Below are 55,704 nucleotides of genomic sequence, written 5' to 3'. Positions count from 1 at the left end.
CAATTCAACGTCACGTCCCAGTTGCCGTCGAAGTCCTTGCTGCCGCCGGTTCGGGCGTTGCCGGCCGCCGGCGCAAGCGCCGTCTTCTGTTTCAGGCCTTCGATTCGCGCCTTGGCGAGGGTTGCGAAGATGCAATTCGGGAATCGGGCGAGATGGTCTTCGTAGGCACCCAGCGTACCGATGCCATCCGCAGCCTTCCAATGGGCCTCCGCGGCTGCGCAGGGATCAGGCCGCGGCGCGGCTTGCGGGGCCGCTGGCGCGACCGTGACCGCCACCGGCCCGTTCAGGTAGAACTTGCCGATGATCGAGAGCGACAGCTCCGGCAGCTGGGTCTTGCCGCTGGCGTCATAGACGTCGCTGCTGATGTCGCGAAAGACGTCGCCGATCTCCTGCGGCTCCTCGATGTGCTTCAGGAACGCCGTCGTGTAGGGGCTGTTGCGACCGGTGCCATCGGCGGCGACCTGCCCCGATTGCGTCGAGAACGACACGATCGTCCCGCGCGGCGCTTCGACCTTCGACAATCCGCGTCCGAGCGAGGCGGCGCGAGTCGCGGAGCGCTTGAGGTTTTCCGCCAGCGGATTGTCGCGGCAGGAATCGAGCACCAGGATACGCAGGTTCTTGGCCTGTTGCAGGTCGTTCACGATGTCGTCGACGCGCACGAAGCGCTTCAGGTCGGCTTCGTCGGTCAGCACGGCATCGACCGGCATCAGATAGTTCACGCCGTTGTACTGCATCGCATGGCCGCTGTAGTAGAACATGGCGACGTCGGCCCGGCTCGCCGCGCGCGCGAAGCGGATGGTCAGGTCCTGCATGTCGGCCTGGCGCAGGTCGATACCCTCCAGCACCTCGAAACCGCTGCGCCTGAGCGAGCTTGCTACGTCTTCGGCATCGTGCGGCGGGTTGGGAAGCTGCGCCGTCGAGGCATAGGCGCCGTTGCCGATCACCAGCGCCACCCTAGTCTCCGCCGATGCGGGACCCAGGCACAGCCAGCAGGCGAGGAGGGCCAGGAAAAATCGAGGCAAAATTCCAGAAGGAGCACGCATGAATGCCTTCCAGGGAAATATCGAAAAATATCTCTCCAGATTAGCGCATGTCGCGCCGGCATCAATGGCCTCGCTATGGAACCGTCAATTTTGCCGGCCGTGACATCCTGTCACGCCGGGTTCGCCGCCACGGTCTTGCGCAGCGCCATCTCGGTTGCGATCGCCTCCCTCACGGCGGGCCGCGCCTGCATGCGTTCGAGATAGGCCGACAGGGATGGCCATTGCGCGATGTCGACCCCCGCGGGACGCAGCAGCAGCAAGGCCCAGGTGAGGTGGGCATCCGCGACGGTGAAGCTGTGGCCGACGAGGAATTTGCGGTCCGCAAGGTGCGCGGCAGGTACCGACAATGTCTGCGCGATGCGTGCACGCGGCTTGGCGAGCGAGCCGTCGTCCTTGTACCAGAAGGTCGGAAACAGGAACGCCTTGTGGATCTCGGCGCCGATGAAGCTCAGCCATTCCTGGAGGCGATAGCGATCGGGATCGGCGAACCGCGGCGCGAGCCCCGTCTCCGGCTTCAGATCGGCGATGTATTGCAGCACCGCCGCGCTCTCGGTCAGCCGTTCGCCGTTCTCCAGAACCAGGACCGGCACCGCGCCCTTCGGCGAGGCGCCGTGGAAGTCGCTGTCGTCGTCCACGACCTTCTTCGTCAAGAGATGCACCTGATGATAGCGCGCATCGAGGCCGGCTTCCATCAGCGCGATGCGGCTCGCGAGCGAGCAGGCCATCGGCGAGAAATAGAGTTGCAGCATCGCGTTGCTCCGTTATTTCAGCGCATCGCCGCGCGCGATGATCGCGAAGCGGTCGGATAGCTCGGCGAGTGCAACCTCGTGGATGGTCCGGGCGTCCAGCGTGCCGCCGCGGCCGTCGGGCAGGTCGCGCGTGGCGCAGGCGTCGGCGTCGATGGTCGTACGAAAGCCGAGGTCGAGCGCGGCGCGCGCCGTGGAGCTGACGCACATATGCGTCATGAAGCCGGCCAGCACGATGTTCTTCCTGTCGGTTGCGGCAAGGCGCGCCTGCAAATCCGTGCCGGCAAACGCATTCGGCAACTCCTTCTCGATCACCAGTTCGCCGGCACGGGGGCTCAGCTCGGCGACGATGGCGCCGCGCTCGGTGCCGCGATCGAACAGGCTGCCGGCCTTGCCGCGATGGGCAATATGGATGATCGCGGCTCCGCTCTCGCGTGCCCGCGCCAGGAGCGCAGCCGCCCGCGCGATCGCAGCGCGGGCGTCGGGCAACGCGAGAGGGCCTGCGAGATATTCGTTCTGGATATCGATCAGCACCAGCGCGGCGTCGCCAAGGCGCGGCGGGTTGAGATCGGCACCGGCGAGCTGCAGCAGGGTCTTTGCGGTCGTCATGGTCTTGGAAATCTCCGGGGCAAAAGGCTCTGCGAACATAGCCCCGGGAGTGCCTGCCGATATGCAGGGATATTGCAGCGGGTGGCTGCAATATTGCAGGCTGCGCCCGGCCGGTATAACCTCAAACAATGAACTGGGACGATCTGCGCATCATCGCTGCCGTCAGGGACGAAGGCACCTACGCGGGCGCCAGCGCGCGGCTGCGCATCGACGAGACGACGGTCGGGCGCAGGCTGTCGCGCATCGAGCGTGCGCTCGGTTTGCGCCTGTTCGAGGCCGCCGACGGCGTCCGCAGGCCGACGCGGAGTTGCGAGGCGGTGCTGGCGCATGTCGAGGCGATGGCCGCACATGCCGCCGAGATCGGCCGCGTCGGCGAGAGCCTGGCAGGTCCGGTGGGACGCCTGCGCATCGCCTCCACCAACACGGTCGCCGAGGAGGTGCTGTCGCCGCGCGCGAGCGACTTCCTGCGCGCCAATCCCGGCCTGACGCTGCAATTCCTTACCTCGAGCGAGAACGTCAAGTTCTCGCGCTGGGAGGCCGATCTCGCCATCCGGCTGCGCAAACCCGACAAGGGTGACTTCGCGATCTCCAGGCTCGGCGACGTCAAGCTCTATTATTTCGAGCCTGTTACGACCGAGGGCGAGCCGATGCTGTGCGCCTATCCGGACGAGCTCGGTGCCATTCCCGAGATGCAATTCCTGCGAATGAAGCAAGCCCGCGCGCGCTGCGTCACCGACAACGTTCGCGTCATCCGTAACCTGATCCGCGCGCATCAGGCCGCCGGCGTGTTGCCGGAGCATGTTTGCACGGACCTGCTCGGCGATCGCCGCCTGCGCGCCACGCTGCTGCCGAAGCGGCGCGACGTCTGGCTGCTCGTGCAAAACCACCTCAAGCGCGACGCCGCAACGCGCGTGACGATCGACTGGGTGAGGGCGTGTTTCCAGGAGATGTCGCGCAGTTGACGTCACGTCGCGGTGTGACGATCGCGTCACAACGCAAGACGCGCGACGAAAAATCTCAGCTTTCCCCCTTGCAACCCGAACCTGCCTCGTCTATTAGCCCGCTCCTTCGCTAGGCCATGGGTTCGGGCTCTCTGAGATCCCGACTGGCGCGGGCCGGTTTCCGGTTTCGTGTTCCGCCGAATGAAGGAGAAACGCAGGACGTAGCTCATGGAGAGCGTCGGGCTGAACGCCCGAAGGCATCGGTTCGATTCCGGTCTCTTGCACAAGGGATAGCTCAGTTGGTTAGAGCAGATGACTGTTAATCATCTTGTCGCGGGTTCGATTCCCGCTCCATCGCTCCGGGTCAGCCTGAAAAACTGACACCTCTGACGAGGACCGGACGCGCGCTTCAGTCGCAGTCCGGCCGTTTTGCCGAAAGGCTTTCCGTCCGAACCTAGACACTGTGAGACCGGCTTTGCGCCGCGGGTAGATACCGCTTGCGCCTATGCCGGGTGGCTCCGCATGACCGCTCGACACGCGTCGAGCGATCGCGCGCGTGCGCCCGTCGTCACGCAAGCTCAAGCCCAGGCCCGCCGATTTCCCGGGAAGCGTCGTCCGCGTCCTCACGTCCTTTGCAGACGAAGCCTGTTGTCCGGCATCCGGCCGGGCGCAAATGAAGGAGGCGTGCCATGACTTGGCACTTGCTGATGCTGAACGTGACGGTGAAGGATGGCGAGCGTGCGTTGCTGACGCGCAACGGGCAGCTCGTGCGCGTGCTCGCGCCCGGCAAGCACCGGCTGTTCGATCCCCTGCACGAGCTGAAGGCCGAGGTGCTCGACGTGGTTCGCAGCGAATTCTCTGCGGATCGCTACGCGGTGCTGAAGGCCGCGCGGCCTGATCTCGCCGCCGAGCTGTTCGAGGCGGTCGAGACCAAGGCGGACGAGATCGCCATCGTCAGCCTCGACGGCCGGCCCGTGCATCTGATGACGCCCTGGCAGGTGCGCGTCTACTGGAAGGTCGCGACCCGCATCGATGTCGAGCGCATCGATGTGTCCGCCGATCCCAAGGTCAGCGCGCGGCACCTGACCATGATCGAGCGCAACCGCTCGACCGTCGTGATGGAAGCGGTGGTCGAGAACCACGAGGCGGGCCTGCTCTACGTCGAGGGCCGGCTCGTGGAGCGGCTTGCGCCCGGCCGGCACGCCTTCTGGACCGTCGGCCGCAAGATCGAGGTGAAGCGCCTCGACCTGCGGCCCCATGCGGTCGAGATCACCGCGCAGGAGATGCTGACCAAGGATCGCATCGCGCTGCGGGTGACGCTGACGGCGTTCCGCCGGATCGTCGATCCCGAGCGGACGGTTGCGACCGTTCCCGACGTGGATGCGTGGCTGTACCGCCTGGTGCAGTTCGCGATCCGCGAGGCGGTCGCGGGCCGGACGCTGGACGAGGTGCTGTCTGCGAAGGCGGCGCTGGATGCGGAGCTGCGCGACTATGTGCGTGCACGCATCGCGGAGTCTGGCGTCGAGGTGACCGAGCTCGGCGTCAAGGACGTGATCCTGCCCGGCGAGATCCGGGAGCTGGTGAACAAGGTGGTGGAGGCGGAGCGGGTCGCGAAGGCGAACCTGATCCGCCGGCAGGAGGAGACCGCGGCAACGCGTTCGCTCCTGAACACCGCCCGCCTGATGGAGGACAACCCCCTGCTGCTGCGGCTCAAGGAGCTGGAGTCGCTGGAGCGGCTGGTCGAGAAGGTCGGCCGCATCGACCTCCATGCCGGCAACGGCGAGGGCCTCGATGCCCTGCTGACCCGGCTCGTGCGCCTGAAGGCGCCCGAGAACGCGTGAAGCAGAAGGGCCGCCCATGGGCGGCCCTTCACATCTGCGTTGTCCTCTGTCGCGGTGAACGCGCAAGCGGGCCCGTGCGACCAAAATCCTGCGAGGGGATTGCGCGCCCGCAAGGGTTGCGTAATCTCACGATGACGATCACGGTCTTGATCAGGGCAGGCCCATGACCACTCTTGAGCAAACGATCCGCCCCTCGGCGCAATCGCGGGAATGGAAGGCGATCGTCATCCTGATCCTGCTGGTCCCGGTGCTGTGGTCGCCGCCGTTCCTGTTTCGCTTCTTCCTGTACCAGCCGTTCAACATCCCCTCCAATTCGATGGCGCCGACGCTGATGGTCGGCGACTACGTCTTCGCCGCAAAATCGGCCTACGGCTACGACCGGTATTCGTTTCCCTATGCGCCATCCTGGATCTCGGGCCGTTTCTTTGCCGCCGATCCCGGCTACGGCGACGTCGTCGTGTTTCGCACGGCGAAGGACGCCTCGGTGGACTACGTCAAGCGTGTGGTGGCGCTGCCGGGCGACCGGGTCCAGATGCGCGGTGGGCAACTCGTCCTCAACGACAGGCCGGTGACCCGCGTCGCGCTGGCGAGCGTGGCGGGCGGGGCCGTCTGCGGGACCGACGACGGCACGAAGATCAAGCGCTGGCGCGAGACGCTGCCGAACGGCGCGAGCTATGTGACCTACGATTGCGTCGACAATGGCTACCTCGACAACACCAGCGTCTACACGGTGCCGCCGGGCCATTTCTTCGCGCTCGGCGATAACAGAGACAACTCCACCGACAGCCGCATGATATCGGCGATGGGCTTCGTCCCGATGGACCATCTCGTCGGCAAGGTGACGCGGATATTCTGGTCGCTCGACGCCGACGGCCGCTTGCGAGGCGAGCGGATGGGGAAGGTGTGGTAGCTTTGGTCATTCCGGGGCGGCGCAAAGCGCCGAGCCCGGAATCCATAACCCCAGGCGGATGGAATGGCCTACTACGTCTACATCCTCGCGAGCAGGAGCACGGCACGCTCTACATTGGCGTGACCAATGATCTCGTGCGCCGTGTCTACGAGCACAAGGAGCAAAGCCGTCCCCGGCGTCACGACGAAGTATGGCATCGACAAGCTCGTTTTGTTCGAGATCTACGACGACCCCGCGAGCGCCATCGCACGCGAGAAGGAGCTCAAGAAGTGGGCGTCGGGATTGGAAGACGCGCTTGATCGAGGAGCAGAACCCGAATTGGGATGATCTCTATCCTGGGATAGCCAACTCAGGTTCGTGGTTATGGATTCCGGGCTCGCGCTTCGCGCGCCCCGGAATGACGAGGTGGGGAGAGTTGCGCCACAAACAAAAACCCCGGCATCGCTGCCGGGGCTTCGTATTTGTAGAGCGAGATCCCGGATCTGTGGTGCACCGCTTTGCGCTGCACCGCGTCAGGGACGACTTCGTCGCTTAGAAGTCCATGCCGCCCATGCCGCCGCCCGGAGGCATCGCGGGGCCGGCGCCGCCCTTCTTGGGCAGCTCGGCGACCATCGCTTCCGTGGTGATCAGCAGGGCCGCAACCGAGGCTGCGTTCTGGATCGCGGTGCGGACCACCTTGGTCGGGTCGATGATGCCCTTGGTGACCAGGTTGACGTACTCGCCGGTCTGGGAGTCGAAGCCGTAAGCGTACGTCTTGTTCTCCAGGATCTTGCCGACGATCACCGAGCCGTCTTCACCGGCGTTGATCGCGATCTGGCGAGCGGGAGCCGACAGCGCCTTGCGCACGATCTCGACGCCGGTCTTCTGGTCGTCGTTCTTGGTGCGCAAGCCCTTGAGCTGCTCGGAAGCACGGAGCAGAGCGACGCCGCCGCCCGGGACGATGCCTTCTTCCACAGCCGCGCGGGTCGCGTGCATCGCGTCATCAACGCGATCCTTGCGCTCCTTCACCTCGACCTCGGTCGCGCCGCCGACGCGGATCACCGCGACGCCGCCAGCGAGCTTGGCGAGACGCTCCTGGAGCTTCTCACGGTCGTAATCCGAGGTGGTTTCCTCGATCTGCGCCTTGATCTGGGACACGCGCGCCTCGATGTCGGCCTTCTTGCCGGCGCCGTTGACGATCGTGGTGTTCTCCTTGTCGATCATCACCTTCTTGGCGCGACCGAGCATGTTGAGCGTGACGTTCTCGAGCTTGATGCCGAGATCTTCCGAGATCGCCTGGCCGCCGGTCAGGATCGCGATGTCCTGCAGCATGGCCTTGCGGCGATCGCCGAAGCCCGGAGCCTTGACGGCCGCGACCTTCAGACCACCGCGCAGACGGTTCACGACCAGGGTCGCGAGGGCTTCACCCTCGACGTCCTCGGCGACGATGACCAGCGGCTTGCCGGTCTGCACCACGGCCTCGAGCAGCGGCAGCAGCTCGTTCAGCGAGGAGAGCTTCTTCTCGTTGATGAGGATGTAGGCGTCGTCCATCTCAACGCGCATCTTGTCGGCGTTGGTGACGAAGTAGGGCGAGATGTAGCCGCGGTCGAACTGCATACCCTCGACGACGTCGAGCTCGGTCTCGAGCGACTTGGCTTCCTCGACGGTGATGACACCCTCGTTGCCGACCTTCTTCATGGCGTCGGCCAGGAACTTGCCGATCTCCGCGTCGCCGTTGGCCGAGATGGTGCCGACCTGGGCGATCTCGTCGTTCGAGGTGACCTTCTTGGAGTTTTTGACGAGGTCCGCAACGACGGCTTCGACCGCGAGGTCGATACCGCGCTTGAGGTCCATCGGGTTCATGCCGGCGGCAACCGACTTGGCGCCTTCGCGCACGATCGCCTGGGCGAGCACGGTCGCGGTGGTGGTGCCGTCGCCGGCCGCATCAGCGGACTTGGAGGCGACTTCGCGCACCATCTGCGCGCCCATGTTCTCGAACTTGTCCTCGAGCTCGATCTCCTTGGCGACGGTGACGCCGTCCTTGGTGATGCGGGGAGCGCCGAACGACTTGTCGAGCACGACGTTGCGGCCCTTCGGACCGAGCGTGACCTTCACCGCGTTGGCGAGAATGTCGACGCCGCGCAGCATCTTGTCGCGCGCATCAACCGAGAATTTGACTTCTTTAGCTGCCATCTGGATTTTTCCTTGAGGTTGGCTGGGGGCGAGAGGGGGCTCTTAGGCCGCCTTCTTCTTGGAAGCGGGGACGTCGAGGACGCCCATGATGTCGCTTTCCTTCATGATCAAGAGATCGACGCTGTCGATCTTGACCTCGGTGCCGGACCACTTGCCGAACAGCACGCGGTCGCCGACCTTCAGGTCGATCGGGATCAGCTTGCCGGCTTCGTCGCGGCCACCGGGGCCGACGGCGACGACTTCGCCCTGGGAGGGCTTTTCCTTGGCAGTGTCGGGAATGATGATGCCGCCAGCGGTCTTCTCTTCTGCGTCGATGCGCTTGACCACGACGCGGTCGTGAAGCGGACGGAATTTCATGCAGTCCTCCTAAGCAATTGCTCGGGTTGATGATTTCAGATTGTTAGCAGTCTGTGCCCGCGAGTGCTAGCACGGGTGAGGCTGAAATAGGACAGGAATTTTGCGGGGGCAAGGGCTTCTAGCAGAAAAATAAGCACTCGGAAGGCCCGGCTGCCAGAATCTCTTTCCCATCGTTAACCGTCCGCCGGACCGTATTAGCACGGAGCCGTCTCTGCTGCTAACGCATTGAATTTCAACAGCTTGTTAAACTTTTGGGCTTGAGATGGGTTGTCAGTTTGCGTCACATTTCTCTCATGTGAGCGCATCTCCACCGGGTGGCTCGTAAGCAGCGTACCGGATCAAGCCACCCCCTGAATGCGCTCCTGCAAAGGAGGTTGGCATGGTCTCGCGGGTTGGGGTTGTTTCCGACGACTTCCGGAAACAGGTGCTGGGTTACGGGCTGACGACGGCTGAAATTCTCTATCGGATGCCGGATCATCCTTCGCTGCTTCAGACCTATGTCTGGCAGAACTACGATCTCTTCCCGAAATTCCCGGCGCTGACCGATTTCCTGGCGTTCTGGCAGCAAAAGCTCGACGGTCCCCTCTATTCGGTCACCGTCGCGCATTCCAAGCTGATCAAGCCGGCCGAGCTACGTGCGGTGGACGGCGTGTTCAGGCTGCATTGACGCAGCGATCAGGCGTCGCTGCTGCAATAGCGCTTCCACATCGCGCGATAGGCCTCGTCCGCCGCTTGCGCGTAGGCGACCGGGTTGCAGGCGGGCGCAGCCCTGACCTGTCCGGGCAACTCGCGGCGCAATTTGTCGAGGTCGTCGATCTCAGTCGCGCGGCTCACCGCGATGTCGACATATGCCTCCTCGCTGTCCGTAACCCAGTCCGGCAGGCCAAGCGCGGTGAGGATGGAGCCGGCGGCACGGCTGGGCAGACTGTTCCCGAGCTTCGCCACCACGGGCACGCCCATCTGCAAGGCTTCCAACGTGCTGACGCCGCCATTCTGCGGGAACGGGTCGAGGGCAATATCGACGCGATTGAACGATGCCAGATGATCGACTCGCAAGGTGGTTCCGAGCAGATCGACGCGTTCGGCCGGCACTCCGCAAGTTGCAAGCCTCGCCAGCAGATTGTCGCGGACCAGTTGATCGTCCAGCGCAACATCCTTGATCAGCAGTCGTGACCCCGGCACCCGCTCGAGAATCCGGGACCAGGCCTGCGCGGCCTGGTCCGAAATCTTGCTGATGCGGTTGAAGACACCGAATGTGACGAAGCCGTTCGAGATCGCCGGCGTTGAGGCCCGCGCAAGCTCGATCGGCAGCGGCTCCAGCGTCACAAAGCACGGCAGGTCGACAACGGTTTCCGCAAACAGATGCCGGACCGCGGCAGGAATCGCGACCGGGTCGGAGAACAGATAATCGATCGTCGGCAGCCCGGTGCCGGTGCCGTGACCCCAGCCATGGGCCTGGATCGGCGCCGGCTTGCGCGCAAACACGCCGAGGCGGTTTCCTTTGGTGTGGCCGGATAGATCGATCAGGATATCGACGCCATCGGCGCGGATCTCGGCGGCGAGGCGATCGTCGCTCCATTGCGAGGCGTCGCGCCAGCGATCGGCGATCTTTTGAAATTCGTCGGTCGCCGCATCCACTTTCGACGAACAAGAGTAGCACACGATCTCGAATTGTGCCCGGTCACGGTATTGCAGGACCGGCTTGAATATGAACGCGGCCGAATGCGCGTTGAAATCCGACGAGACATAGCCGAGCACCAGGGGGCGATCCGGATCGCGGCTGTTGTCGTGCGGTCTCGCCGCTTCTGAGGCGAACTTCGCGCCGATCCGCTCCCACCAGACTTGCCGCGCTCGCTGATGCTGCTCGACGCTGGCATCCGCCGCGAAATCGAGCGTGAAAATCTTGTTGGAGATCGCGCTCGGGAAGTCAGGCTCGATTTCAAGGGCTCTGTCGTAACTGGCCAGGGCTTCGTCGACCCGCCCAAGTGCGGCAAGACAAATGCCCCGTACCAGGTGAGCTTGAACAGCATCGGGATCGACAGCGATCGCTTTCTCGCTATCGTGCAGCGCTTCGGCCATGTGCTGGACCTGGAGCCAGACACTGGCGCGCCCGAGCCACCCGTTCATATCGTTGGGCTCCACGGCGATTGCCCGATTGCAATCCGCCATGGCTTCGTCAATCCGCAGAAGCTCCTGCAAAGCGAGGGCGCGGTTCGCCAGCGCCGAGGCATAGGCGGGCTTGATCGCTAGCGCACGGTTCAAGCTGGCGATGGCCTCGTCATAATTGCGCAGACGGCAGAGCACCCAACCCCGGCCGTTGTGGGCTTCGGCAAGGTTTCCGTCGATTGCGAGCGCCTTGTCGAAGCACGCGAGCGCTTCCTGAAGATCGAGGGTCACGCTCGCGTTACCGAGATTGGACAGGGCTACGGCGAAGTTGGGGCGCAAGGCGAGGGCCCTTCGATAGCTCTCACAGGCCTCACCGTGACGTCGTAGCCCGTTCAGCGCGACGCCTCGGCTCATGTGAGCATCGGCAGATCGCGGATCCACGGCAACCGCCCGGCTCAGCAGAATTTCGGCCTGCTGATAGTTTTTGGTATCTGACTCCAAGCTGCCGAGCATATGCAGCGCGATGAATTGGTCGGGCGCCAGCTGCAGAACCTGGCGGTAGGCAGCCTGGGCCTGGGCGAGAAGCCCTTGCTTGTGCAACTGGAGGGCCTGCCCGAGCAACGGCAGCACATCGGCTTTCTGCCGCTTCTGAAGCCGGGCATTTTGAAATGCACGCTGACCTACGCTGTTGCTCATGAATCAATCCCCCAGAATCTCCCAGCGAGATTAAATCGGCGAGGGAACGAATACGAGACGACGGCCGTTCGCGACGACAGCTTCGGACAAGCTACGAACGATCCCATTATCGCGCTGCTGATCCAAGCCCTGCAATTGCTGCCTCGTCCAGGACTGGCTAATCTGCCGTCCGGTTGCACCCATCCGGCGGGCGCGGCTGAGATCAGGGAGGCAGACAATGGCCAAGCAAAAGGCATCAAGACCCGCAAGCAAGACCGCGGTGAAGAAGCGGAGCGGCACCAAGGCCGCGGCGCGATCCTCGGCACGCAAGGCGGTCAAGGCGAAGGCGCGCACAGCCTCTCCGAAGAAGCCCGTACGTCCGAAGCAGCGCATCGCGATCAGTCATCACCGCGAGGAAGACTTCAAGGCCGATGGCCTGCGCGCCTACGCGAAGTACCGCGACCTCGGTATCGCCGAAGCAAGCCACGGCCTCGCGCAAGCGCACGTGATCCGGCTGCAGGGCCCCTGCAATCCCGCAGAAGTCTCGAAGCTTCACTTCCACGACGTCGAATTCCAGATGGTCTACGTGCTCAAGGGCTGGGTGAAGACCTACATGGAGGGCGAGGGCGAGACGCTGATGAAGGAAGGCAGCGCCTGGACCCAGCCGCCGAGGATCAAGCACATGATCCTGGATTACTCGGACGACGTGGAACTGCTGGAGGTGATTTTGCCGGCGGAGTTCAAGACGGTGGAGCTGAAGGCGTGAGGCGCTCTCTCTTGGGCTCCGGTCTCTCCGCTCGTCATTCCGGGGCGCCGCATAGCGGCGAACCCGGAATCCATCGGGCGGCAATACGCGCGGTAAAATGGATTCCGGGCTCGCGACTTCGTCGCGCCCCGGAATGACGGTGGAGAGACTTACGCCAACACCCCCACCACCGCTCCCATCAAGCACGTCGTCAGCGTCCCCGACACGATCGACTTCAGCCCGAGCGCGTTGATCTCCTCGCGGCGCTCCGGGGCCATCACCCCCAAGCCGCCGATCATGATGCCGAGGCTGGCGAAGTTGGCGAAGCCGCACATCGCGTAGAGCATGATCAGGCGCGAGCGTGCGTCCAGTGCCTCCGGCGCGAGCTTCGACAGGTCGACATAGGCGATCAGTTCGTTGAGCACGGTTTTCGTGCCCATCAGGCTGCCGGCCGTCACCGCCTGATCCCAGGGCAATCCCATCAGCCAGCACACCGGCGCCATCACAAGCCCCAGCATGCGCTGCAACGAGATCGCCGCGCCGCCGATGTGCGGCAGCAGGCCGAGGATGGCGTTGACGAGGTAGACCAGCGCCACCAGCACCAGCAGCATCGCAATGATATTGATCAGCAGCTCAATCCCCGCGCCGGTGCCCTTCACGATCGCATCCATCGTGCCGGAGACCGCCATCTCGGGATCCTCCAGCGCGCCGCCGGTGCGCTTGTCCGACGTCTCCGGCACCATGATCAGGCTGACAAGGATCGCGGCCGGCGCGCCCAGCACCGAGGCGATGACGAAATGCGCGGCGGCGTCGGGGATGAGCGGAGCAAGGAGCGTCGCATAGAGCACCAGCACCGTGCCGGCGATGCCGGCCATGCCGCCGGTCATCACCAGGAACAATTCGCTGCGTGTCATCTGTGCCAGATACGGCCGCACGAACAGCGGCGCCTCGACCATGCCGAGGAAGATGTTGGCCGCGGTCGACAAGCCCACCGCGCCGCCGACGCCGAGCGTGCGTTCGAGCAGCCAGGCCATGCCGCGCACGATCGGCGGCAGAACCCGCCAATAGAACAGCAGCGTCGTCAGCACGCTCATGACGAGCACGATCGGCAGCGCCTGGAACGCCAGGATGAAGTCGGCGCCCGGTACCTTCAGGTCGAAGGGCAGGGGACCGCCGCCGACATAGCCGAACACGAAGGAGGAGCCGGCGCGCGAGGCCGCCGAGATCGCGCCGACCGCGTCGTTGATGGCGCCGAAGGCATGGGCGACGGCCGGCAGCTTCAGGAGCACGGCCGCGGTGACGAAGGTCATGACAAGGCCGATCGCCGCCTGGCGCAGCGAGACCGCGCGGCGATTCTCTGCCAACGCCCACGCGATCAGCAGCAATGCGAAAATGCCGAGTGCCGATTGCAGCCGCAGCATGATGTCCCCAAACCCTCTGTGATTATGGCCGCGCGTGCGTTGCAAACGCAATGCCGGGACATGCGGGAAACGCCCGGCTGTTGACAAGCCGGCCCGCCTCAGTCACGCGGGGGCATGTCGACGTCAAGGGGGCGAGCGGTCGGAGGGTGACCCAAAAGGCGATGCCAGAGCAGCCAATATCCGAAAATCCGCCGGTCAGCGCCGGCGTGCTCCTCTCCCACCGCGCCTTCCTGTTCTTCCTGCTCTCGCGCAGCCTGTCGCGCTTTTCCAGCCAGATCGCGGCGGTCGCGATCGGCTGGCAGATCTACGACCTCACCGGCTCGGCCTTCGACCTCGGCATGGTCGGCCTCGTGCAGTTCCTGCCCACCGCGCTGCTCGTGTTCGTCGCCGGCCACGCCGCCGACCGCTTCGAGCGCAAGCGCGTGGTTCAGCTCTGCCAGCTCGTGGAGGCCGCGACCGCGCTCTATCTCGCAATCATCACCTATCTCGGCGCAGTCAGCGAAGTGCAGATCTTCATCGCGACCTTCGTGCTCGGCATTGCCGGCGCCTTCGAAAGCCCGACCACCGCGGCGCTGCTGCCGCTGATCGCGCCGCAGGGCTCGCTCCAGCGGGCAACGGCCGTCGCGAGCGGTGCGGGGCAGGTCGCGACCATCACGGGTCCCGCGCTCGGCGGTTTTGCCTACGCGGTCGCGCCGCATCTTGCCTATGCCGTGATGCTGCTGTTCTGGATTCTCGGGATGATCCTGACCGGTTTCATCCGGCCGCGCCCGCAGGCGGTCGCCAAGGAGGGCACGGACGCCGACAACATCTTCGCCGGTGTTCGCTTCATCCGGAGCAATCCGGCGATCCTCGGCACCATCTCGCTCGACCTGTTCGCGGTGCTGTTCGGCGGCGTCACCGCGCTGTTGCCGATCTATGCCCGCGACATCCTCCAGACCGGCCCGGTCGGGCTCGGCGTGTTGCGCGCCGCGCCGGCAGTCGGCGCACTGCTGATGACCATGGTGCTGGCGCGCCACGCCATCTCGCGGCATGTGGGCCTGCGCATGTTCCAGGCCGTGATCGTGTTCGGCATCGCGACCATCGTGTTCGCGCTGTCGTCATGGATGTGGCTGTCGGTGCTGTCGCTCGCGATCCTCGGCGCCGCCGACACGATCAGCGTCGTAATCCGCTTCTCGCTGGTGCAGCTCTCAACGCCCGACGAGATGCGCGGCCGCGTCGGCGCGGTGAATTTCCTCTTCATCAACGCCTCCAACCAGCTCGGTCAGTTCGAGAGTGGAGTGGCAGCCGCGCTGCTCGGCGCCATGCCGGCGGCAGTGTTCGGCGGCGTCTGCACCATTGCGGTGGCGCTGCTCTGGATGAAGCTGTTTCCGACCCTGCGGCGGGTGGAGAGCCTGGAGTAGGGCCCTTCTTCGCCTCTCCCCGCTTGCGGGGAGAGGCCGGAATTCGCGCGTAGCGCGGATTCCGGGTGAGGGGGACTCTCCGCGAGTCCAACTCTCACCGTGATTGCGGAAGCAGCCCCTCACCCCAACCCTCTCCCCGTAAGAACGGGGAGAGGGGGAAGAGAGAGCCGCTGCGCGCGCAATGACGATTGTTGAGATAGCTCGTGGACTTGTGTCGCGTCACCCCGGCGGCCGAGCGGCAGTAGGCGCCTCTTGACGCCTACTGTGCATGGGGTTGTTTTCGCGTTTTTTAGTTCAGCCCCGTCCAACGAACGGCATCTTGGTCGCCATGACCGTCATGGTCAGCACGTTGGCGTCCAGCGGCAGGCCGGCCATGTAGGCGACGGCATCGCCGACCGCTTTCGCGTCCATGCGCGGCTCGTGCTTGGTGGTGCCGTCGGGCTGGAGCACGCCGGGGCCGTTGACCATGCGATCGGTCATCGGGGTCGCCGCATTGCCGATGTCGACCTGGCCGACTGCGATGTCGTACATGCGCCCGTCGAGATTGCTCGCCTTGGTGAGGCCCGTGATGGCGTGCTTGGTCGAGGTGTAGGCCGCCGAGAACGGCCGCGGCGCATGCGCCGAGATCGAGCCGTTGTTGATGATGCGGCCGCCGCGCGGGCTCTGGTCCTTCATGATGCGGAAGGCGTGCTGGGTGCACAGGAACGGGCCGGTGAGGTTGGTGTTCACCACCGCCTGCCACTGCTCGAGGCTGAGATCCTCGAAGTTCACCGCTGGCGCGCCCATGCCGGCATTGTTGAAGAGCACGTCGAGGCGGCCATAGGTCGCCTTCACCTTGTCAAACAGCGCGGCGATCTGGTCCGGCTTGGTCATGTCGGCGGTGACGCAGAGGCTTTTTCCCGCGGGACCGAGCTTCGCCGTTTCCTCGAGCATCTCCATGCGGCGCCCCACGAGCACCACGGTGAAGCCGGTGTTCATCAGCGCCAGCGCGGCCGCGCGGCCGACACCGGTGCCGGCGCCCGTCACCACTGCGATCTTTTTTGCTTCACTCATCGTTTCCTGCCTTTTCTCTAAGCTGTCAGGTTTTGGGTTCTTTTTCGTTCTTGTAGGGCGGGCGCGGAATGTTCTGGTGCGCGGCGCGCAAGGCTGCCGACCAGCGCGAGCGCAGATCGTGGAAATAGGGCTCGCCCGCCTCGATGCGGTGGTTGAGATCGGCATCGCAGGCGTCGGCGCGCACCACCAGCACGTCGATCGGCAGGCCGACGCCGAGGTTGGAGCGCATGGTCGAGTCCATCGAGATCAGGCCGGTCTTCAGCGCCTCGTAGAGCTCGACGTCGTAATGCATGGCACGGTCGAGCACCGGCTTGCCGTATTTGTGCTCGCCGATCTGCAAGTAGGGCGTGTCGGTGGTGCACTCGATGAAGTTGCCGGCGGTGTAGACCATGAACAGCCGCATGCGCGCGCCCTTGATCTGGCCGCCGAACAGGAAGGAGACGTCGAACGAGACGTCCTCGGATTTCAGCGCGGGCCCTTCGGTCGCATGCACCGCCCGGATCGCCCGGCCGATGCGCTGGGCGGCCTGGAACATGGTCGGCGCGTTCATCAGCGTCTCGATCTCGCCCGTATTGGGGTCCTCGAGGCCTTCGGTCAGCGTGGACAGCACCGACTGGCTGATGGCGAGGTTGCCGGCGCTGGCGATCGCCATGATGCGGTCGCCGGGCTTGGAGAAGATGTGCAGCTTGCGGAAGGTCGAGACGTTGTCGAGGCCGGCATTGGTGCGGGTATCGGCGATCATCACCAAACCGTCCCGAACCAGGATTCCGCAACAATAGGTCATTTCCAGTCCCCGAACGCGTTTGCGCGGAATTACTAGCCAATTTCGGGGGCCGCTCCAACCCCAATTCCCGGGATGAGGTCGTCATTCCCGGGCGCGACGGCTGACCTCAGTCGGCGGCGCCGACGAGAAACGCCTCGTCGACGGGAACGCCGAGCGCCGTGACCAGCCGGTTCGTCTCCGCAGCCATGCCGACGATAGCGAGCAGCTCGCCATATTCGGCCTCGGTCATGCCTTTGGCTCGTGCGCCGGCGGTGTGCGAATGGATGCAATAGCTGCAGCCATGCGCCACCGAAACCGCGACATAGAGCATTTCCTTGACCTTGGGATCGAGCGCCCCCGGCGCCATCACCTCCTTGATGCTCTCCCAGGTCCGCCGCAGCGTCTTCGGATCATGCGCCAGCGCGCGCCAAAAATTGTTGACGAAATCCGACTGCCGCACCTTGCGGATGTCGTCGAAAACGGCGCGCGCCTCGCTGGAGAGCTCATCGTCCGAAAGCAGCTTTACGGTCGCCATGGGGGTCCTCGCAGGGTCTGATCTGACCCTGCGAGTGTAGCACGCCCCACGTGGTCAGCCGGCAAGTTCAGTCGAGCGGCGCAAGGCCAGCTTGCCGACATCGACATATTGCCGCTGCTGCGCGTGGGCGTGCTGTGCTGCGACGTGAAGGTCACGCAGGCGCCGCTGCAGCGGCGAGCTGTCGTAGACCGCACTGCTTCCGGCCAGGCTAAAGCAGGCGTCGGCGATGCCGACGCAGGTCGTGGCGAGCCAGGTCGCCGATCGGGTCCCTTCGACGACAAGGTCTTCGTCATTCAACGTTCCGGCCAGCGCGTGACGCCAGTGACTGGCAGCCTGGACCTCGTGAAACGCCTGCGCGGCCCCGAGCTCGGCGGAGATCCGGCCGAGTTCGTACTGGAATATCTCGGACTCCCGCATCGGGACAGCCGCATACAATTGCTGCCTCCCGGTATTGGCCAGCGCGAGCAGTTCATCGACGGTGCTCTCGGCCATGCCTACCACAAATGCGCCGTGCACCAATGGCAGCAATTGCCGCAATGCTCGATAGAGCGGACCCGACTGGCGCGGGGCAGCATCGAGATCGAAGAAATTGGCCTCGGGAACCAGTGTCTTCCGCAGCGTGACGTGATGGCTGCCGGTGCCCTCGAGCCCCGCCACGTGCCAGGTGTCCTCGATCTCCCAGTCGCGAGCCGGCAGCATAACGGCGCGAAGCAGTGGCTTGCCCTGCGGGCCGGGGACCGGTTTGCCATTTTCGGTGACAATGCAGATTCCACCGATCCAGTCCGCATGCATGCAACCGCTGGCGAACGGCCAGCGGCCCTTGACGCGGTAGCCGTCGGCCACGCGCTCTGCCGTTCCACCCGGCTGGGATGAGCCGCAGATCGCCGTATCAGGTCCGTCCTGATAGACGCGCTTGTACAATTCCGGGGGCGACGCGGCGACGAAGAGGCTGCTGACCCCGGCGACAGCCGCGATCCAGCCGATCGAGCCGTCGAGACGGGCCAATGTCTTGATGACCTCCAGTCCCGCCGGAAACTCCAGCTCCAGCCCGCCATGGCTGTGCGGCACGAACATCCGAAAGAGACCGATCGACCTCAGCCGCTCCACCAGGTCGGGCGGGATGCGGCGTGCAGCTTCTATCTCGGCGGCACGTGCCTTGATCTCGGGAGCGAGCTCCCGGATGCCCACCAGCATGTCTTGGTGGGGATCGCGCAGGGGCGCCGAATGGCTTTTGTTTTTTTCGTGAAGCTGCATCTGTTCAACCTCTGTTGCGGAAACGGATCGCGACAGACGTTGAATAGATGGTGCTACGGGGCGGTTTCAGCGCGGCAGTCGTGGATTACAGCTGTAACGTAGCGGCTTGATTACGCCGCAGATGTCTCGCGACGCGATCTCGCCGGATTTAGCTCTGCCGCTGCGACTGCGATTGCCCGCCGCGGCCGGCCTGCTCGACCTTGACGGCCACCGACAGCGTCTCTGCGCCGCCGCCATAGCGGGTGCCGCGCACGGGGGCTGCGCCGAGATAGTCGAGCCCGATCGCGACGCGGACATGGGCGTCGGTGGCGCAGATGCTGTTGGCGGGATCGAAGCCGACCCAGCCGAGATCGGGGACATAGGCCTCCGCCCAGGCATGGCCGGCATCCTGGTGCACCGTGCCGTCCGAGCGCAAAAAGTGGCCGGAGACGAAGCGCGCCGGCACCCCGCCGGTGCGGGCGCAGGCGATGAAGATATGCGCGTAGTCCTGGCAGACCCCGCGCTTGAGCGTGAAGGCTTCCGCCGCCGACGTGCCGCTGTTGGTCGGATCCTCGTCGAACGTCATGTGGTCGCCGATCTCGCTCATCAGCGTGTGCAGGAACCCGAGCGTGTCGCTCTCGGCCTCGCTGCACAACTGGCGCGCGACTGCGGCCATGGCCGGATTGACGGAGGTGAGGTCGGTGGTGCGCAGGAACATGCCGGCCGGAAAGCGCTCGTCGGCGCCGCGCAGCACGCCGCCGGTGTCGTGGGTTTCGATCAGGCCCTCGGCCGTGATCTTGATATCGCCGACGGGCCCGCAGGACAGAACATGGGTGACGTTGCCGAAGGCGTCCTCATGGGTGTCGAGCTTGGTGTCGGTCGAGACGTCGATCTGCCATTCCGCCACATACTGCCCGTCATGGCTGCACGGCGTCATGCGCAGGATCTGGATCACGCTGGTCGCCGGCGGCTCGTAGCGATAGGTCGTGGTGTGCTGGATTCGCAGGCGCATGGTGGACCGTTGTTCTGGCGTCAATCCGGGGCGGTGCACAGCACCGAACTATGGTGCGCAATTGCGCACCTGAGAATCTCGAGATTCCGGGTCTGGTCCTTCGGACCATCCCGGAATGACGGCGTGTATCAGATCAAATACTGCTTCGTGATGATTTCGCCCAGCCTGGAATTGTCCGCGATGAATTCCTGAATGAATTCATGCACGCCATGCTGGAAAATGTCGTTCATATTGCTGTGTTCGAGCCGGTTGCGGATGCCGCGGGCGTGGCGCTGGGCGGGGCCCTGGCGGCCATAGGCGACGCCGATCTGGTCGAGATTGCGCACGAGATTGCCGTAGCAGCTGGCCAGCGAACGCGGCAGCGTGTCGTTGAGGATGAGCAGGTCCGCAATCAACCAGGGCTTCAGCGTCTCGCGATAGACCCAGTGATAGGCGGTCAGCGCCGAGACCGAGCGCAGGATCGAGCTCCACTGATAGAAGTCGAGCGGGCCGCCGACATGCTCTTCCTCGGGCAACAGCACGTGGTACTTCACGTCGAGAATGCGCGCGGTGTTGTCGGCGCGTTCCAGATGCACGCCCATCCGCGAGAACCAGTAGGCGTCGTTGCGCAGCATGGTCCGGTAGGCCGAACCGTCGAAGCGCAGCGAAGTCTCCTGTACGAAGCGCAGGAATTTTGCGAGGTCCTCGCGCGTCGAGGTGCCCTTGCTCCAGACCTCCTGCAATTCGATCCAGGCCGAGTTGATGGTGTCCCACATCTCGCTGGTGAGCGCGGTGCGCACCGAGCGCGAGTTCAGCCGCGCCGCCTCGATGCAGTTCCTGATCGAGGACGGATTGTTCGGCGAGAACGAGAGGTATTCGACGACGTTGTGCTCGTTGGCTTCCTCATAGGTCTGATAGAAGCTTGCGGCGACGCCGGCGGTCAGCAGCGCCGAGTCCCATTCGTTGGTCTTGCCGATATAGGCAGCGGGAAGCGCGGTGACGCGCAGCGTCGCATCGATGGTGCGCGCGAGATACTCGGCCCGTTCGACGTAGCGGGCGAGCCAGTAGAGGTTTTCGGCGGTACGCGACAGCATCTGACTACTCGTCCAAAATCCAGGTGTCTTTGGTGCCGCCGCCCTGGCTCGAATTCACCACCAGGGAGCCTTCCTTCAGCGCGACGCGTGTGAGTCCGCCCGGCACGATCGTAGTGCTCTTGCTGCCGGTCAGCACGAACGGCCGCAAGTCGACATGGCGCGGAGCAAGGCCGGTGGCCGTACAAGTCGGGCAGGTCGAGAGCGCCAGCGTCGGCTGCGCGATGAAGCCTTCCGGCTCGCGCTTGAGCTTCTCGCGGAACGCTTCGATGGTCGCTTTCGTTGCGGCGGGGCCGATCAGCATGCCGTAGCCGCCGGAGCCGTGCACTTCCTTGACGACGAGCTCGCTCAGATTGTCCAGCACATAGGCGAGGTCCTTCGGCTCGCGGCAGCGCCAGGTCGGCACATTCTTCAGGATCGGCTCCTCGCCGAGATAGAACTTCACGATGTCAGGCATGTAGGAGTAGATCGCCTTGTCGTCGGCGATGCCGGTACCGACCGCATTGGCGAGGGTGATGTTGCCGGCCGCGTAGGCCGACATCAGCCCGGGCACGCCGAGCACGGAATCGGGGCGGAAGGTGAGGGGGTCGATGAAGTCATCGTCGACGCGGCGATAAATCACGTCGACCCGTTTCAGCCCCTCGGTCGTCCGCATGAACACTTCGTTGTTCTTGATGATGAGGTCGCGGCCCTCGACCAGCTCGATGCCAAGCTTGTCGGCAAGGAACGAGTGCTCGTAATAGGCGGAGTTGTAGACGCCCGGCGTGAGCAGGGCGACCGTCGGCTCGCCCGAAGCGCCTTGCGGCGCGACCGAACGCAAGGCCGCGAGCAGTTCGTCCGGATAGCGCTCGACCGGCGCCACCCGGTGGCGGGCGAACAGATCCGGAAACAGCCGCATCATGATCTCGCGGTTTTCCAGCATGTAGGACACGCCCGAGGGCGTGCGCGCATTGTCCTCCAGCACGATGAAGTCTTCGGCGTCGACCCGGACGATGTCGATGCCGGCGATGTGCACGTAGACGTCGTGCGGCACCTGCTGGCCGTTCATCTCGGGGCGGAAGACCGGGTTCTGGAAGATCAGATCGTCGGGCACGACCTCGGCGCGGAGGATGTCGCGGCCGTGATAGATGTCGCGCAGGAACATGTTGAGCGCGCGGACGCGCTGCTTCAGGCCCTTCTCCAGCAGCGCCCATTCCTTGCCCGACATGATCCGCGGGATCACGTCGAAGGGGATGAGGCGCTCGGTCGACTCGGATTCGCCGTAGACGGCGAAGGTGATGCCGATCCGGCGGAACAGGAGCTCAGCTTCCTGGCGGCGATATTCGAGCGCCTCGGGAGGCGTCTCCTTGAGCCAGCGAGCCAGCTCCTGATAGGCGGGGCGAAGGTCCCCGCCGGGAATGTTCATTTCATCAAACGCGACTGCCATAGATCCCGACTTGTCCCCGCAAGGCGTTGCGCCATTGGACAGGTCGTCAGGCCTTGGTGAAGACCGCAACGTCCTGGCCATGCGGCAAGAGTGCATGACTTTCAGGTGGTAGCAAGGGGCGGGCCAGCGCGATAAGCATGGACTGGCAGCATTTACCGGGGATGGCCGGCGGCTTGCCTGAAAAAATGGCTGAGGACTGCTTATTTCGGCAGCAAAACCGCGTGACTTCAACGCGTTACCTCGGCAAAGTCGGCGCTACAGGTGAGGGACTTAAGGCATGAGCGAGATCGTCACGGCGGGCATTCTGGTCATTGGGGACGAAATCCTGTCCGGCCGGACCAAGGACAAGAATATCGGCTTCATTGCCGAATACCTGACCAATATCGGCATCGACCTGAAGGAAGTCCGGGTCGTCTCCGACGACGAGGACGACATCATCGCCGCATTGAATGCACTGCGGCATCGCTACACCTATGTCTTCACCACCGGCGGGATCGGGCCGACCCATGACGACATCACCGCCGACAGCGTCGCCAAGGCGTTCGGCGTCGGCATCGACCATCACCCGGAGGTGGTCGCCCGTTTCCGCGAGCGCTGGAGCGAGCAGGATCTCAACGAGGCCCGCCTGCGCATGGCCCGCATCCCCGACGGTGCCGAGCTGATCCAGAGCGCGACCATCCTCGCGCCCGGCTTCAAGATTGGCAATGTCATCGTGATGGCGGGCGTGCCCTCGATCATGCAGGCGATGATGGACATCGTCTCGCCCAAGCTGAAATCGGGCGTGCGCATGCTCTCCGAATCGGTCCGCGCCAATGCGCGGGAAGGTGACATCGGCAGCCCGCTGCGGGCGATCGCCGCCGCTCATCCCGACACCATCATCGGCAGCTATCCCTTCATGGACGAGGACTCGAAGCCGAACACCAATCTGGTGGTGCGTTCGCGGGATGCGGATAAGCTCGCCGCAGCCATGGCCGCGGTGAAGGAAATGCTGGCAGGATTGAACATCACCCGGTAGCAGAAAGGCCGCCGGACGACGATTTGCAGGAGAGGATGATGGGCGGTGAAGCACCGGAACTGAGCGCGCAGGAGCGGGCAGGCAAGGCCTTTCCGGTCTCATGGGACCAGTTTCACCGGGACTGCCGGGCGCTGACCTGGCGGCTCAACGAGGTCGGTCCGTTCCACGCGGTGATCGCGATTACCCGCGGCGGCCTGGTGCCGGCCGCGATCGTGGCCCGCGAGCTCGGCGTGCGCGTGATCGACACGGTCTGCATCGCCAGCTACGACCACAACAAGCAGGGCGAGCTTCAGGTCCTCAAGGGCATCTCGGAAGCTGCGATGAAACTCGGAGGCGGCACCGGCAAGGGGCTCCTGATCGTCGACGACCTCGTCGACACCGGCAAGACAGGCAAGCTGGTGCGCGAGATGCTGCCCGATGCGCATTTCGCCACGGTCTACGCCAAGCCGAAGGGGCGCCCGCTGGTCGACACCTACATCACGGAGGTGTCGCAGGACACCTGGATCTTCTTCCCCTGGGACACCGCGCTGTCCTATCACCCGCCGCTCCGCGACGGGGCGGCGTGAGGGACGGAGTCATTCCGGGGCGATGCAAGGCATCGAACTATGGTGCGCAATTGCGCACCAGGGAATCTCGAGATTCCGGGTTCGGTCCTGCGGACCGCCCCGGAATGACGTCAGTTTAACGGGCGTGCACCCATGCCCCTGCAAAATCGCGTCACGCCGACCGGCGAGATCATCGCCACCCCGCATCGCGGAATGTTCACCGGCAATCGCGGCATCATCCACGATCCCGCGACGAAGACGCTTCTGAAGAAGCGCTGGTCGTCGCCGGCCTGGATTACTTGCCTCTGCGAATTCCGCGGCTGGCGGCGCCCGGTGATGGCGCGCCGGAGCTGGACCGAGCTGTTCTTCCTCGACGAAGCCACCTCGTTTGCCGCGGGCCATCGGCCGTGTTTCTTCTGTCGCCGCGACGATGCCAGGCGCTTTCGCAGAGCGTGGGAAGCGGGGAATGCTGCAAGCGACGTCAGCGCGAAGGCGATCGACGCCGCGCTGCATCGCGAGCGCCTTGATCGCGGCAGGAAGCGGCTGCACGCGCTGCCGATGCCGCTGGCAGAATTGCCCGACGGCGCGATGGTGCAGCAGGGCGAAGAGAGTTTTCTGGTGGCGCGGGGCAGGGCGCTGTTGTGGTCGCCGGCAGGCTATGCGGCAGTTAACCGCGAGCTCGCCGATGCAAAGCTGCTGACGCCGCCTTCTACGCTGCGCGCAATCGTCGCCGGCTATCGGCCTGCGTTGCATCCGACAGCGCGCAGCTAGCGCAGCGGCTTACCGTCATCATCCCAGCTTCTCGCGCGCCATTGCGGCACCTGCGCCGAGCGCCATCAGCTTGGCTTCGGCGATCTCGCGCCGCATCGGCGCCATGCCGCAATTGGTGGTGGCGATGATGTTGCTCTTGGGCACGAATTTCGACACCGCGTCGATCACCTTCACGACGTCCTCGGCGGTCTCCACCGTGTCGCTGGCGACGTCGATCACGCCGGCCTGCACGATCTTGGTCTTGAGCAGCGCCAGCAGGTCGAGCGGCACCTTGGAATTGCGGCACTCGATCGCGACCTGCTGGATCGGGCTCGCGTCGATCGCGGGGAAGATCTGCTCGTACTGCCGCCACTGTGCGCCGAGCGTCTCCTTCCAGTCGGTGTTGGCCTTGATGCCGTAGCCGTAGCAGATGTGCACGGCGGTGGCGCAGGTCAGCCCCTGCGCGGCGCGCTCCAGCGCCTTGATGCCCCAGTCGTTGACCTCGTCCATGTAGACGTTGAAGGCAGGCTCGTCGAACTGTACGAGATCGACGCCGTCGGCCTGGAGTGCCTTGGCTTCCTCGTTGAGCAGCTCGGCGAACGCAAAGGCCATCTTGACGCGGTCGCCATAGTAGCGATCGGCAATCGTATCGATGATGGTCATCGGGCCGGGCAGGGTGAATTTCAGCTTCTTCTTCGTGTGCGTGCGCGCCACGCGCGCCTCAAAGGCATGGACGCGGCCCTTGAGCCGGAGCGGCGCGACCACCTGCGGCACCATCGCCTTGTAGCGGTCCTTGCGGATGCCCATCTCGACCTTGTGGGCGAAATCGATGCCGTCGATCTTCTCCAGGAAACCGTGCACGAAATGCTGGCGGGCCTGCTCACCCTCGGTGACGATGTCGATGCCGGCGTCCTCCTGGATCTTCAGCCAGATCAGTGTCGCGTCCCGCTTGGCGCGGAGCAGCTCATCGCCTTGCGACTTCCAGGGCGCCCAGAGCATGTTGGGCTCGGCGAGCCATTCGGGCTTCGGCAAGGAGCCGGCGATCGTGGTTGGAAACAGCATGGCGGCTCTCCCGGCAGGTTATGTTGCGCCTCTTCCTGCCATGTCTTAACGTCGAGGTACAGAACGACAAAAGTCGCTCTCTATTCCAGCGGCGACGACAGGGAAGGCGATGATCGAACTCTATTATGCGCCGACGCCGAACGGCTGGAAAATCTCGATCATGCTGGAGGAACTCGGGCTCCCCTATTGCGTGAAGCCCGTCAACATCCGCGCGGGCGAGCAGTTCAACCCCGAGTTTCTCGCGATCAGTCCGAACAACCGTATTCCCGCGATCGTCGATCACGAACCCGCCGATGGCGGCGCACCGTTCTCGGCCTTCGAGACCGGCGCGATCCTGATCTATCTGGCAGAGAAGACCGGCCGTTTCCTGGCCGGAGATTTGCGCGGCCGCTCCACCACCATCCAGTGGGTGATGTGGCAGATGGCGGGGCTCGGGCCCATGCTCGGCCAGCACGGCCATTTCGCGCTCTATGCGGCCGAGAAGATCCCTTACGCGATCGAGCGCTACCGCGACGAGGCGGCGCGGCTCTACGGCGTGCTGGACCGGCAGCTCGGCAAGACCGGCGCCTATGTCGCCGGCGACTATTCCATCGCCGACATCGCCTGCTTCCCCTGGACCATGACCCACAAGGCGCAGGGCTTTACGTTAGAGGACTATCCGAACGTGAAGCGATGGTACGCCGAGGTCCGTGCCAGGCCGCCGGTGCAGGCGGGGCTCGCGATCGGCAAGTTCGTGAAAGAGCCGTTCGACGAGGAATCACGCAAGATCATGTTCGGCCAGCGTGCGAAGGAAGTGTTGGGAAAGAAGTAGGCTGCACCCGTCATCCGGGGTGGCGCGAAGCGCCGAGCTAAGGTGCGCAATTGCGCACCTGAGAATCCATCGGGCCGCAATAAAACTGGTGGAATGGATTCCGGGTTCGCGCCCAAGAGGGCGCGCCCCGGAATGACAAGAGCAAAGGAAACGCCATGATCGAATTCTTCTTCGACTGTTCCAGCCCCTGGACCTATCTCGCCTTTCACAACATCCAGCCGCTGGCCAAGGAGCTCGGCGTGGACATCGCCTGGCGGCCGATCCTGGTCGGCGGCATCTTCAACACGGTCAACCCGAGCGTCTACGCGCAGCGGGAGAAGCCGGTGCCGCTGAAGGCGCGCTACATGAAGAAGGATCTCCAGGATTGGGCGCGCTCGGCCGGCCTGTCGATCAAGATGCCGCCGACGGTGTTTCCGGTGAACAGCGTCAAGGCGATGCGCGGCTGCATCTGGCTGGGTCGGGATATGGTGCCGTTCGCGACCGCCGTGTTCGAAACCTATTGGAGCGGCGACAAGGACATCTCGCAGGACACGGTGCTCGCCGAGATCTGCAGGACGTTTGGCATCGATGAGCAGAAATTCTTTGCAGGCATTTCGGAGCAGGGGATCAAGGACCAGCTCAAGGCCAACACCGAAGAGGTCGTCGCGCGCGGCGGCTTCGGCTCGCCGACGATCTTCGTCGATAAGACCGACATGTATTTCGGCAATGACCGCCTGCCGCTGATCCGCGAGGCGCTCAAGCGCCGCAGGGCGAGCGCGGCCTGATGGTGCGCGCTGTCGTCTGCCGCGAGTTCGGCGCGCCCGAAAGCTTGCTGCTGGAAGAGTTTCCCTCGCGTGCCCTGAAGCCGGGCGAAGTGCGCGTCGCGATCCGCGCCGCCGGGCTGAATTTTCCTGACGTGCTGATGGCGGCCGGCGAATATCAGCTCAAGCCGGAGCTGCCGTTTACGCCCGGCATGGAGGCCGCCGGCGACGTGACCGAAGTGGGCGCGGAGGCGAGGGGCGTTGCCGTCGGCGACAAGGTGATCGTGAAGATGCGCCACGGTGCTTTCACCGATGAAGCGGTCGTCGCGCCGTCGCAGCTCACGCCGATGCCGTCCACCTTCGATTACGCGGAGGCTGCGACCTATCTCGCCGGCCACGGCACTGCCTATCACGCGCTGATCGACCGCGGCCGCGTCGAGCCCGGCGAAGTGCTGCTCGTGCATGGCGCCGGTGGCGGCGTAGGCCTTGCCGCCGTCGAGATCGGCAAGATGCTGGGCGCGACCGTGATCGCGACCGCCTCCAGCGACGAGAAGCTTGCCATTGCGAAATCGCGCGGCGCCGATCATCTCGTGCGTTACGACCGCGAGCCGTTTCGCGATGCGGTCAAGCGCATCACCGACGGCCGCGGCGCCGATGTGGTGTTCGATCCCGTCGGCGGCGAGGTGTTCGAGAATTCGATGCGCTGCATCGCCTGGGGCGCGCGGCTGCTGGTGATCGGTTTTACGGGTGGCATCGGCTCGGCCAAGACCAATCTGCTGCTGATCAAGGGCGCCAGTGTACTCGGCGTGCGCGCCGGAGAGGCCGTGCGGAAAAATCCGGCGCTGGGCGAGGTGCGCCTGAAGGCGCTGCTTCAGTGGGCGGAGGAAGGCAAGCTGCGCCCCAACGTCTCGCACCGCCTGCCGCTTGGGGATTACGCGAAGGCGATGCGGTTGCTGATCGACCGCAAGGCGATCGGTCGCGTGGCGCTGGTGATGGAGTGATCTCTATCACCGTCATTCCGGGGCGCCCGAAGGGCGAACCCGGAATCTCGAGATCCTCAGGTGCGCAATTGCGCACCATAGTTCGATGCTTCGCATCGCCCCGGGATGACGCTTCGCGTCACTTGTACTCCCGCTCCGTCCACCACGGGAAATAATCCGGCATGTCGCTGGACACCTTGTTCTTGAACTGCGCCGGACGCTTCTCCAGGAACGACACCACGCCCTCCTTGACGTCGTCCGAGCGGCCGCGGGCGTAGATGCCGCGGCTGTCGACCTTGTGGGCTTCCATCGGATCGTCCGCACCCATCATGCGCCACATCATCTGCCGGATCAGCGCCACCGACACCGGCGCGGTTTTCGCCGCGAATTCCTTGGCGAGCGCGCGGGCGGTCGGCAAGAGATCATCCGGCGGCACCACCTTGCTGACGAGACGCCCCGCAAGCGCTTCCTGCGCCGGGAAGACGCGGCCCGAATAGCACCATTCCAGCGCCTGCGAGATGCCGACGATGCGCGGCAGGAACCAGCTCGAGGCGGCCTCGGGCACGATGCCGCGCTGGGAGAACACGAAGCCGAAGCGGGCGGCGTCGGAGGCAATGCGGATGTCCATCGCGAGCTGCATGGTGACGCCGATGCCGACGGCAGGGCCGTTCACCGCGGCAATCACGGGCTTGAGGCATTTGAAAATACGCAAGGTCACCTGGCCGCCGCCGTCGCGCACCTGCGGATCGCTGTAATCGACCTTGCCGTCGGCGAGGCGCTTGACGGGACCGCGCCGCGCGTCGCGATCAAACGTGTCGGCCCCGGAAGAGAGGTCCGCGCCTGCGCAAAAACCACGGCCGGAGCCGGTGACGATGATGGCGCGGACGTTGTCGTCCTTGTCGGCGGCATCGAACGCGTCGATCAGCTCTGCTTGCATCTGCGCGTTGAAGGCGTTGAGCTTGTCGGGCCGGTTCAGCGTGATGGTGAGGATCTGCTCGGCGACCTCGTATTTGATCGTCTCATACGCCATGGGTTATTTCCTTCCTTTGTTTCTTATTCTCTCTGTAGCACGTCATTCCGGGGCGCGCCTCTTGGCGCGAGCCCGGAATCCATACTCACGATGGTGGTTATGGATTCCGGGCTCGTCGCTTCGCGACGCCCCACAATGACGGAGGATATTCAGCGTGCCGGCGGCTTCGGCCAGGGCCGCTGCGGGCCGCGCAAGCCCTCGAAGGCCTTGGCCATGCCGAGCACGCCGATGTCGTCGAAGCGGCGGCCGACGATCTGCACGCCGATGGGAAAGCCGTTGGCGTCGAAACCGCCGTTGAGGGAGACCGCAGGGTTCTCCGACATATTCCACGGCACGGTATAGGCGATGTGCTCGAACGGCCTCATGGGATCGTTGGTCGGCGACGCCCAGTCGGCCGGATAGTTCACGTTCGGTGCGGTCGGCGAGATCACGTAGTCGAGCTCGCAGAACAGCTTTGACGCCACGGCGCGGATCGCCATGGTCTGGTTGAAGCCGCGGATGACATCCACACCCGAGAGCTTTGCGCCGGATGCGCCCCATTTGAAGATGTAGGGCAGCACCTTTGCCTGCTCGGCCGGCGTCAGCTTGGACAGATCGTCCCACATCCGCGCGCGCCAGAAATTGTCGAGGCCGTCGAGCATCTCGCGGGTCAAAATGCCGTCGACCTCGGTGACGACGCTGCCTGCGGATTCGAACGCCTTTGCGGCTTTCACGGCAACGTCACGGACCGGCCGTTCTGCCGGCAGCCCGACGCCGGCATCGAGCATCAGGCCGATCCGCAATTTGCGCGGAGACTTCTCCGGCCCTTTCCAGTTGAGGGGTTCGGCGGGCAGGCTCATGCCGTCGCGCCGGTCGGGCTTTGCGATCGCGCTCATCATCAGCGCGCAATCGTCAACCGTGCGGGTCATGGGGCCGGCGACGCGTCCGACATAGGTGGGGTCGATCGGTACGCGGCCGAAGCTCGGCTTCAATCCGACGAGGCCGCACCAGCCCGCGGGCAGGCGCACCGAGCCGCCGATATCGGTGCCGAGATGCAGGGGGCCGTAGCCGGCCGCCGCGGCGGCGCCTGCACCGGCGCTGGAGCCGCCGGGGTTCTTGCTGAGGTCCCAGGGGTTGCGCGCGAGCGCGTGGAAGCTGGAGAGCCCGGAGGACAGCATGCCGTAATCGGGCATGGTGGTCTTGGCGAAGATGATCGCGCCGGCCTCGCGCAGCCGCGCGGCGGGCGGGGCGTCCTTCTCGGCCGGCACGAGCTTGACGCTGGCCGCCCCCAGCGGCACCGGCACGCCCTTGGTCGCGATGTTGTCCTTTACCGTGACAGGCACGCCGTCGAGCGGGCCGGACGGCTCGCCGCCGGTCCAGCGCGCGGTCGAGGCCTTTGCGGCCTCGCGCGCGCCGTCGGGGTCGAACGCATAGAGTGCCCTAAGGTGCGGCTCCCACGCCGCGACGTGCGTGAGCACGTCCTCCAGCACCTCGCTCGGCGAGAATTGCTTGGCGCGATAGCCCGCGATCAGATCGACCGCGGACAGATCGTGCAGCGAGGTGACCGCCTCTTCGACGCTCTTTTTGTGCATTGCTAAACGACCGGCATGCGCGTTTCGATGATGCGGGCGAACATGCTGGCGCCGATCGGCAGGATCTTGTCGTCGAGCACAAAACCGGGATTGTGCACCGGCACCGAGCCGTCATGGCCGACCCAGAAATAGGCGCCGGGAATGGTCTCCAGCATGTCGGCAAAATCCTCGCTGCCCATCTTCGGCTGGGTGCGGGTGATCACCTTGGCGGGGTCGACGACGGTGCGCGCCACCTCCTCGACCACCTTGGACTGCTCGACCTGGTTGACCAGCACGTTGAAGGTGTCGCGGATGTCGACGTCGATCGCGCACTGATACGCGGCCGCGATGCCGGCGCAGATGGTGCGGATGCGTTCGCTGACCAGGGTGCGGACTTCTTTCGAGAAGGTGCGGATGGTGCCGCAAAGATGCGCGTCGCCGGGGATGACGTTGTAGGCGGAGCCCGCATGGATCTGGGTGATCGACACCACCGCAGCCTGCAGCGGCTCGACGTTGCGGCTGACGATGGTCTGGATCGCCTGCGCCAGCGTGGTCGCGATGATCACCGCGTCCTTGGAGCGTTCGGGCATTGCGCCATGCGCGCCATAGCCGGTGATGCGGAGGTCGAAGAAGTCGGCGCTGGCCATCGCCGGACCGGGCAGGATCGCGATCTCGCCGTGGTTGAGGTCGGGCGCGTTGTGCAGGCCGTAGAGCTCGTCGCACGGAAACTTCTCGAACAGCCCGTCCTTGATCATCGCGCGGGCGCCGCCGAGGCCTTCCTCGGCCGGCTGGAAGATCAGGTGCACGGTGCCGTCGAAGTTCCTGGTCTCGGCGAGATAGCGCGCGGTGCCGAGCAGCATGGTGGTGTGGCCGTCATGGCCGCAGCCGTGGAAGCGGCCGGGGATTTTCGAGCTCCATTTCAGATTGGTGTTCTCTTCCATCGGCAGCGCGTCCATGTCGGCGCGCAGGCCGATGCGCTTGCCGCTCGACCCCTTGCCCTTGATGACGCCGATCACGCCGGTGCCGCCGAGGCCGCGATGCACCTCGATGCCCCAGCCCTTCAGCTTGTCCGCAACGATGCCGGAAGTGCGCACTTCCTCGAAGCCGATCTCGGGATGGGCGTGGAGGTCGCGCCTGATAGCGGTGAGTTCGTCGGCATAGCCGTCGATGCGGTCGATCGTGGGCATGTGTCCTGTCCGGTTAGCGTGAAGGGGGATCGAAAACGGGGCCGTTCGGCTTGATGCGAATGCCCGGGCGCAGCTTCGTCCAGGGCAGGGAGGCGGTATCGGCCGGCATCGCGCCGGGGGCGGCGCAGATCATCAGCTGTTCCGCGATCGGCTCGAAATCGGCGCGGAAGTGCACCGAGCTCTTGTTGACCAGGATCTTCTGTTCGGTCGGCTCGATGCCGACATAGCGGTACATCGCCTGATCGGCGAGCTGCGCCTTGTGCGAGGAGACGACGACACGAACGTCGCCGATGCGCAGGGCCGCGGAAGGACCCATCTCCATCTCGCGGCCGCCGTAATAGGGGCCGGGCGCGATGAAGCGGCCGTCGGACAATTTTTCGACGACGAAGGTCTCGCGATAGGGCTCGTCGCCTGGAATGCCGGACTTGCCGCCGAGCGACAGCGTCACCGTGGCGCCGACACCGGCCGCATGGGCGGCCTTGGCCGATTCCGGATCGTAGATCGCGCCGGTCGCGGCGCTGGCCTTGTTGCGCACCAGCGCGCGCAGCATGCCGGTGGTGTCGGAATCGCCGCCGGCGCCGGGATTGTCCTGGGTGTCGGCGATGATGATCGGCTTGCTGGCGCCCTTCGCGAGCTCCATCGCATGGCGCACGCCGTCGTCGGGCGACCAGATCTTGCCGTCGAAATCGTCCTCGTGGCTTTCGATCAGCTTGACGATCGCATCCGCGGCGCGATCGGCGTCGGCTTGCGTCTTGCCATAGGCGAACACGCTGGGCCCGCAATCGCGGAAGTCGGCGGCGGGGAAGCCCGGCGCGAAGGACAGCGTCGGAACCCCGTCGCTCTCGAGCGCGGCGAGCTTCTCGTAGATGCCCTTGGTCGGCTGGTCGTTGGTGCACTGCCAGCTGATCGGGATCAGGAACGGCAGTTGCCGGAAGGCTTTCGCAAAGCGCTGCTTGGTCTTCAACAGCAGCGCGAGATGTCGCGCCGAGGCGCGGCCGGTCTCGGCCATGTCGACATGCGGATAGGTGCGGTAGGCGATCAGCGCGTCGGCATGCCCGATCATCGCGGGCGTGACGTTGGCGTGAAGATCGAGGCTTGTGACGAGCGGAACATCCTCGCCGATGACGCGGCGTACCCGTGCCAGGATTTCGCCTTCGCCGTCGTCGAGATGCTCCGTCACCATCGCGCCGTGCAGGTCGAGATAGACGGCGTCGATCGGGCCCGAGGCTGCGATGCCGTCAACCATCACCCTCACGATGCGCTCGAACGCATCCTTGGTGACATGTGCGGAGGGGCTCGCGCCGCAGGCGATGGTCGGAATGAGTTCCCAGCCGTTGGCTTCGGCGCTGTCGACGAAACCGGCGAGTCCGACATTGATGCGGCGCATCACCTTCAGCACGTCGGCACCTTCAGTCATCGCCGGCCAGCCGCCGCCATGCTGGAAGTCCGCGAATGTCGCCTTGGTCGGGGCGAAGGTGTTGGTCTCGTGCAGGAAGCCGCCGACGGCGATACGTGTCATCAATTCAAGTCCAGTCGATTGAAAGTGCGCGCGCTAGCCTTCGACGTTAGCCTTGCCCTTGCGGCGAGAGCAAGGTGAGAAGCAATCGCGCCGTGCATAGGGTCAGATCGTTTTGGGAATGCTGCTCCGCAGTCATTCCGGGGCGCGCCACTTGGCGCGAGCCCGGAATCCATCATGCGACAGAGTCTGCGGCCTGATGGATTCCGGGCTCATCGCTTCGCGATGCCCCGGAATGACGAGGAGAGAGTGGAGTTACGCCGTCGCCACCAAGCCCTCCGACACCGGCCGGAAGTTCGCAAAGTCCCAGCCGCGGCCGGGGGCTGCCTCCAGCAGGGCCCTGGTGTAGGCCTCCTTCGGATGCGTCAGCACTTCGGCGGCGGGGCCCTGTTCGACGACGCGGCCGTGCTGCATCACCACGACCTCGTCGCAGATTTGCGCTGCGACGCGGAGATCGTGGGTGATGAACAGGATCGCGATGCCGAGCCGCTTCTGGATCTCGTCGAGCAGTTCCAGCACCTGGGCCTGCACCGAGACGTCGAGCGCGGAGACCGCTTCGTCCGCGACCAGCACGTCCGGATCGAGCGCGAGCGCTCGCGCAATCGCGATGCGCTGGCGCTGGCCGCCGGAGAACTGGTGCGGATAGCGTGACACGGCATCGGCGGGCAGGCCGACCAGCTCGAGCAGCTCGCGGGCGCGCTTCATCGCGTCGGCATGCGCGACGCCGTAATTGATCGGGCCTTCCGCGATGCTCTCGCCCACCGTGATGCGCGGGTTGAGCGAGCGATAGGGATCCTGGAACACGATCTGGATCTTCTGCCGGTGCGGCTGGAGCAGGCGACGCGAGATGTCGGAGATCTCGCGACCGGACAGGCGCACGCCGCCGGAGGTCGGGTCGATCAGGCGCACGATGCAGCGTGCCACCGTGGACTTGCCCGAGCCGCTCTCGCCGACGATGCCGAGCGTACGGCCCTTGCGCAGCGTCAGCGTCACCTTGTCGGCGGCGACGACCTCGCGGCCTTTGCCGAAGAAGGCGCGCTCCTTATAGACCTTGCTGAGGTCGTTGGCCTCCAGCACCACCGGTTCCTTGGTCTCGGGCCGCGCCGCGCGCGGCACGAGGCTCGGCACCGCCGAGAGCAGGTTGCGGGTGTATTCCATGGTCGGATTGCGCAGCACGGCGTCGAGCTGACCGGTCTCGACGAGGCGACCCTGCCGCATCACGGCGACACGGTCGGCGATTTCCGCCACCACGCCCATGTCGTGGGTGATGAACAGCACGGCCGTGCCGTGATCGCGCTGGAGGTCGCGGATCAGGGTCAGGATCTGTTTCTGCGTGGTGACGTCGAGTGCGGTAGTCGGCTCGTCGGCAATGAGCAGCTTCGGCTCGAGCACCAGCGCCATCGCGATCATGATGCGCTGGCGCTGGCCGCCGGAGAGGCGGTGCGGGTAGGAGGCGAAGATGCGCTCGACCTGGGGCAGGCGCACCTGCTCCATCATGTCGAGGATGCGCTTCTTTCGTGCCCTGGCATCGAGATTGGTGTGCGCGCGCAGCACTTCGTCGATCTGCCGGCCGACCGGCACGACCGGATTGAGCGCGGTCATTGGCTCCTGGAAGATCATCGCCATCTGCGTCGCGCGGAGCTGGCGCAGCCGGCGGTCGGTCGCGGTGAGCAGCTCTTCGCCGACCAGCTTGACGCTGCCGGCGGTGGGCACCAGCGTGCCCTTCGGCAGCAGGCCCATCGTGGTCAGCGAGGTCACCGACTTGCCCGAGCCGCTTTCGCCGACGAGACACAGCGTCTCGCGTTCGCGCACCTGGATCGAGATGCCATCGATGATGTTCGCCGCCTTCGGCTTCTTGCCGACGGAAACGACGAGGTTGTTGATGTCGAGGATGGTGTTGGTCATGCAATGTCTCCACCGTCGTTCCGGGGCGCGCGCAAGCGCGAACCCGGAACCTCGAGATTCTCAGATGCGCAACTGCGCACCATAGTTCGGTGCTTCGCACCGCCCCGGAATGACGGAATCAATGGTTTCACTTCCCCTCCCGCTGCTTCATGCGGGGATCGAGGGCGTCGCGGGCGGCGTCGCCAATCAGATTGATGCTGAGAATGGCGATCGAGAGCAGGAGGCCCGGCCAGAAGATCAGCGACGGCTTGATCTGGAAGTACTGGCGGCCCTCGGCCATGATGTTGCCCCAGGTCGGTGTCTCCGGGGAGATGCCGGCGCCGAGGAAGGAGAGGATCGCCTCGGTGAGGATCGCGGAGGCGCATACGTAACTGCCCTGCACGATCAGGGGCGCGATCGTGTTCGGCATCAAGTGCCGCCACATGATCTTCGGCAGGGATGAGCCGACCGAGATCGCCGCTTCAACATAGGGTTCCTCGCGCGCCGACAGCACGACCGAGCGCACCAGGCGCGCCACGCGCGGAACTTCGGGGATCGTGATCGCGATCAGCACGGTCCAGATGCTGGCACCGGACAGCGACACCACGGCGATCGCGAGCAGGATGCTCGGCATCGCCATCAGGCCGTCCATGACCCGCATCAGGACGGAATCGATCAGCTTGAAGAAGCCGGAGACGAGGCCGATCGCCAGCCCGATGACGATCGACAGGATCGCCGAGCCGACACCGATCAGAAGCGAGATGCGGCCGCCATAGATGACGCGCGACAGCAGGTCGCGTCCGTAGGCGTCGGTGCCGAGCAGGAATTGCGCCGAGGTCGGCTTCAATCGTTGCGACGGCGCGAGCTGGATCGGATCGTGCGGCGCGATCAGCGGCGCCAGAATCGAGATCAGCACGATCAGCGCTAGCAGGACCGTCGCCGTGGCGATGATCGGCGTCGAGGTGAGGAATCCGAAGCGCGGCCGCAGCGGCGACGTGATCGGAATGGACGACTGGGGAAGGGTATCGACCGACATTTTTGTCCTTATCCTTGCCTCAGTACCGGATCCGGGGATCGAGCAGGGTGTAGGCGACGTCGATGAGAAGATTGACGACGACATAGATCAGCGAGGTCAGCAGGATCATCGCCTGGATCACCGGATAGTCGCGCGCCAGCACCGCATCCACGGTGAGGCGGCCGATGCCGGGGATGTTGAACACGCTCTCGGTGACGACGACGCCGGAGATCAGAAGCGCAAAGCCGGTGCCGATGACGGTGATCACGGGCACGGCGGCGTTGCGCAGCGCATGGCGCATCATCACGGCGACTTCATTGATGCCCTTGGCGCGCGCGGTGCGGACATAGTCCTCGCCGAGCACGTCGAGCATCGCCGCGCGCGTCATGCGCGCGATCAGCGCGATGTAGATGAAGGAGAGCGCGCAGGTCGGCAGAATCATGCGCTCGAAGAACGGACCGAAGCCGTTCGAGATGCTCTTGAAGCCCTGCACCGGCACCCAGCGCAGGTCGATCGCGAAGACCTCGATCAGGACATAGCCGACCACGAACACCGGGACCGAGAAGCCGAGCACCGAGAGACCCATCACGAAACGGTCGATCCAGGTGCCGTGCTTCCACGCCGCGATCACCCCCAGGGGGACCGCGACGATGACGGCGAGGATGATGGTCGACAGCGCGATCGAGATCGACGGCTCGACGCGCTGGCCGATCATCTTCATCACCGGCAGGTTGGAGATCAGCGACGTCCCGAGATCGCCGTGCAGCAGCTTGTTCACCCAGGTGATGAACTGCACGATCAGGGGCTCGTTGAGGCCGAGTGAGGTCCGGATGCGCTCCAGCCGTTCCAGCGTCGCGTTGTCGCCGGCGAGGATCGCGGCGGGATCGCCGGGGGTGAGGCGGAGCAGGAGGAAGACGAACAGCGCGACGACGCCCATCACGGGCACGGCGGCGAAGATTCGGCGAAGGAGATATCCGAGCAAGTTGAATCCGTCAGATTAGAGTCAAATCGGCGGCAGCGGTCGTTGCCTGTTCTGCCATCAGCCTAACATTTGAGCAATTCCCGTGCCATCAGGGCCACAGGTTTTGCAGTGCGGCCAGTTATTTTCTTGCGGCGTCATTCCGGGGCGATACGCCAGCATCGAAGAATCTCGAGATTCCGGGTTCGCGTCTTTCGACGCGCCCCCGAATGACGATCTAATCACTCCAGCGTGGCCAGCAGTCCTGCCATCAGGCGGCCGCGTTCGACCAGGCTCTCGACTTCGATATACTCTTCGAGCGTGTGGACATTGCCGCCGCGCACGCCCAGGCCGTCGAGCGTCGGGATGCCCATCGCGCCGGTAAAGTTGCCGTCCGAGCCGCCGCCCGAGCTCGCATGCGGCAGCTCGGCGCCGAGCGATCTGGCGATGTCGCGCGCCTTTTCGTACAGCGCCATGGTGCCGGCATGGGGTTCCCACACGGGCCGGGTGACGCCACGCGTCACCTTGAACGCAACATCATTGGTTGTGCCTGACAGCGCCAGCATCCGCTCGACGCCGCGATCGAGATCGGCCTGGCGCTTGGCCATCGAAAGCGCTTCGCCGGTGGCGATCGTAGCAACGCAATTAACCCATTGTCCGCCATGCACGACGCCGACCGAGAAGGTGCAGTCCTCCGTCGTCATCGCATCGATGGCGAGGATTTGCCGCGCCATCTCGCGAATCGCCGAGCGGCCCGCCGACAATGTCGAGCCGGCGTGGCTCGGCCGGCCGGTCGCCTCGAGATTGAATCGCGCGATCGCGTAACGTCCGGTGGTGACGCCGTTGTCGGCACGGCCGGGCTCGGGCACCAGCACGTATTTGTTGCGCGCAGCCTCGGCCTCGATGATGTCGCGTGTCGAGGGCGTGCCGACCTCCTCGTCCGGCGTGAACAGCACGGTGATCGGCAGCGGCGTGGTGAAGGAGGCGCGCGCCAGCTGCCGGATCGCTTCCAGCGAGAGATAGTTGCCGCCCTTCATGTCGCAGATGCCGGGGCCGTAGCACTTGCTGCCCTCACGCCGCCATTTCAGCTTCTCGATGGTGCCGACCGGGTGGACGGTATCCATGTGTCCGGCGATCAGGATGCCGGGCTCGCCCTGCTTCGGATGGGGAAAGCGCGCACGGATCACGCCGCCAAAGCCCTGGCGGCCGGCGATGCGTTCGATCGTCGCACCCATGATTGCCATATCCCGCGCTGCGATATCGAGCATGCGGTTCACGGCGCCCGCGTCCCAGGTCGGGCTTTCGCATTCCACCCATCCGCGCAGGCCCTCGAGCATCGCCTCGGAATCGAAGGGAAGATTGGCTGGATTCATCGTAATGTCTCTCAAGCTTCGAAAGATGGAACGCGCATTGCATCGGCGCGGGGCAGGACAAGCGGAGAGCGTTGTAGAGCCAAACCGATCTTTGGGGAGCCCGTGCGCGCGCCGCCTGGGCCTGCAGCGAAACCGGATTGACGCGCTCGGCACTGTCTGCAAGTCTCGAAAAGATAAAGGCATTGCATGAGGTTAGTTCGCCCAAAGAACGAACCGAATGCCCAACCAATAACCTGCCTTTGAACAGTTTCACGTCAGGAGAAACTTTTTATGTTCCACTTCATGCGCCGGGCGCCTCGCGCGTTCGCCTCCAAACTTGCGCTGTCGGTCGTCGCGCTCTCGACCGCGCTGGCCTCGCCAGTGCTTGCAGCCGGCAAGACCCTCACCGCGGTAATGCATTCCGATCTGCGCATCATCGATCCGATCTTCACCACGGCCTATATCACGCGTGACCACGGCTACATGGTCTACGACACGCTGGTGGCCACCGATTCGAACTTCAAGATCCAGCCGCAGATGGCGGACTGGAAGATCTCCGACGACAAGCTCACCTACACCTTCACGCTGCGCGACGGCCTGAAGTGGCATGACGGTGCGCCGGTGACCGCGGAAGACTGCGTTGCCTCGCTGAAGCGCTGGGGCGCGGTCGACGGCATGGGCCAGAAGCTCATGGACTTCACCGCGAGCCTCGAGGCGACCGACGCCAAGACCATCACGTTGAAGCTGAAGGAGCCCTACGGCCTCGTGCTCGACTCCATCGGCAAGCCGTCCTCGCGCGTTGCCTTCATGATGCCGAAGCGCCTCGCCGAGACGCCGCCGGACAAGCAGATCCCCGAGCAGATCGGCTCGGGCCCGTTCAAGTTCGTGCAGTCGGAATTCCAGCCCGGCGTGAAGGCTGTCTACGTCAAGAACACCGATTACGTGCCGCGCAAGGAGCCGGCGAGCTGGACCTCCGGCGGCAAGGTGGTGAAGGTCGACCGCGTCGAGTGGATCACGATGCCGGACTCGCAGACCGCGGTGAACGCGCTGCAGTCGGGCGACATCGACTTCGTGGAGAACCTTCCGTACGACATGCTGCCGGTGCTGGAAGCGAACAAGGAGATCACGATCGAGGTCTCGAACAAGTTCGGCTTCCAGACGCTCGGCCGGATGAACTTCCTGTATCCGCCGTTCGACAACGTGAAGGTGCGCCGTGCTGCCTTTCTGGCGATGAACCAGAAGGACGTTCTCGATGCGCTCGTCGGCAACGCCAAATATCAGAAGGTCTGCGGCGCGTTCTTCGTGTGCGATACCCCGCTCGCGACCGACGTCGGCGCCGAGACCCTGGTGAAGGGCAATGGCATGGCGGAAGCCAAGAAGGCGCTCGCCGAGTCCGGCTATGACGGCACTCCGGTCGTGGTGATGGCGCCCGGCGACGTCACGACGCTCAAGGCGCAGCCGATCGTTGCGGCCCAGTTGCTGCGCGAGGCCGGCTTCAAGGTCGACCTGCAAGCGACCGATTGGCAGACGGTGGTGAGCCGCCGCGCCAGCCAGAAGCCTCCGAAGGAGGGCGGCTGGAACATGTTCTTCACCAACTGGGTCGCGGCCGACGTCTCCAACCCGATCGCCAATCTCTCGATCGGCGGCCAGGGCAAGAAGGGCGGCTGGTTCGGCTGGGCGGAAGACCCCAAGATCGAGCAGCTCAAGGATGCTTTCGTCCGCGCGCCGTCGGTCGACGAGCAGAAGAAGATCGCCGCCGACATCCAGAAAGAAGCCTATGAGCAGGTGATCTACGTTCCGCTGGGGCAGTATCTGCTGCCGAGCGGCTGGCGCAAATCGCTGAGCGGTGTGCTCGACGGCCCCGCAACGCCCCTGTTCTGGAACGTCGACAAGTCGGAGTAGGCGGGCGGGTCCTTCCGCCTTTCGTCCGGATCATCACGCGGCGCCGCTGTCACCAGCGGCGCCGTTGTCGTTTGCCGGCTCGAGACGACCGTGGAGCCTTTAACTCTTCCAGTTTCCAATCATTGCTATTTGTTTCCAACCTGAAATAGATGTGCCGTCTTCGCGCATCACTTTCCGTGTCCCAATTGATTCCTGTGCCAGTCGATTTTGCATTCCAGGCGATGGCCGAACGGTCCGATCGCGCGCCGGCGCGATGGCGCCGGCCCTTCCTGCGCTGGCTCGACGGCGTCGAAGCGGGCTGGGCCGTGCCGCTTCTCATCGCCTGCTTCGTTGCGATCTGGACGCTCTATCTGGCCATCGCCTATGCCGGCGGCGGCCTGCACCCCGATACGCTCGAGGCCTGGACGCTCGGACGGAACTTTGCCTGGGGCTATCACAAGCATCCGCCGTTGATGGGGTGGGTCGCGGCGGCATGGACCTTCGTCTTTCCGCTCAGTGACGGGTCGCTGCAACTGTTGGCGATGGCCAATGCCGGGCTTGCGCTGTTCTTCGTCGATCTGATCTCGCGGCAGTTCGTGACCGGGCACAAGCGCGTCCTGGTGCTGCTGCTGTTGATGCTGACGCCGGCCTATCAATTCCACGCCCAGCGCTTCAACGCCAATGCGGTGCTGCTCGCGACCTGGCCGCTGGCGACCTGGTGCTTCCTGCGCGCATTCGAGACGCGCGGCAAGCTGTGGGCGGTCGCTGTGGGATGCACGACGGCGCTCGCGATGGTCAGCAAATATTATTCGATCTTTCTCGTCGCGAGCTTCGCCTTTGCCGCGCTGGCGCATCCGGCACGGCGCGCCTATTTCACCTCGGCTTCGCCCTGGATCTCGGTCGCCGTCGGGCTCGCGGCGCTGTCGCCGCACCTCTACTGGCTCGCGACGACGGGCGCGTCGGCCTTCACCTATGCGCTGGCTCACGCCAACGGCAGCGCTGTGAGCTCGCTCGGTGAGGCGAAGAATTTCCTGTTGGGGTTGGTTGCGGCCATGAGCGTGTCGGCCGTGCTCTGGATGCTCATCGCCGGCACGCGGCTGAAGCAGTTTCCGGCCGACTTCATGGCAATGAGTCCGGGCCTGCGGCTTCTCTTCTACATTGCGATCGGCACGATCGTGCTGCCGGTCCTGACGTCGCTGGTGGTGGGGACGGATCTGCCGTCGCTGTGGGCGTTGCAGGGGCTGTTCCTGTTCGTCATTCTCGTGGTCTGCGGCACGCGCTATCCGATCGAGCGGTTCTACACCGTCAACCTCGCGGTGACCGCGGCCGGCGTCGCGCTCGCCGCCGTCCTGGTCGCGGCCCCGATCCATGCCGTCTATCGCAACAATCACGGCTACGAAGAGGGCCGGAACTTCTACGCGCAGGCGGCCGGCGAATTGACGCGCGAGTGGCGCGAGCTGACCGGCGAGCCGCTGAGCGCCGTGAGCGGCGATGATGCGCTGGCTTTTGCGGCGGCATTCTATAGCCCCGATCATCCCTATTATGCACGGCCGCTCGCGTATCAATACACTTGGGGTTTGCCGCGCAAGAGGACGCTGGATCGCGGCTGGGCCGCGCTCTGTTTCCGCGGCCAGGACTATTGCAACCGTTGGATGGAACGGGTGTCCTCGGGCGCCGGACAGTTCGTCAGGCGTGAATTCACCGTGCAGGCCACGCTGTGGGGCCGGCCCGGTCTCACGCGGGAGGTGGTCGTGCTGATGGTGCCGCCGCGCGGAAGCAGCGCCGCGCCCGAGAGCAGCGCAAATGATTTCAGTGCGAGCCGGCGTCCGACGGAATAGGCTGCGCGCTCAGCAATGGCTGTCGCGCAGCCGCTCGAGGCCTTCGCTTGCGAAAGGCGCGTTGAACGCAGCCTGCTCGGCGTTTGGCTCGGAACGCCCCGTATCAGGCCGATCCGGGGTGGGGTCTTCGCGGTGTTCCGGTTCCATGGCGGCGGCCTCTCGAATTGCTGCACTACAACATCGATGCCGGCCGGAAGTTCCTCATGCGGTGGGGCGATGATGCGGCTTGAACAGCCGGCCCTTCTCCACCACCAGCACGATCGCGAGCGCAGCCAGCGTCGACAGGAAGAAGCCGACCGAGAACGGCAGCAGCGTGCCGTCAAAGCTCTGCCCGATCGCCATGCCGACCGCGATGCCGATCAGCGTCGTGATCGAGCCGTAGAGCGAGGAGGCGGTACCGGCGATATGGCCCTGCGGCTCCATGGCGAGCGCGGTGAAGTTGGCGACCATCATGCCGAACGAGAACATCATCAGCGCCGACAGTGCCATGAACAGGGCAAGCGGCAGCATGTTCAGGATTTCGGTGACCAGCATGACGCTGGCGACCACGGCATAGAGCGTCAGGGCGCCGTGCGAGATCACGCGCATGCCGAGCCGCCCGACCAGCCTCGCATTGAGGAAGCCGGCAATGGCGGTGCCGGCCGCGATCGCAGCGAAGGCGAGCGGGAAGTAGTGGCCGAGGTGATAGACGCCGGTGAAGACCTGTTGGGCCGAGAACACATAGGCGAAGAGTGCGCCGATGACGCTGCCGGCGGCCGTCGCATAGCCGATGGTCTGGCGATTGGTCAGGGTCTGCCGGAACGCCGAGAGCACGTCGGCGGGCGCCAGCGACCTGCGTTCTGACTGAGGGAGGGTTTCGGGCAGCCGCAGCACGGACCATGCGAGCGCGAGCAGGCCGTACAGCATCAGCACGACGAAGATGCCGCGCCATTGCGTGACGAGCAGCACCGCCTGTCCGAACGACGGCGCGATCACGGGCACCGCGATGAACACCATCATGGCAAGCGACATCACGCTCGCCATGCGGCGGCCCACATAGCAGTCGCGTACGATCGAGGTCGCGATCACGCGCGTTGCCGAGGTGCCGAGCCCTTGCAGCGCGCGTGCCAGCAGCAGCGTCTCGAACGAGGGCGCGGCAACCGCCAGCACGCTCGCCACCGCATAGACCGCCATGCCGCCGAGCAACACCGGGCGACGGCCGAAACGGTCCGACAACGGACCCATGACGAACTGACCCACGCCGAAGCCGATCAGGAAGGTCGACAGCACGAGCTGGAGATGGTTGGCGACGGGAATCTTGAAGGCGGTCCCGATATTGGGCAGCGCCGGCAGCATCATGTCCATCGCAAGCGGATTCAGCGCCATGATGGACGCGATCACGATGACGAATTCGGGAAAACCCATGGGCCGGTGTCCCGAGGACACCCAGCTGTCGGCATTGACGTCGGACAAGAAGCTCACCTCTGATTGGAAGGCTTTATGTATTGTCCATGCTGCGGCGCACAACCCATGTTTTGAGATGGCTGTCAGGCGGAGCGGGAGCGGACAAGGCTTGGTGAGGCCCGCCGTCGCTCCGGGACAGGTCGGCTGGGGCGCGAGCGCCGTTGCACCGGCCACGCCGCCTGGAAGGCGTTCGGTCAACAGCCTGACGAAGCGGCGCGGCGATACCACCCAAGGTGGCAGGATTCTTGCTACGGTATCCGTCGCCGGAATGGCCGCGGAGAACCGTGATGCTCTCTACGCAACGCTCGCTCGCGACGGCCCAGCTCGGCCGCAACAGCTTCGAGGAGATCTTCGAGTCCCGGACGCCGTTGCGCGAGGCCGCCCTGGAGTCGTTTCGCCGCAGAAACGCGGTGCTCGACGGAATCTTCTACGACATCGGCAAGGTGACCCAAGAGGAGGCCCACGAGACTGCGCCTTGGCTCGCGCGCGAGGGCGCGATCCTGATCGTCCCGCCATCCGGCGCCGGATCGCTCAAGCTCTGCAACACCGTGGAAGACTTCGTCAATGCTGGCGGCGCCGATGTCCGTATCCTGGCGGTGGCCGGCGTCGGCAGTTCGGCGCTGGGGGCGGCGGCCTTCGCACGGAATGTCGCCGACGCGTTTGGCGTGTCGGCTGCTGCCGTGGTGTCGGGCTACGGGCTTGCCGATCTCCTGACCGAGGCGCTCGGTGGCTGGTTCTGGTTCGGCACGCTCAACCGCCTGCGCCATCAGTTCGAGGAGCTGGACGACGTCAGCCGGGCGCTGAACCGGCCCGAGACCGTCAGTCCGCCGACATCACCGCTCGAACTCGGCCGCGTCAGCCTGGATACAAGGACGGTCATGGCTTTGCTGGCCGATGATCGCTTCAGCTTTTCGCTGGTGACCGGACACTCCAAGGGCAACCTCGTGGTCTCGGAAGCGCTGTACGAGCTGAGGGAGCAGCCGGCGATCGAACAGACCATTCCCGACGACAAGTTCTGGATTGTCACGGTGTCTGCGGCGGTCGCGATGCCGCCCCGGTACAAGAAGATCGTCGACGTGATGGGCACGATCGATGGCTTCGGCGCGCTCAACTCGACGCCGGGAATCTCGATCGAGAAGTCGTGCCCGTTCAGCTGGCACCACACCAACACGGATTTGCCGCTTCACCTGCCGGTCACGAAGGTGTTCAGGGAGCTCAGGGTCGAGCGGAATGTCGCCGTCTGAGTTACGCCGGGACTCGAAATGACGTCAGCGTACCGGGACGAAAGCGATGCGATTGCAGACGGCGCCATCCGCCGTCCTCGCGCCGTCAACTCTCGTGGTGCGGGCAGCCGGGGTCGAACCGGCACAGCGCTTGCGCACCGAGGGATTTTAAGTCCCTTGCGTCTACCAATTCCGCCATGCCCGCTTGATCCAACGAGATCAAACACTTAAGTCCACCTTCGGCCGTTTGGAATTGGCGCTTCGCGGGCCGGGTGGGTGGTTCTTCCTTAAGCGAGCCGGCCGCACAAGGCAAAGCCTCAATCCGGACATCTGTTGCTGCTTTAGGCATTCTCAATCCACGGGGACTATTCATCCGGCATGGTTGCTTCGCTTTCCCATCGCCTGCGCTTTTGCGGCGCGCTTTTCGTGCTGCTCGCGGGCGGCGCGCTGTCCGGCTGCGCGAGCATGAGCGAGACGGTCGCTCCGGCGTTTGCCGATCCGGCAAGATACGATCTGTATGATTGCAAGCAGCTCGAGTCCGAGCGCAAGGGGCTCGCCAGCCGCACCGCGGACTTGCAGAGGCTGATGGACAAGGCGCAGACCGGCGCCGGCGGCGCCGTCGTGGCCGAACTCGCCTATCGCAACGAGTACGTCGCGGTGCGTGGTCAGGCGCAGCTGGCCGAAGAGGCCTGGCGCCGCAACAGGTGCCGCGAAACGCCGCCCGAGCCGGCACCGGCTGCTGCGCCTGCGGCTGCCGCCAAGCCTGCGCCGAAATCCGGGAAAGCGGTCCGCTGAAGCGCCGCGCCTGCAGCGCTTCGCATCAGGGGCGCCAGCCGTAGATCCAGTCCTGCCGCGCCAGCATGCGCTCCGGGCCGAGCGCCCGGATCGCAACATCGCGCGCAATCGCGAGCGGTCCGCTGAAATGATAGATGCGGCCCTGCTGCCGTGCGGTCCGCTGCACCCGTCGCACGCGCGCCTGGCGTGCGCGGCCATATTGCTTCAGCGCTGCGACGATGCCGTCCGTGCTCTCGGCGGTCTCGGGGCTCAGATGCTGTGCCAGCACGGCGGCATCCTCGATCGCCATGCCGGCGCCTTGCGCGGCGAACGGCAGCATCGCATGCACGGCGTCGCCGAGCAGCGCGACCGGGCCTTTGCTCCAGGGGCAGCCGTCGGGCACGCCGAACAGCGCCCATTTGCGCCAGCCATCGACTGCGGCGAGCATCATCCGCGCCTGCGACGGCCAGCGCGGCGCGGCGAACGCATCCATCACCTCGCGCGGATCGCCGGGCGTGCTCCAGCCCGGCCTGTTCCAGGTGCCAGGCAGCACCGCGACCACGTTGATCTGTCGTCCGCCCGCGATCGGATAGGCAACGAGGTGGGCGTTCGGGCCCATCCAGAGCTGGACCCGGCGCGCGGTGTAGTCCTTCGGCAGCTGCGTGGCGTCGAGCGTACCGCGCCAGGCGATCAGCCCGGAGAAGCGCGGCTGCACCTCGGGAAACAGATGCTGGCGTACCGTCGACCAGATGCCGTCGGCGCCGATCAGCGCGCTGGCGAGATCGCTGCGGCGGATCGTGCCGCTGCGATGGACGACGGTCAGCCCCTTGGCATGAGGCGCGACGTCTTCGAAGGTCGCACCTAGCTTCAGGTCGATGTCGGGATGGTCGGAGACCGCGCCGGCGAGCGCGGACTGCAGGTCGGCACGGTGCACCACCCAATAGGGTGCGCCGGCGCGCACCGAGGCCGCTTCGCCGAGCGGCATGCGCAGCAGTTCGCCGCCCGCCCGCGCGCTCATGATCGAGACCGCCTCCGGGACGACGGCACGCAGCTTGAGCCGTTCGGTCAGGCCGAGCCCGACCAGCACGCGGCTCGCATTGGGGGAGAGTTGCAGGCCCGCACCGACTTCCTCGAGGCGCTCGGCTTTTTCCAGCACGACGATACGGAAGCCCCGGGCGGCCAGCGCAAGCGCGGCCGTCAGTCCACCGATTCCGGCTCCGGCAATGACAATCGTTCGGGAGAGCGCCACCCCTGACCGGTGGACGCGGTCAGGCCACCTTGTCCTTCAGAACGCATTCCGGCGGACGGGCTTCGCCGGCCTTCAGGTCGGCCGCGAAGCGGTACAGCGTCGAGCAGTAGGGGCAGATGATCTCGTTGTCGTTGCCGAGGTCGAGGAAGACGTGAGGATGATCGAACGGAGGGTTGGCGCCCACGCACATGAACTCTTGCGAGCCGATCTCGATGACGGGAACACCGGCATCGTTATGGAAGTGCGGGACGACATGGTCGGACATCGTAACTCATCCTGGAGTGGCAGTGGCGGCAGACACAATCACAACTGACGCGGCATCTTTGAGGCGCCGCGGACCATACTGGCGGGTGCAGATGATTGCTAGCCCGGCGGAACCGAAAGGTTCGCAACTGCCCCATGCTCATTTGCTCATGCAAATTCGACACAATCTTGCGGCCTGAGAGAAGCCCTTCTTTCGTCGGGGACGTTGTGTCGCAATTTTGGCATACTATGTCTGTGGACGAGTGGAATTGGGGCAAAAGATCAACCTTCAGGCGCAAACGATCCAGGCAAACGATCTGGGAACATCCGGGCTCTTGGCATGAAGTGGCTGCGAATCAGCACAGCGTTGACCGGCATCGCGGCATGCAGCTTCATGCTCGCGCAGGTCGCGCCGCACGCCCGCGAGGCCGGCGCGATTCTCGCCGCCCGGGATGATCCGGCCGCGCTGTCCGAGCTGAAGCTCGACGCCGTACTGCGACAGAACGACCGCCTGGTTCAGGATAACATCGAGGCCGCGCTCGCCGCCGGCGATGCCGATCTCGCCGACAGTTTTGTCGCGCTGGCGCGTGACCGCAACATCGCGGTGCCCGACGACCTCCTCGCCAGGGTGAGCGATGCGGTCAAGGAGGAAAACTCCACCTCGCATTTCGCCAGGCGCTTCGCGACCGGTCTCGTCACCGGCAGCGCCGACGATGTCGCAAGCCTGTCCGGAACCGTGGTCGGCGATCTCTTCGTGATCGGCGACGTCAGGGACGTCGTGCGCGAGGGCAAGCATCTCGCCATGGGCGAGGACACCGACCGTCTGGTGCTGGGCCTTGCAGCCGCGGGCCTTGCGGTGACGGCGGCAACCTATGTGTCCATCGGCGGCGCCGCGCCCGTGCGCGCCGGCCTGACGCTGGTGAAGGATGCGCGGAAAGTCGGGCGGCTCGGCGAGGGCCTCGCGGCCTGGGCCGGCCGGTCCGCGCGCGAGGTTGTCGACACGCCGGTGCTCCAGAACGCGGTGGCGTCCGGCTCGGTGCTGCGGCCGGGCCAGACCGTGAGCGCGATCAAGGCCGCGTTCCGTGCCGAGAAGGCAGGTGCCCTGGTCCGGCTCGGCAAGGACGTCACGCGCGTTGCCGAGAAGACCAGCACGCGCGGCGCGATGGACAGCTTGCGCATCGCCGAGGGCCCCAAGGACGTCGCGCGCGCGGCGCGGCTTGCTGAAGCGCAGGGCAGCAAGACCCGCGCGATCATGAAGCTCTTGGGCCGCGGCGCGCTGCTGCTCGTCGGCGGCGCGTTCGATCTTGCGCTCTGGCTGTTCGGTGCGGCGCTGACGCTGTTCGGCCTATTGTCTTCGATCAAGGCCACCACCGAGCGCCTGACGCAGGCCTGGTGCGATCGCAGACGGGCGAGGCGGCTTCGCCGGGCGCAGGTCGCCGCCGAAGCCGCTCTGGCAAGTGCGGCCGGTCCGGCCTAGAATCAACCCTTCCCCTCAACACCGCGGAATATCTGATGCCGAGCTTTCACAACGGCGCCGTTGAAATTGCCTATCTCGACGAAGGCGAGGGCGATCCGATCATCCTGGTGCACGGCTTTGCCTCCAGCAAGAACGTGAACTGGGTCTATCCGACCTGGGTCTCGGAGCTGCGCAAGAACGGCCGCCGTGTCATCGCACTCGACAATCGCGGCCACGGCGAAAGCGCAAAGCTCTACGAGCCCGCGCAATACTCGATTCCGACCATGGCCGGCGACGTGCTCGCGCTGATGGACCATCTCGCCATCCCGCAGGCCGACATCATGGGCTATTCGATGGGTGGGCGGATGACGGCGTGGCTCTCCCTGAACGAGCCGCAGCGCCTGCGCTCGGCGATCCTCGGCGGCATCGGCATCGGCGGCCTGATCGAGGGCACCGGGCCCGGCGAGAATGTCGCGAAGGCGCTGGAAGCGCCCGCGCTCGACGACGTCTCCGATCCCGTGGGGCGCACCTTCCGCGCGTTTGCCGATCAGACCCGCTCTGATCGGAGGGCGCTCGCCGCCTGCCTGCGCGGCACGCGCGACCTCATGACCAGGGGCGAAGCTGCACGCATCGACGTGCCCGTGCTGATCGCGGTCGGCTCTACCGACGACGTCGCTGGCTCGGCCAGCGCGCTCGGCGCCATCATTCCGGGCTCGGAAGTGCTCGACATTCCGGGCCGCGATCACATGCGCGCGGTCGGCGACAAGGCCTACAAGACCGGCGTGCTCGATTTTCTCTCACGCCGCGGCTGAGCCTTTAGGTTCCTCGTCGCCGAACGCGCGCGCCAGCGCCATCAGCACCACGAAGGTCGCAACCCACACCATGCGCGCGCCGTAGCGGTCGTGCGGACCGGAGATGACGGCGCAGATGAAGGCGTTGCCGAGCAGCGCGAGCGTCACCGTCGCCGCCAGCAACGTCAGATCGTCGAGCCGGCGGCGCGCCAGCGCATGCGCGAGCAACCCGACCAGCGCCAGCATCGAGGCCAGCGCGACGGGAACATGCAGCCAGTTGACGTAGTCGAAATTGACATCCCATTGCTGTTGCCGCGCCGCGCGCATCGGCGCGATCTGTGCGGGGATGTAGCGCTCGATGATGCCGTAGGTGTGCGGGATCCAGCCGCTGGTGCCTTCGCCGGTCGCCACGTGCAGCAATTGCTGGCCCACCGCCCGCATTGCGGCGCCGGCCTGCCAGGCCGGATAGTCGGCGAGCGAGTGCACGACGATATAGCTCATCTCGTCGTTCATGCCCTCAAACCGGCCGAGCGCGTTGAACACGCTCTTGCCCCACAGGAATTCGTCGGCGGTCGCCGGCAATTCGTTCCGATAGGGACAGAGCTTGAAGCTCTCGCGCGGGCAGTGGTCGTTGAGATAGCGCGCGACGATGCCGTCCTGCATCATGCGGCCGAAGGCGACGCCGTAGCCGCCCGGCGTCCAGGCCCATTTGCCCGACAGCGCATGGTTCGCCGAGACCAGCATCAGGCCGCCCGCGACGATGGTCATGCTCGCCTGCGCCAGTCCGGCGAGCGGAAGCCTGCGGCCCACGAACGGCCGCGCCATCCAGCCGGCGAGGCAGAGTCCGAGCAGCACGCCGAGTGTGGCGCTGTGGGTTGCGGCGGCAAAGGCGGTGAAGACGAACAGCGCGATTTTTTCGTGCGGCGACGTGCGCTGGGCTCCGACGACGAGAAGGAACAGCGACAGCACCGACAGTCCCGCGAAGATGTCCGTGAGCAGCATGCTGGCCAGCCAGGGCAGCGCGGTCGACAGGATCAGGAGCAGGCTGATCGCGACGAAGCGGAACGTCTGCAACAGGCCGAGGACGCGCAAGCTGAGCTGCAACAGCCACAGCGTCGCCAGCGACTGGATCGCGAGGTTGATCCAGAAGCCGAAGCTTTCGCCGGAGTGGAGATAGAGGCCGAACACGGTGGACCGGCTGGGGACGAGATAGCCCTCGTACCAGCGCGCCAGATAGCCGCCGGTATCCCACTGCAACAGCGGATAGCCGTTCCAGAACGCCGGCGCGATCATCAGGAGGGGTAGGGCCAGAGCGGCGAGCCGCACCCAGAACGAGCCCGCGGGGCGCGCGCGCAAATGATCGGTGGTGGTGGTCAAATCCGCTCCGTCGTCGTCCGGACCATGCCTGCAATAAGGGGTGGGAGCGAATTCACCAATAGTTTGACGCTGCCCGGCTTGAATTTGGCAAAACCCTGACCACTTTTAGCCGACCTTGCCGCCTGGGGGCGTCAGAAGAAATTGTTGTGTTTCAACGCGTTGGCGGCTTTCGCGGGGCAAGGTGCTGTTCACTCTCAGGCAAGCCCGTCAGGACTTTGTCGCCTAGACTGTGCTATAGAACCAACAAAACGAGCCCATTCGAAAGAGCAGATCCCATGGCAGTGCATCAGGTCAATCCGGGAGGAAAGCTCGCATCCCTCGATCCGATCTGGGACCGGATCCGGAGCGAAGCGGAGGACATCGTCCATCGCGAGCCGGAGCTTGCGACCTTCATCTATTCGACGGTGCTGCATCACAGCCGTCTCGAGGATTCGGTGATCCATCGTCTCGCCGACCGGCTCGATCATTCCGCGCTGTCGGGCGATCTCGTGCGCCAGACCTATGACGAGGCGCTGCGCGACGATCCCGATCTCGGCAACGCCTTCCGCGCCGACCTCGTCGCCGTCTACGATCGCGATCCCGCGACCTCCCGCTTCATCGATCCGTTGCTCTACTTCAAGGGCTTCCACGCGATCCAGACCCATCGCCTTGCGCACTGGCTCTGGCTGAAGGGCCGCAAGGATTTCGCGTATTATCTCCAGAGCCGCGCCTCTGCGGTGTTCCAGACCGACATCAATCCCGCCGCGCGCATCGGCCGCGGCATCTTCCTCGACCATGCCACCGGCTTCGTCTGCGGCGAGACGGCGGTGATCGAGGACGACGTCTCGATCCTGCACGGCGTCACGCTCGGCGGCACCGGCAAGGAGAACGAGGACCGTCATCCGAAGATTCGCCATGGCGTGCTGATCGGCGCGGGCGCGAAAATCCTCGGCAACATCGAGATCGGCCATTGCGCGCGCATCGCGGCCGGCTCGGTCGTGGTCAAGCCCGTGCCGCACAACGTCACGGTCGCGGGCGTGCCCGCCAAGATCGTCGGCGAGGCCGGCTGCGCCGAGCCGTCGCGCACCATGGATCAGATGATCAACGCGATGGGGCTTTGAGCTCAAGAAGAGGGGCCGGATTCTCCGGCCCTGTCCGTCCCCAAATTCTTTGGCAATTCATGCTGGCGGTTCGTCGCGTCTCGGCCTAAAACCCCGCCAACCCAGATTTCGATTGGAGACTTGCCGTGGACGTCAAGGAAGTAAGGAAGCTCGACGCGTATCTGAAACGCGTATTCGGCAATCCCAAGATCCGCGTCGTGCCGCGGCCGAAGAAGGACGATTCCGCCGAAGTCTATATCGGCGAGGAGTTCATCGGCGTGCTGTTCGTCGACGACGAGGACGACGATCGCTCGTTCCAGTTCCAGATGGCGATCCTCGAGGACGATCTCGTCGATCAGGAATAGCGCGGCGATCGTGTCGCTCAATGGGGCCGCGCACACCGCGACCCCTCATTCTATTTCCTTGTAAGAATGCGCAGCCGCGCCGTGGCATCAGCGACAGTGATGTCCTCTGCATCGACGAGGTCGGCTTGCGGGGGGGGGGGGGGGGGGGGGGGGGGGGGGGGGGGGGGGGGGGGGGGGGGGGGGGGGGGGACGACCATGTCGCGCTCCGTCCGCTCGATGACCCGTGCCCGCGCCGTGATCGGTCCGACCGTTGCGGGGGGGGGGGGGGGGGGGGGGGGGGGGGGGGGGGGGGGGGGGGGGGGGGGGGGGGGGGGGGGGGGGGGGGGCTTCAGGAAGCGTGTGTCCAGGCTCCGCGTGATCACAGTCTGGTCAGGGGATAGCGCTGCGAGCGCGCAGATCCCGGTGGCGGAGTCCAGCATCGCCGCAAGGAATCCGCCCTGGATGGTCCCATGCCTGTTGGTGAATGCGGGTTGAGCCTGGAAGCGGATCAGCGCATGCCCGCTCTCGTCGAAGCCGAGCCATTCGCGCCCCAGCAGCTGGGCACCGGGTGGGAGATGTGTGGCCGCATCGTTCGATCGGTTACCCCATGCTGACATCATGCCCCTGTCTTGCCCGACGGGTCAAGCGCGACTTCGAAAAATACGAAAGCGCTCTATGCTGCCGATGTTTGGCTACTGTGCATGGGGTTGTTTTCGACATTTTTTATCGGGAGGCCCCTAAGCCCGTCCCGGCAAACTGGTCTCGCCACGGGCGTAGAGGTCGCGCTCAGCTCTTCGGCCCGCGCAACTGCGCCGTCAGCTTTTCCATCGCCTCCGCCGCATCGCGCCATTGCGACAGCCAGCTGCGCGGAAAGCGGAAGGTGAGGTCGGCGCCGCCGACGCGGCGCTCGGAGAGGCACATGCCCGGGGTCGCCGCATCGCGCGTGCAGCGTGCGGTCAGCGCGGGGCTTGCGGCGGAATAGAGATCCTCGCTGCCGTAAGGTGTATCGGCGCGGAACATCCGCATCGTCAGCCCGTCCTCGGGCATCGTCGCGCCCGGCTCGAGATAGCGCGGATAGATCGTGGCGGTCCGCTGCTCGGGCGAGAGCGCATCGTGATGGGCCGCGATCGACAGGAAGATGCGGTCGATCGGCAGCAATGACGCATCCACCGTGTCGGCGCTGACGTGCTTCGGCGTGCCGGGCGGCTCCAGCGAGGGATAGAGGAAGTCGAGATCGATGCGCTCCTGCGGCCCCGAGTGACGCTGGATCTTCATCCGGATTGCCGTCGTCGGCAGGTTGAACAGCGTGCCGCCAACGCTCACCGGCAGCTTGTCGGGGGCGTTGGCGCCGCTGGTGCCCCAGGTCGGCCACAACAGATAGGCGACGAGCGCGACGGCGCACACCGCCGCCGCGCCGCCGAGCACGATCGGGACGATATGCGCCCGGGTGCGCGTCCGGGGGGACCGAGGGGAGGCTGCCGAAAACACCGTCATGACTAGCGCGCGTGGGCCCGTGGTCGGCCGATGGCCGACGAATCAGCGGCGAATATGCCATGCGGCGGCGATTTCGCGGAGCGTTCCCCGGCTGCGGGGAAAGGGGGAGGGCCCTGCGCCGGATGGCCGGCGGCGTTAACCTTCCCTTAAGGATAATGTAGCGTTAACCGGCACTATTTGTCACAGGAAGGCTCCGGCGTTGCGTAAGGGCGGACCGTTCCGATGACACCTGAAGCTCTCAATTCCTTCTTCTCGATTGGCATCGGTTTCGCGCTCGCTGGCGCACTCGTGAACGGATACCAGGCGGTCGCGCAGCGGCCCGCCGGCTTCGGCCTGTTGCAGGATGGCGTGGCCCCGAAGACCTTCGCGGCGGTGCCGTTCCTGGTGTTCGCCGCCCCCTTCATCATCATGCGCAACACGCTGCGCGGCATGCGGCTGGAAAGCCGCCGCCTCGAATTCGTGATGATGGCGACCGTCATCGCCGGCTTCTGGAGCATGATGAGCGGCACCTTCTTCCTGATGACGCTGCGGGCGACCGGCGTCCTGGGCTGACGCTTTGCAGGGCTGCCGGTGCGGGTGGCCCTTTGCCTCCGCGCCGCCGTTTCGCTATGCCAGTCTCAGCGTGACAGGAGACCTCCATGGCGATCTACGAGCTCGACGGGCAGGCGCCCGATCTTCCCGCCGACGGCAACTATTTCATCGCGGAGACCGCAACCGTGATCGGCCGCGTGCGCCTGAAGCCGGGGGCGAGCGTCTGGTTCGGCGCGGTGCTGCGCGGCGACAATGAATGGATCGAGATCGGCGAGGGCGCCAACGTGCAGGACGGCTCGACCTGCCACACCGATCTCGGCTTTCCGCTTGTCATCGGCAAGAACTGCACCGTCGGCCACAACGTCATCCTGCACGGCTGCACGATCGAGGAGGGTGCGCTGATCGGCATGGGTTCGATCGTGATGAACGGCGCGAAGATCGGCCGCAACAGCATCGTCGGCGCCGGTTCCGTCATCACCGAGGGCAAGGAGTTTCCCGAACGCTCCCTGATCATCGGCTCGCCCGCGCGCGTGATGCGCACGCTCGACGATGCCCAGGTGCAGAGGATGGGAAGCGCGGCGAAGTTCTACGTCGCCAACGGACCTCGCTTCACGAAGGGCCTGAAGCGGATCGGGTGAATTCAGCTTCCTTCTGACTCGCGCGCTTCCATCGCGCCTGCGCCCTTCTCGTGCCCCGCAGCCCAGAGCGCATGTTCGTTGCTGCCGTCCGAGTAGGGATTGGCCTCGGCCGGGATGTTGTCGCGCGCGGCGCGCTCGCCTTCTGCAAATGGATCGCGATCGGTCATTGTGATTTGGCCTTTCCGGACTTCGGACGCGCGGCCGGCTTGTCCGGTTCGGCGCCGAGCCTGGCGCTCTTGCGCAACGCGTCCCGGAGATCGATGGGGATGCCATGCTTCTTCAGCAGGTCGGCGAAGGCTTCATCCGCAAGCTCTTGGAACGTCGCCATCCGGTCGCGTCCCAGCTGCTTGAGCTTGTCGAACGTGTCCTCGTCGAACGCGATCAGTTTGCGCATGATCGTGCCTGCCTCCTCGTTTCAAGCTGATGTGACGGCATTTGTTCCGGAACGGTCTTGGTCCGGACCGTCTGCTCGACAAGAAGATGAAGAGCATCTGCCGCGGCTGCTGATGCTCGCGCGGAAGTGAGTCAGGATGGCTGTCACGAGTGCCCCGATAGCATTAGCTTGATCCTGCGTTGAAGCGTGGAGCGTGTCCACGCGGAGGATCGAGTAAATGCTACGGAAGATGATGATGGCGGCGCTGACCGTCGCGGCGGTCGGGCTCTCGGCGCCGCAGGCGGCCCAGGCGGGCGGCGGTTTTGGACATGGCGGCTGGGGCCATGGCGGCGGCTGGGGCCACGGTGGTGGCGGCTGGGGCCATGGCGGTGGCGGATGGGGCCATGGCGGCCATTGGCACGGCGGCGGCTTCTGGCCCGGCCTCGCCATCGGCGCGGGCATTGCCGGTGCCGGCTACTACGGCGGCTATTACGGCTATGGCTACCCCTATTACGGC

General features: G+C 65.2%; 54 protein-coding genes, 3 tRNA genes and 1 pseudogene (2 of these 58 cut by a window edge). 26 read left to right on the top strand and 32 right to left on the bottom strand.

Annotated features, from left to right (window positions below):
• The 3 genes from WN73_RS05225 to WN73_RS05215 all read right to left on the bottom strand — a co-directional run.
• Window positions 1-1,043, bottom strand: the 5' portion of a protein-coding gene (locus WN73_RS05225) for a caspase family protein (protein WP_028175441.1). Its footprint begins 307 nt before the window's first position; only the first 1,043 of its 1,350 coding nucleotides appear in the window; its start codon is at window positions 1,041-1,043; its stop codon lies off the left edge, out of view.
• 110 nt (window positions 1,044-1,153) lie between these two features.
• Window positions 1,154-1,792, bottom strand: coding sequence for a glutathione binding-like protein (locus WN73_RS05220; RefSeq protein ID WP_028175440.1), 639 nt, complete (start codon window positions 1,790-1,792; stop codon window positions 1,154-1,156).
• A gap of 12 nt (window positions 1,793-1,804) precedes the next feature.
• Window positions 1,805-2,398, bottom strand: a complete 594-nt coding sequence (locus WN73_RS05215) for a cysteine hydrolase family protein (RefSeq protein WP_028175439.1) — start codon at window positions 2,396-2,398, stop codon at window positions 1,805-1,807.
• 128 nt (window positions 2,399-2,526) lie between these two features.
• Between WN73_RS05215 and WN73_RS05210 the strand changes: the two genes are divergently transcribed.
• The 6 genes and pseudogenes from WN73_RS05210 to WN73_RS05185 form a co-directional block, all read left to right on the top strand.
• Window positions 2,527-3,360, top strand: a complete 834-nt coding sequence (locus WN73_RS05210) for a LysR family transcriptional regulator (RefSeq protein ID WP_028175438.1) — start codon at window positions 2,527-2,529, stop codon at window positions 3,358-3,360.
• A 193-nt stretch (window positions 3,361-3,553) separates the two neighbouring features.
• Window positions 3,554-3,623 (top strand) — tRNA-Phe (locus tag WN73_RS05205).
• A gap of 4 nt (window positions 3,624-3,627) precedes the next feature.
• Window positions 3,628-3,693, top strand: a tRNA-Asn gene (locus WN73_RS05200).
• 335 nt (window positions 3,694-4,028) lie between these two features.
• Window positions 4,029-5,180, top strand: a complete 1,152-nt coding sequence (locus WN73_RS05195; protein WP_028175437.1) for a slipin family protein — start codon at window positions 4,029-4,031, stop codon at window positions 5,178-5,180.
• Between the two features lie 163 nt (window positions 5,181-5,343).
• Complete coding sequence (gene lepB, locus WN73_RS05190) at window positions 5,344-6,090, top strand: signal peptidase I (RefSeq protein WP_028175436.1); 747 nt, start codon at window positions 5,344-5,346, stop codon at window positions 6,088-6,090.
• A 63-nt stretch (window positions 6,091-6,153) separates the two neighbouring features.
• Window positions 6,154-6,439: pseudogene (locus tag WN73_RS05185) on the top strand (GIY-YIG nuclease family protein); the annotation flags it as partial.
• A 182-nt stretch (window positions 6,440-6,621) separates the two neighbouring features.
• Here WN73_RS05185 and groL read toward each other — a convergent pair.
• Window positions 6,622-8,262, bottom strand: coding sequence for a chaperonin GroEL (groL, locus tag WN73_RS05180; RefSeq protein WP_011088372.1), 1,641 nt, complete (start codon window positions 8,260-8,262; stop codon window positions 6,622-6,624).
• A 42-nt stretch (window positions 8,263-8,304) separates the two neighbouring features.
• Window positions 8,305-8,619 carry a co-chaperone GroES gene (locus tag WN73_RS05175; RefSeq protein WP_011088371.1) on the bottom strand — a complete coding sequence of 105 codons (315 nt, stop codon included), beginning with the start codon at window positions 8,617-8,619 and terminating at the stop codon, window positions 8,305-8,307.
• 379 nt (window positions 8,620-8,998) lie between these two features.
• Here WN73_RS05175 and WN73_RS05170 point away from each other — a divergent pair, with 379 nt between their 5' ends.
• Complete coding sequence (locus WN73_RS05170; RefSeq protein ID WP_011088370.1) at window positions 8,999-9,286, top strand: usg protein; 288 nt, start codon at window positions 8,999-9,001, stop codon at window positions 9,284-9,286.
• An 8-nt stretch (window positions 9,287-9,294) separates the two neighbouring features.
• On the opposite strand, the gene WN73_RS05165 is transcribed toward WN73_RS05170, so the two are convergent.
• On the bottom strand, window positions 9,295-11,421 hold the full coding sequence (locus tag WN73_RS05165; RefSeq protein ID WP_028175434.1) for an O-linked N-acetylglucosamine transferase, SPINDLY family protein: 2,127 nt from the start codon (window positions 11,419-11,421) through the stop codon (window positions 9,295-9,297).
• A 217-nt stretch (window positions 11,422-11,638) separates the two neighbouring features.
• On the opposite strand from WN73_RS05165, the gene WN73_RS05160 reads away from it, so the two are divergent.
• Window positions 11,639-12,166 (top strand): cupin domain-containing protein, encoded by a 528-nt coding sequence (locus WN73_RS05160; protein WP_028175433.1) that lies wholly within the window; start codon window positions 11,639-11,641, stop codon window positions 12,164-12,166.
• A 149-nt stretch (window positions 12,167-12,315) separates the two neighbouring features.
• On the opposite strand, the gene WN73_RS05155 is transcribed toward WN73_RS05160, so the two are convergent.
• Entirely contained in the window at window positions 12,316-13,566 is a 1,251-nt protein-coding gene (locus WN73_RS05155; RefSeq protein ID WP_028175432.1) for a NupC/NupG family nucleoside CNT transporter, read from the bottom strand.
• Between the two features lie 161 nt (window positions 13,567-13,727).
• Between WN73_RS05155 and WN73_RS05150 the strand changes: the two genes are divergently transcribed.
• Window positions 13,728-14,966, top strand: coding sequence for an MFS transporter (locus WN73_RS05150; RefSeq protein WP_039185291.1), 1,239 nt, complete (start codon window positions 13,728-13,730; stop codon window positions 14,964-14,966).
• Between the two features lie 294 nt (window positions 14,967-15,260).
• On the opposite strand, the gene WN73_RS05145 is transcribed toward WN73_RS05150, so the two are convergent.
• The 7 genes from WN73_RS05145 to WN73_RS05115 form a co-directional block, all read right to left on the bottom strand.
• Complete coding sequence (locus tag WN73_RS05145; RefSeq protein ID WP_028175430.1) at window positions 15,261-16,019, bottom strand: SDR family oxidoreductase; 759 nt, start codon at window positions 16,017-16,019, stop codon at window positions 15,261-15,263.
• A gap of 25 nt (window positions 16,020-16,044) precedes the next feature.
• Window positions 16,045-16,803 carry a proteasome-type protease gene (locus WN73_RS05140; protein WP_011088363.1) on the bottom strand — a complete coding sequence of 253 codons (759 nt, stop codon included), beginning with the start codon at window positions 16,801-16,803 and terminating at the stop codon, window positions 16,045-16,047.
• Window positions 16,804-16,909: 106 nt separating this feature from the next.
• Window positions 16,910-17,317, bottom strand: coding sequence for a carboxymuconolactone decarboxylase family protein (locus tag WN73_RS05135; RefSeq protein WP_028175429.1), 408 nt, complete (start codon window positions 17,315-17,317; stop codon window positions 16,910-16,912).
• Between the two features lie 54 nt (window positions 17,318-17,371).
• A complete protein-coding gene (locus WN73_RS05130; protein ID WP_028175428.1) occupies window positions 17,372-18,571 on the bottom strand; it encodes a flavin-dependent monooxygenase in 1,200 nt (399 codons plus the stop codon).
• 148 nt (window positions 18,572-18,719) lie between these two features.
• Entirely contained in the window at window positions 18,720-19,562 is an 843-nt protein-coding gene (locus WN73_RS05125) for a transglutaminase family protein (RefSeq protein ID WP_028175427.1), read from the bottom strand.
• Window positions 19,563-19,690: 128 nt separating this feature from the next.
• The gene (locus WN73_RS05120) at window positions 19,691-20,635 is read right to left on the bottom strand and encodes an alpha-E domain-containing protein (RefSeq protein WP_011088359.1); all 945 of its coding nucleotides are present in this window, start codon (window positions 20,633-20,635) and stop codon (window positions 19,691-19,693) included.
• 4 nt (window positions 20,636-20,639) lie between these two features.
• Window positions 20,640-22,058 carry a circularly permuted type 2 ATP-grasp protein gene (locus WN73_RS05115; RefSeq protein ID WP_028175426.1) on the bottom strand — a complete coding sequence of 473 codons (1,419 nt, stop codon included), beginning with the start codon at window positions 22,056-22,058 and terminating at the stop codon, window positions 20,640-20,642.
• A gap of 277 nt (window positions 22,059-22,335) precedes the next feature.
• On the opposite strand from WN73_RS05115, the gene WN73_RS05110 reads away from it, so the two are divergent.
• From WN73_RS05110 to WN73_RS05100, 3 genes are all read left to right on the top strand, one after another.
• Window positions 22,336-23,073 carry a competence/damage-inducible protein A gene (locus WN73_RS05110; protein WP_011088357.1) on the top strand — a complete coding sequence of 246 codons (738 nt, stop codon included), beginning with the start codon at window positions 22,336-22,338 and terminating at the stop codon, window positions 23,071-23,073.
• Between the two features lie 38 nt (window positions 23,074-23,111).
• Window positions 23,112-23,639: a xanthine phosphoribosyltransferase gene (gene gpt, locus WN73_RS05105; RefSeq protein ID WP_028175425.1), complete on the top strand. Its 528-nt coding sequence runs from the start codon at window positions 23,112-23,114 to the stop codon at window positions 23,637-23,639.
• A gap of 132 nt (window positions 23,640-23,771) precedes the next feature.
• Window positions 23,772-24,389 carry a hypothetical protein gene (locus WN73_RS05100; protein WP_028175424.1) on the top strand — a complete coding sequence of 206 codons (618 nt, stop codon included), beginning with the start codon at window positions 23,772-23,774 and terminating at the stop codon, window positions 24,387-24,389.
• A gap of 18 nt (window positions 24,390-24,407) precedes the next feature.
• On the opposite strand, the gene WN73_RS05095 is transcribed toward WN73_RS05100, so the two are convergent.
• Window positions 24,408-25,430 carry a methionine synthase gene (locus tag WN73_RS05095; RefSeq protein ID WP_011088354.1) on the bottom strand — a complete coding sequence of 341 codons (1,023 nt, stop codon included), beginning with the start codon at window positions 25,428-25,430 and terminating at the stop codon, window positions 24,408-24,410.
• A gap of 109 nt (window positions 25,431-25,539) precedes the next feature.
• Here WN73_RS05095 and WN73_RS05090 point away from each other — a divergent pair, with 109 nt between their 5' ends.
• From WN73_RS05090 to WN73_RS05080, 3 genes are all read left to right on the top strand, one after another.
• On the top strand, window positions 25,540-26,241 hold the full coding sequence (locus WN73_RS05090; protein ID WP_028175423.1) for a glutathione binding-like protein: 702 nt from the start codon (window positions 25,540-25,542) through the stop codon (window positions 26,239-26,241).
• Window positions 26,242-26,396: 155 nt separating this feature from the next.
• Complete coding sequence (locus WN73_RS05085) at window positions 26,397-27,005, top strand: 2-hydroxychromene-2-carboxylate isomerase (RefSeq protein WP_028175422.1); 609 nt, start codon at window positions 26,397-26,399, stop codon at window positions 27,003-27,005.
• Window positions 27,005-27,982 (top strand): NADPH:quinone oxidoreductase family protein, encoded by a 978-nt coding sequence (locus WN73_RS05080; protein WP_028175421.1) that lies wholly within the window; start codon window positions 27,005-27,007, stop codon window positions 27,980-27,982. Before WN73_RS05085 ends, WN73_RS05080 begins: the two co-directional genes overlap by 1 nt.
• A 118-nt stretch (window positions 27,983-28,100) precedes the next feature.
• On the opposite strand, the gene WN73_RS05075 is transcribed toward WN73_RS05080, so the two are convergent.
• From WN73_RS05075 to WN73_RS05040, 8 genes are all read right to left on the bottom strand, one after another.
• A complete protein-coding gene (locus WN73_RS05075) occupies window positions 28,101-28,991 on the bottom strand; it encodes a crotonase/enoyl-CoA hydratase family protein (RefSeq protein WP_011088350.1) in 891 nt (296 codons plus the stop codon).
• 149 nt (window positions 28,992-29,140) lie between these two features.
• Window positions 29,141-30,562, bottom strand: a complete 1,422-nt coding sequence (locus tag WN73_RS05070) for an amidase (RefSeq protein WP_028175420.1) — start codon at window positions 30,560-30,562, stop codon at window positions 29,141-29,143.
• Between the two features lie 2 nt (window positions 30,563-30,564).
• Complete coding sequence (locus WN73_RS05065; RefSeq protein WP_011088348.1) at window positions 30,565-31,728, bottom strand: M20 aminoacylase family protein; 1,164 nt, start codon at window positions 31,726-31,728, stop codon at window positions 30,565-30,567.
• Between the two features lie 13 nt (window positions 31,729-31,741).
• On the bottom strand, window positions 31,742-33,247 hold the full coding sequence (locus tag WN73_RS05060) for a M81 family metallopeptidase (RefSeq protein ID WP_028175419.1): 1,506 nt from the start codon (window positions 33,245-33,247) through the stop codon (window positions 31,742-31,744).
• A 252-nt stretch (window positions 33,248-33,499) separates the two neighbouring features.
• On the bottom strand, window positions 33,500-35,149 hold the full coding sequence (locus WN73_RS05055; RefSeq protein WP_028175418.1) for an ABC transporter ATP-binding protein: 1,650 nt from the start codon (window positions 35,147-35,149) through the stop codon (window positions 33,500-33,502).
• Between the two features lie 127 nt (window positions 35,150-35,276).
• A complete protein-coding gene (locus tag WN73_RS05050) occupies window positions 35,277-36,164 on the bottom strand; it encodes an ABC transporter permease (RefSeq protein WP_028175417.1) in 888 nt (295 codons plus the stop codon).
• Window positions 36,165-36,183: 19 nt separating this feature from the next.
• Window positions 36,184-37,125: an ABC transporter permease gene (locus tag WN73_RS05045; protein ID WP_271551893.1), complete on the bottom strand. Its 942-nt coding sequence runs from the start codon at window positions 37,123-37,125 to the stop codon at window positions 36,184-36,186.
• A gap of 218 nt (window positions 37,126-37,343) precedes the next feature.
• Complete coding sequence (locus WN73_RS05040; RefSeq protein ID WP_028175415.1) at window positions 37,344-38,474, bottom strand: M20/M25/M40 family metallo-hydrolase; 1,131 nt, start codon at window positions 38,472-38,474, stop codon at window positions 37,344-37,346.
• A 270-nt stretch (window positions 38,475-38,744) separates the two neighbouring features.
• Here WN73_RS05040 and WN73_RS05035 point away from each other — a divergent pair, with 270 nt between their 5' ends.
• Entirely contained in the window at window positions 38,745-40,355 is a 1,611-nt protein-coding gene (locus WN73_RS05035; protein ID WP_028175414.1) for an ABC transporter substrate-binding protein, read from the top strand.
• A 221-nt stretch (window positions 40,356-40,576) separates the two neighbouring features.
• Window positions 40,577-42,172, top strand: a complete 1,596-nt coding sequence (locus WN73_RS05030) for a glycosyltransferase family 39 protein (RefSeq protein WP_333937944.1) — start codon at window positions 40,577-40,579, stop codon at window positions 42,170-42,172.
• Window positions 42,173-42,373: 201 nt separating this feature from the next.
• Here WN73_RS05030 and WN73_RS05025 read toward each other — a convergent pair whose 3' ends face one another.
• Window positions 42,374-43,624 (bottom strand): multidrug effflux MFS transporter, encoded by a 1,251-nt coding sequence (locus tag WN73_RS05025; RefSeq protein ID WP_028175412.1) that lies wholly within the window; start codon window positions 43,622-43,624, stop codon window positions 42,374-42,376.
• Between the two features lie 278 nt (window positions 43,625-43,902).
• Between WN73_RS05025 and WN73_RS05020 the strand changes: the two genes are divergently transcribed.
• Window positions 43,903-44,859: a hypothetical protein gene (locus WN73_RS05020; RefSeq protein WP_039184824.1), complete on the top strand. Its 957-nt coding sequence runs from the start codon at window positions 43,903-43,905 to the stop codon at window positions 44,857-44,859.
• Window positions 44,860-44,954: 95 nt separating this feature from the next.
• Here the strand turns inward: WN73_RS05020 and WN73_RS05015 are convergent.
• Window positions 44,955-45,043: transfer RNA gene (locus tag WN73_RS05015), tRNA-Leu, on the bottom strand.
• A gap of 173 nt (window positions 45,044-45,216) precedes the next feature.
• Here WN73_RS05015 and WN73_RS05010 point away from each other — a divergent pair.
• Window positions 45,217-45,633: a hypothetical protein gene (locus tag WN73_RS05010; protein ID WP_011088338.1), complete on the top strand. Its 417-nt coding sequence runs from the start codon at window positions 45,217-45,219 to the stop codon at window positions 45,631-45,633.
• A gap of 25 nt (window positions 45,634-45,658) precedes the next feature.
• Here WN73_RS05010 and WN73_RS05005 read toward each other — a convergent pair whose 3' ends face one another.
• Together WN73_RS05005 and WN73_RS05000 are read right to left on the bottom strand one after the other, a co-directional pair.
• A complete protein-coding gene (locus WN73_RS05005; RefSeq protein ID WP_011088337.1) occupies window positions 45,659-46,861 on the bottom strand; it encodes an FAD-dependent monooxygenase in 1,203 nt (400 codons plus the stop codon).
• Window positions 46,862-46,880: 19 nt separating this feature from the next.
• Window positions 46,881-47,126: a zinc-finger domain-containing protein gene (locus WN73_RS05000; RefSeq protein WP_007602543.1), complete on the bottom strand. Its 246-nt coding sequence runs from the start codon at window positions 47,124-47,126 to the stop codon at window positions 46,881-46,883.
• A gap of 318 nt (window positions 47,127-47,444) precedes the next feature.
• Here WN73_RS05000 and WN73_RS04995 point away from each other — a divergent pair, with 318 nt between their 5' ends.
• Entirely contained in the window at window positions 47,445-48,581 is a 1,137-nt protein-coding gene (locus WN73_RS04995) for a hypothetical protein (RefSeq protein ID WP_028175410.1), read from the top strand.
• Between the two features lie 35 nt (window positions 48,582-48,616).
• Entirely contained in the window at window positions 48,617-49,372 is a 756-nt protein-coding gene (locus WN73_RS04990; RefSeq protein ID WP_028175409.1) for an alpha/beta fold hydrolase, read from the top strand.
• Here the strand turns inward: WN73_RS04990 and WN73_RS04985 are convergent.
• On the bottom strand, window positions 49,358-50,728 hold the full coding sequence (locus WN73_RS04985; protein WP_028175408.1) for a hypothetical protein: 1,371 nt from the start codon (window positions 50,726-50,728) through the stop codon (window positions 49,358-49,360). The two genes, WN73_RS04990 and WN73_RS04985, sit on opposite strands and share 15 nt — an antisense overlap.
• A gap of 275 nt (window positions 50,729-51,003) precedes the next feature.
• Between WN73_RS04985 and cysE the strand changes: the two genes are divergently transcribed.
• Entirely contained in the window at window positions 51,004-51,828 is an 825-nt protein-coding gene (cysE, locus tag WN73_RS04980; protein WP_028175407.1) for a serine O-acetyltransferase, read from the top strand.
• Window positions 51,829-51,953: 125 nt separating this feature from the next.
• On the top strand, window positions 51,954-52,172 hold the full coding sequence (locus tag WN73_RS04975; protein ID WP_007602550.1) for a DUF3126 family protein: 219 nt from the start codon (window positions 51,954-51,956) through the stop codon (window positions 52,170-52,172).
• Between the two features lie 50 nt (window positions 52,173-52,222).
• On the opposite strand, the gene WN73_RS44330 is transcribed toward WN73_RS04975, so the two are convergent.
• Both WN73_RS44330 and WN73_RS04970 read right to left on the bottom strand, forming a co-directional pair.
• Complete coding sequence (locus WN73_RS44330) at window positions 52,223-52,768, bottom strand: PaaI family thioesterase (RefSeq protein ID WP_333937947.1); 546 nt, start codon at window positions 52,766-52,768, stop codon at window positions 52,223-52,225.
• A gap of 169 nt (window positions 52,769-52,937) precedes the next feature.
• A complete protein-coding gene (locus tag WN73_RS04970) occupies window positions 52,938-53,645 on the bottom strand; it encodes a hypothetical protein (protein ID WP_028175406.1) in 708 nt (235 codons plus the stop codon).
• A gap of 222 nt (window positions 53,646-53,867) precedes the next feature.
• On the opposite strand from WN73_RS04970, the gene WN73_RS04965 reads away from it, so the two are divergent.
• Both WN73_RS04965 and WN73_RS04960 read left to right on the top strand, forming a co-directional pair.
• Window positions 53,868-54,197, top strand: coding sequence for a DUF6949 family protein (locus WN73_RS04965; RefSeq protein ID WP_011088330.1), 330 nt, complete (start codon window positions 53,868-53,870; stop codon window positions 54,195-54,197).
• 86 nt (window positions 54,198-54,283) lie between these two features.
• Window positions 54,284-54,814 carry a gamma carbonic anhydrase family protein gene (locus WN73_RS04960; RefSeq protein WP_011088329.1) on the top strand — a complete coding sequence of 177 codons (531 nt, stop codon included), beginning with the start codon at window positions 54,284-54,286 and terminating at the stop codon, window positions 54,812-54,814.
• Window positions 54,815-54,816: 2 nt separating this feature from the next.
• Here WN73_RS04960 and WN73_RS04955 read toward each other — a convergent pair whose 3' ends face one another.
• Window positions 54,817-54,981 carry a hypothetical protein gene (locus tag WN73_RS04955; RefSeq protein ID WP_202633166.1) on the bottom strand — a complete coding sequence of 55 codons (165 nt, stop codon included), beginning with the start codon at window positions 54,979-54,981 and terminating at the stop codon, window positions 54,817-54,819.
• A complete protein-coding gene (locus WN73_RS04950) occupies window positions 54,978-55,208 on the bottom strand; it encodes a hypothetical protein (protein WP_161534449.1) in 231 nt (76 codons plus the stop codon). The genes WN73_RS04955 and WN73_RS04950 overlap by 4 nt, the downstream gene beginning before the upstream one ends.
• A gap of 217 nt (window positions 55,209-55,425) precedes the next feature.
• Here WN73_RS04950 and WN73_RS04945 point away from each other — a divergent pair, with 217 nt between their 5' ends.
• Window positions 55,426-55,704, top strand: the 5' portion of a protein-coding gene (locus WN73_RS04945) for a hypothetical protein (protein WP_060908083.1). It continues 120 nt past the right edge of the window; 279 of the gene's 399 nt are visible here — the first part of the coding sequence; its start codon is at window positions 55,426-55,428; its stop codon lies beyond the right edge, outside the window.

Source organism: Bradyrhizobium sp. CCBAU 45394, from assembly GCF_028128655.1.
Lineage (GTDB): Bacteria > Pseudomonadota > Alphaproteobacteria > Rhizobiales > Xanthobacteraceae > Bradyrhizobium > Bradyrhizobium diazoefficiens.
This window is presented reverse-complemented; position numbering and strand designations above follow the sequence as displayed.

Coding starts and splice junctions, on each gene's coding strand:
- WN73_RS05220 (WP_028175440.1), bottom strand. CDS start 1,792: ATGCTGCAACTCTATTTCTCGCCGATGGCCTGCTCGCTCGCGAGCCGC.
- WN73_RS05215 (WP_028175439.1), bottom strand. CDS start 2,398: ATGACGACCGCAAAGACCCTGCTGCAGCTCGCCGGTGCCGATCTCAAC.
- WN73_RS05210 (WP_028175438.1), top strand. CDS start 2,527: ATGAACTGGGACGATCTGCGCATCATCGCTGCCGTCAGGGACGAAGGC.
- WN73_RS05195 (WP_028175437.1), top strand. CDS start 4,029: ATGACTTGGCACTTGCTGATGCTGAACGTGACGGTGAAGGATGGCGAG.
- lepB (WP_028175436.1), top strand. CDS start 5,344: ATGACCACTCTTGAGCAAACGATCCGCCCCTCGGCGCAATCGCGGGAA.
- groL (WP_011088372.1), bottom strand. CDS start 8,262: ATGGCAGCTAAAGAAGTCAAATTCTCGGTTGATGCGCGCGACAAGATG.
- WN73_RS05175 (WP_011088371.1), bottom strand. CDS start 8,619: ATGAAATTCCGTCCGCTTCACGACCGCGTCGTGGTCAAGCGCATCGAC.
- WN73_RS05170 (WP_011088370.1), top strand. CDS start 8,999: ATGGTCTCGCGGGTTGGGGTTGTTTCCGACGACTTCCGGAAACAGGTG.
- WN73_RS05165 (WP_028175434.1), bottom strand. CDS start 11,421: ATGAGCAACAGCGTAGGTCAGCGTGCATTTCAAAATGCCCGGCTTCAG.
- WN73_RS05160 (WP_028175433.1), top strand. CDS start 11,639: ATGGCCAAGCAAAAGGCATCAAGACCCGCAAGCAAGACCGCGGTGAAG.
- WN73_RS05155 (WP_028175432.1), bottom strand. CDS start 13,566: ATGCTGCGGCTGCAATCGGCACTCGGCATTTTCGCATTGCTGCTGATC.
- WN73_RS05150 (WP_039185291.1), top strand. CDS start 13,728: ATGCCAGAGCAGCCAATATCCGAAAATCCGCCGGTCAGCGCCGGCGTG.
- WN73_RS05145 (WP_028175430.1), bottom strand. CDS start 16,019: ATGAGTGAAGCAAAAAAGATCGCAGTGGTGACGGGCGCCGGCACCGGT.
- WN73_RS05140 (WP_011088363.1), bottom strand. CDS start 16,803: ATGACCTATTGTTGCGGAATCCTGGTTCGGGACGGTTTGGTGATGATC.
- WN73_RS05135 (WP_028175429.1), bottom strand. CDS start 17,317: ATGGCGACCGTAAAGCTGCTTTCGGACGATGAGCTCTCCAGCGAGGCG.
- WN73_RS05130 (WP_028175428.1), bottom strand. CDS start 18,571: ATGCAGCTTCACGAAAAAAACAAAAGCCATTCGGCGCCCCTGCGCGAT.
- WN73_RS05125 (WP_028175427.1), bottom strand. CDS start 19,562: ATGCGCCTGCGAATCCAGCACACCACGACCTATCGCTACGAGCCGCCG.
- WN73_RS05120 (WP_011088359.1), bottom strand. CDS start 20,635: ATGCTGTCGCGTACCGCCGAAAACCTCTACTGGCTCGCCCGCTACGTC.
- WN73_RS05115 (WP_028175426.1), bottom strand. CDS start 22,058: ATGGCAGTCGCGTTTGATGAAATGAACATTCCCGGCGGGGACCTTCGC.
- WN73_RS05110 (WP_011088357.1), top strand. CDS start 22,336: ATGAGCGAGATCGTCACGGCGGGCATTCTGGTCATTGGGGACGAAATC.
- gpt (WP_028175425.1), top strand. CDS start 23,112: ATGGGCGGTGAAGCACCGGAACTGAGCGCGCAGGAGCGGGCAGGCAAG.
- WN73_RS05100 (WP_028175424.1), top strand. CDS start 23,772: ATGCCCCTGCAAAATCGCGTCACGCCGACCGGCGAGATCATCGCCACC.
- WN73_RS05095 (WP_011088354.1), bottom strand. CDS start 25,430: ATGCTGTTTCCAACCACGATCGCCGGCTCCTTGCCGAAGCCCGAATGG.
- WN73_RS05090 (WP_028175423.1), top strand. CDS start 25,540: ATGATCGAACTCTATTATGCGCCGACGCCGAACGGCTGGAAAATCTCG.
- WN73_RS05085 (WP_028175422.1), top strand. CDS start 26,397: ATGATCGAATTCTTCTTCGACTGTTCCAGCCCCTGGACCTATCTCGCC.
- WN73_RS05080 (WP_028175421.1), top strand. CDS start 27,005: ATGGTGCGCGCTGTCGTCTGCCGCGAGTTCGGCGCGCCCGAAAGCTTG.
- WN73_RS05075 (WP_011088350.1), bottom strand. CDS start 28,991: ATGGCGTATGAGACGATCAAATACGAGGTCGCCGAGCAGATCCTCACC.
- WN73_RS05070 (WP_028175420.1), bottom strand. CDS start 30,562: ATGCACAAAAAGAGCGTCGAAGAGGCGGTCACCTCGCTGCACGATCTG.
- WN73_RS05065 (WP_011088348.1), bottom strand. CDS start 31,728: ATGCCCACGATCGACCGCATCGACGGCTATGCCGACGAACTCACCGCT.
- WN73_RS05060 (WP_028175419.1), bottom strand. CDS start 33,247: ATGACACGTATCGCCGTCGGCGGCTTCCTGCACGAGACCAACACCTTC.
- WN73_RS05055 (WP_028175418.1), bottom strand. CDS start 35,149: ATGACCAACACCATCCTCGACATCAACAACCTCGTCGTTTCCGTCGGC.
- WN73_RS05050 (WP_028175417.1), bottom strand. CDS start 36,164: ATGTCGGTCGATACCCTTCCCCAGTCGTCCATTCCGATCACGTCGCCG.
- WN73_RS05040 (WP_028175415.1), bottom strand. CDS start 38,474: ATGAATCCAGCCAATCTTCCCTTCGATTCCGAGGCGATGCTCGAGGGC.
- WN73_RS05035 (WP_028175414.1), top strand. CDS start 38,745: ATGTTCCACTTCATGCGCCGGGCGCCTCGCGCGTTCGCCTCCAAACTT.
- WN73_RS05030 (WP_333937944.1), top strand. CDS start 40,577: ATGGCCGAACGGTCCGATCGCGCGCCGGCGCGATGGCGCCGGCCCTTC.
- WN73_RS05020 (WP_039184824.1), top strand. CDS start 43,903: ATGCTCTCTACGCAACGCTCGCTCGCGACGGCCCAGCTCGGCCGCAAC.
- WN73_RS05010 (WP_011088338.1), top strand. CDS start 45,217: ATGGTTGCTTCGCTTTCCCATCGCCTGCGCTTTTGCGGCGCGCTTTTC.
- WN73_RS05000 (WP_007602543.1), bottom strand. CDS start 47,126: ATGTCCGACCATGTCGTCCCGCACTTCCATAACGATGCCGGTGTTCCC.
- WN73_RS04995 (WP_028175410.1), top strand. CDS start 47,445: ATGAAGTGGCTGCGAATCAGCACAGCGTTGACCGGCATCGCGGCATGC.
- WN73_RS04990 (WP_028175409.1), top strand. CDS start 48,617: ATGCCGAGCTTTCACAACGGCGCCGTTGAAATTGCCTATCTCGACGAA.
- cysE (WP_028175407.1), top strand. CDS start 51,004: ATGGCAGTGCATCAGGTCAATCCGGGAGGAAAGCTCGCATCCCTCGAT.
- WN73_RS44330 (WP_333937947.1), bottom strand. CDS start 52,768: ATGTCAGCATGGGGTAACCGATCGAACGATGCGGCCACACATCTCCCA.
- WN73_RS04970 (WP_028175406.1), bottom strand. CDS start 53,645: ATGACGGTGTTTTCGGCAGCCTCCCCTCGGTCCCCCCGGACGCGCACC.
- WN73_RS04965 (WP_011088330.1), top strand. CDS start 53,868: ATGACACCTGAAGCTCTCAATTCCTTCTTCTCGATTGGCATCGGTTTC.
- WN73_RS04960 (WP_011088329.1), top strand. CDS start 54,284: ATGGCGATCTACGAGCTCGACGGGCAGGCGCCCGATCTTCCCGCCGAC.
- WN73_RS04955 (WP_202633166.1), bottom strand. CDS start 54,981: ATGACCGATCGCGATCCATTTGCAGAAGGCGAGCGCGCCGCGCGCGAC.
- WN73_RS04950 (WP_161534449.1), bottom strand. CDS start 55,208: ATGCGCAAACTGATCGCGTTCGACGAGGACACGTTCGACAAGCTCAAG.